56 protein-coding genes, 1 other RNA gene and 1 pseudogene (2 of these 58 only partly in view) are annotated in these 57671 nt (G+C 36.1%); 23 read left to right on the forward strand and 35 right to left on the reverse strand.

Translation table 11 applies throughout. From position 1 onward, the window contains the following. From ACPF9A_RS02930 to ACPF9A_RS02965, 8 genes are all read left to right on the forward strand, one after another. A protein-coding gene (locus tag ACPF9A_RS02930; protein WP_424001493.1) for a hypothetical protein crosses the window boundary here: on the forward strand, nt 1-390 show its 3' portion. 288 nt of this gene lie to the left of the window's left edge; the window shows 390 of its 678 coding nt (coding positions 289-678); the start codon falls outside the window, past its left edge; it ends in the stop codon at nt 388-390. A gap of 693 nt (nt 391-1083) precedes the next feature. Then, nucleotides 1084-2070 (forward strand): TOMM precursor leader peptide-binding protein, encoded by a 987-nt coding sequence (locus tag ACPF9A_RS02935; RefSeq protein ID WP_424001495.1) that lies wholly within the window; start codon nt 1084-1086, stop codon nt 2068-2070. Beyond that, a complete protein-coding gene (locus ACPF9A_RS02940) occupies nt 2067-3365 on the forward strand; it encodes a YcaO-like family protein (protein ID WP_424001497.1) in 1299 nt (432 codons plus the stop codon). The genes ACPF9A_RS02935 and ACPF9A_RS02940 overlap by 4 nt, the downstream gene beginning before the upstream one ends. Before the next feature lie 9 nt (nt 3366-3374). After that, nucleotides 3375-4247: a SagB/ThcOx family dehydrogenase gene (locus ACPF9A_RS02945; protein WP_424001499.1), complete on the forward strand. Its 873-nt coding sequence runs from the start codon at nt 3375-3377 to the stop codon at nt 4245-4247. 54 nt (nt 4248-4301) lie between these two features. Continuing rightward, nucleotides 4302-5177 carry an ABC transporter ATP-binding protein gene (locus ACPF9A_RS02950; RefSeq protein ID WP_424001501.1) on the forward strand — a complete coding sequence of 292 codons (876 nt, stop codon included), beginning with the start codon at nt 4302-4304 and terminating at the stop codon, nt 5175-5177. A gap of 11 nt (nt 5178-5188) precedes the next feature. Continuing rightward, nucleotides 5189-5905 carry an ABC transporter permease gene (locus ACPF9A_RS02955; protein ID WP_424004405.1) on the forward strand — a complete coding sequence of 239 codons (717 nt, stop codon included), beginning with the start codon at nt 5189-5191 and terminating at the stop codon, nt 5903-5905. A 41-nt stretch (nt 5906-5946) separates the two neighbouring features. Continuing rightward, nucleotides 5947-6369, forward strand: a complete 423-nt coding sequence (locus ACPF9A_RS02960; protein WP_424001503.1) for a hypothetical protein — start codon at nt 5947-5949, stop codon at nt 6367-6369. A gap of 12 nt (nt 6370-6381) precedes the next feature. Further along, nucleotides 6382-7185, forward strand: a complete 804-nt coding sequence (locus tag ACPF9A_RS02965; protein ID WP_424001505.1) for a hypothetical protein — start codon at nt 6382-6384, stop codon at nt 7183-7185. Nucleotides 7186-7235: 50 nt separating this feature from the next. Here the strand turns inward: ACPF9A_RS02965 and ACPF9A_RS02970 are convergent, their stop codons facing one another. From ACPF9A_RS02970 to ACPF9A_RS02985, 4 genes are read right to left on the reverse strand one after another with little or no spacing between them, the layout of a single operon-like run. Then, entirely contained in the window at nt 7236-7928 is a 693-nt protein-coding gene (locus ACPF9A_RS02970; protein WP_424001507.1) for a LytR/AlgR family response regulator transcription factor, read from the reverse strand. Next, on the reverse strand, nt 7921-8934 hold the full coding sequence (locus ACPF9A_RS02975) for a sensor histidine kinase (protein ID WP_424001509.1): 1014 nt from the start codon (nt 8932-8934) through the stop codon (nt 7921-7923). Before ACPF9A_RS02975 ends, ACPF9A_RS02970 begins: the two co-directional genes overlap by 8 nt. Before the next feature lie 23 nt (nt 8935-8957). Next, on the reverse strand, nt 8958-11048 hold the full coding sequence (locus ACPF9A_RS02980; protein ID WP_424001511.1) for a TonB-dependent receptor: 2091 nt from the start codon (nt 11046-11048) through the stop codon (nt 8958-8960). 6 nt (nt 11049-11054) lie between these two features. Further along, on the reverse strand, nt 11055-11789 hold the full coding sequence (locus tag ACPF9A_RS02985; protein ID WP_424001513.1) for a hypothetical protein: 735 nt from the start codon (nt 11787-11789) through the stop codon (nt 11055-11057). Between the two features lie 510 nt (nt 11790-12299). Between ACPF9A_RS02985 and istA the strand changes: the two genes are divergently transcribed. From istA to ACPF9A_RS03000, 3 genes are all read left to right on the forward strand, one after another. Continuing rightward, nucleotides 12300-13850 carry an IS21 family transposase gene (gene istA / locus ACPF9A_RS02990; protein ID WP_424001515.1) on the forward strand — a complete coding sequence of 517 codons (1551 nt, stop codon included), beginning with the start codon at nt 12300-12302 and terminating at the stop codon, nt 13848-13850. A 39-nt stretch (nt 13851-13889) separates the two neighbouring features. Continuing rightward, nucleotides 13890-14717: an IS21-like element helper ATPase IstB gene (gene istB, locus ACPF9A_RS02995; RefSeq protein WP_424001517.1), complete on the forward strand. Its 828-nt coding sequence runs from the start codon at nt 13890-13892 to the stop codon at nt 14715-14717. An 80-nt stretch (nt 14718-14797) separates the two neighbouring features. Continuing rightward, nucleotides 14798-15046: a hypothetical protein gene (locus tag ACPF9A_RS03000; RefSeq protein ID WP_424001519.1), complete on the forward strand. Its 249-nt coding sequence runs from the start codon at nt 14798-14800 to the stop codon at nt 15044-15046. Nucleotides 15047-15699: 653 nt separating this feature from the next. Here the strand turns inward: ACPF9A_RS03000 and ACPF9A_RS03005 are convergent. The 6 genes from ACPF9A_RS03005 to ACPF9A_RS03030 form a co-directional block, all read right to left on the reverse strand. After that, entirely contained in the window at nt 15700-16230 is a 531-nt protein-coding gene (locus tag ACPF9A_RS03005; RefSeq protein ID WP_424001521.1) for a 1-acyl-sn-glycerol-3-phosphate acyltransferase, read from the reverse strand. A 51-nt stretch (nt 16231-16281) separates the two neighbouring features. Then, entirely contained in the window at nt 16282-17391 is a 1110-nt protein-coding gene (locus ACPF9A_RS03010; protein WP_424001523.1) for an iron-containing alcohol dehydrogenase family protein, read from the reverse strand. 23 nt (nt 17392-17414) lie between these two features. Next, nucleotides 17415-18113: an HAD family hydrolase gene (locus tag ACPF9A_RS03015; protein ID WP_424001525.1), complete on the reverse strand. Its 699-nt coding sequence runs from the start codon at nt 18111-18113 to the stop codon at nt 17415-17417. After that, nucleotides 18104-18817 (reverse strand): 3-deoxy-manno-octulosonate cytidylyltransferase, encoded by a 714-nt coding sequence (kdsB, locus tag ACPF9A_RS03020; RefSeq protein ID WP_424004407.1) that lies wholly within the window; start codon nt 18815-18817, stop codon nt 18104-18106. The genes ACPF9A_RS03015 and kdsB overlap by 10 nt, the downstream gene beginning before the upstream one ends. A 26-nt stretch (nt 18818-18843) precedes the next feature. Continuing rightward, nucleotides 18844-19413, reverse strand: coding sequence for a DUF4126 domain-containing protein (locus ACPF9A_RS03025; protein WP_424001527.1), 570 nt, complete (start codon nt 19411-19413; stop codon nt 18844-18846). A gap of 61 nt (nt 19414-19474) precedes the next feature. Then, complete coding sequence (locus ACPF9A_RS03030) at nt 19475-20908, reverse strand: ATP-dependent DNA helicase (RefSeq protein ID WP_424001529.1); 1434 nt, start codon at nt 20906-20908, stop codon at nt 19475-19477. Between the two features lie 101 nt (nt 20909-21009). Here ACPF9A_RS03030 and ACPF9A_RS03035 point away from each other — a divergent pair, with 101 nt between their 5' ends. The 3 genes from ACPF9A_RS03035 to ACPF9A_RS03045 are packed head-to-tail and all read left to right on the forward strand — an operon-like array spanning nt 21010 to nt 23010. Then, nucleotides 21010-21660, forward strand: a complete 651-nt coding sequence (locus ACPF9A_RS03035) for a hypothetical protein (protein WP_424001531.1) — start codon at nt 21010-21012, stop codon at nt 21658-21660. Beyond that, the gene (locus ACPF9A_RS03040) at nt 21638-22474 is read left to right on the forward strand and encodes a DUF3822 family protein (protein WP_424001532.1); all 837 of its coding nucleotides are present in this window, start codon (nt 21638-21640) and stop codon (nt 22472-22474) included. The genes ACPF9A_RS03035 and ACPF9A_RS03040 overlap by 23 nt, the downstream gene beginning before the upstream one ends. Continuing rightward, nucleotides 22474-23010, forward strand: coding sequence for an RsmD family RNA methyltransferase (locus tag ACPF9A_RS03045; RefSeq protein ID WP_424001534.1), 537 nt, complete (start codon nt 22474-22476; stop codon nt 23008-23010). The genes ACPF9A_RS03040 and ACPF9A_RS03045 overlap by 1 nt, the downstream gene beginning before the upstream one ends. Nucleotides 23011-23114: 104 nt before the next feature. On the opposite strand, the gene rnpB is transcribed toward ACPF9A_RS03045, so the two are convergent. After that, nucleotides 23115-23424: RNase P RNA component class A (gene rnpB, locus ACPF9A_RS03050), an RNA gene on the reverse strand. A gap of 109 nt (nt 23425-23533) precedes the next feature. On the opposite strand from rnpB, the pseudogene ACPF9A_RS03055 reads away from it, so the two are divergent. Continuing rightward, a pseudogene (locus ACPF9A_RS03055) lies at nt 23534-25400 on the forward strand (DNA polymerase III subunit gamma/tau). On the opposite strand, the gene ACPF9A_RS03060 reads toward ACPF9A_RS03055, so the two are convergent. Genes ACPF9A_RS03060 through ACPF9A_RS03090 form a run of 7 tightly spaced genes read right to left on the reverse strand, consistent with a single transcriptional unit; the run spans nt 25395 to nt 32236 of the window. Next, nucleotides 25395-25742, reverse strand: coding sequence for a transmembrane 220 family protein (locus ACPF9A_RS03060; RefSeq protein ID WP_424001536.1), 348 nt, complete (start codon nt 25740-25742; stop codon nt 25395-25397). The pseudogene ACPF9A_RS03055 and the gene ACPF9A_RS03060 overlap by 6 nt on opposite strands. 6 nt (nt 25743-25748) lie before the next feature. Beyond that, entirely contained in the window at nt 25749-27122 is a 1374-nt protein-coding gene (locus ACPF9A_RS03065; protein ID WP_424001538.1) for an alkaline phosphatase family protein, read from the reverse strand. Between the two features lies 1 nt (nt 27123). Further along, nucleotides 27124-28317, reverse strand: coding sequence for a metabolite traffic protein EboE (eboE, locus tag ACPF9A_RS03070; RefSeq protein WP_424001540.1), 1194 nt, complete (start codon nt 28315-28317; stop codon nt 27124-27126). 5 nt (nt 28318-28322) lie between these two features. Continuing rightward, on the reverse strand, nt 28323-29483 hold the full coding sequence (locus ACPF9A_RS03075; protein ID WP_424001542.1) for a 3-dehydroquinate synthase: 1161 nt from the start codon (nt 29481-29483) through the stop codon (nt 28323-28325). A 7-nt stretch (nt 29484-29490) separates the two neighbouring features. Continuing rightward, nucleotides 29491-30390 carry a UbiA-like protein EboC gene (gene eboC, locus ACPF9A_RS03080; RefSeq protein WP_424001544.1) on the reverse strand — a complete coding sequence of 300 codons (900 nt, stop codon included), beginning with the start codon at nt 30388-30390 and terminating at the stop codon, nt 29491-29493. Beyond that, a complete protein-coding gene (locus ACPF9A_RS03085; RefSeq protein ID WP_424001546.1) occupies nt 30390-31301 on the reverse strand; it encodes a TatD family hydrolase in 912 nt (303 codons plus the stop codon). The genes eboC and ACPF9A_RS03085 overlap by 1 nt, the downstream gene beginning before the upstream one ends. Continuing rightward, nucleotides 31301-32236: an EboA domain-containing protein gene (locus ACPF9A_RS03090; protein WP_424001548.1), complete on the reverse strand. Its 936-nt coding sequence runs from the start codon at nt 32234-32236 to the stop codon at nt 31301-31303. The genes ACPF9A_RS03085 and ACPF9A_RS03090 overlap by 1 nt, the downstream gene beginning before the upstream one ends. A 130-nt stretch (nt 32237-32366) precedes the next feature. On the opposite strand from ACPF9A_RS03090, the gene ACPF9A_RS03095 reads away from it, so the two are divergent. Then, the gene (locus ACPF9A_RS03095) at nt 32367-32948 is read left to right on the forward strand and encodes a tRNA-(ms[2]io[6]A)-hydroxylase (RefSeq protein WP_424001550.1); all 582 of its coding nucleotides are present in this window, start codon (nt 32367-32369) and stop codon (nt 32946-32948) included. Between the two features lie 57 nt (nt 32949-33005). Here ACPF9A_RS03095 and ACPF9A_RS03100 read toward each other — a convergent pair whose 3' ends face one another. The 13 genes from ACPF9A_RS03100 to ACPF9A_RS03160 form a co-directional block, all read right to left on the reverse strand. Continuing rightward, the gene (locus ACPF9A_RS03100) at nt 33006-34202 is read right to left on the reverse strand and encodes an IS256 family transposase (RefSeq protein ID WP_423997793.1); all 1197 of its coding nucleotides are present in this window, start codon (nt 34200-34202) and stop codon (nt 33006-33008) included. Between the two features lie 96 nt (nt 34203-34298). Further along, nucleotides 34299-35189, reverse strand: coding sequence for a Ppx/GppA phosphatase family protein (locus ACPF9A_RS03105; protein WP_424001552.1), 891 nt, complete (start codon nt 35187-35189; stop codon nt 34299-34301). Nucleotides 35190-35201: 12 nt separating this feature from the next. Beyond that, a complete protein-coding gene (gene ppk1, locus ACPF9A_RS03110; protein WP_424001554.1) occupies nt 35202-37268 on the reverse strand; it encodes a polyphosphate kinase 1 in 2067 nt (688 codons plus the stop codon). Further along, nucleotides 37265-37753: a SixA phosphatase family protein gene (locus ACPF9A_RS03115; RefSeq protein ID WP_424001556.1), complete on the reverse strand. Its 489-nt coding sequence runs from the start codon at nt 37751-37753 to the stop codon at nt 37265-37267. The genes ppk1 and ACPF9A_RS03115 overlap by 4 nt, the downstream gene beginning before the upstream one ends. Before the next feature lie 15 nt (nt 37754-37768). Continuing rightward, a complete protein-coding gene (pdxH, locus tag ACPF9A_RS03120) occupies nt 37769-38416 on the reverse strand; it encodes a pyridoxamine 5'-phosphate oxidase (RefSeq protein ID WP_424004409.1) in 648 nt (215 codons plus the stop codon). A 78-nt stretch (nt 38417-38494) separates the two neighbouring features. Then, entirely contained in the window at nt 38495-39400 is a 906-nt protein-coding gene (locus ACPF9A_RS03125; RefSeq protein WP_424001558.1) for a ribonuclease Z, read from the reverse strand. A gap of 35 nt (nt 39401-39435) precedes the next feature. Further along, nucleotides 39436-39768: a ribonuclease Z gene (locus tag ACPF9A_RS03130; RefSeq protein WP_424001560.1), complete on the reverse strand. Its 333-nt coding sequence runs from the start codon at nt 39766-39768 to the stop codon at nt 39436-39438. 1 nt (nt 39769) lies between these two features. After that, a complete protein-coding gene (locus tag ACPF9A_RS03135) occupies nt 39770-40696 on the reverse strand; it encodes an aspartate carbamoyltransferase catalytic subunit (RefSeq protein ID WP_424001562.1) in 927 nt (308 codons plus the stop codon). 4 nt (nt 40697-40700) lie between these two features. Next, the gene (gene pyrR / locus ACPF9A_RS03140) at nt 40701-41240 is read right to left on the reverse strand and encodes a bifunctional pyr operon transcriptional regulator/uracil phosphoribosyltransferase PyrR (RefSeq protein ID WP_424001564.1); all 540 of its coding nucleotides are present in this window, start codon (nt 41238-41240) and stop codon (nt 40701-40703) included. 112 nt (nt 41241-41352) lie between these two features. Next, nucleotides 41353-42081, reverse strand: a complete 729-nt coding sequence (locus tag ACPF9A_RS03145; RefSeq protein WP_424001566.1) for a LytR/AlgR family response regulator transcription factor — start codon at nt 42079-42081, stop codon at nt 41353-41355. After that, nucleotides 42078-43070 carry a sensor histidine kinase gene (locus tag ACPF9A_RS03150; RefSeq protein WP_424001568.1) on the reverse strand — a complete coding sequence of 331 codons (993 nt, stop codon included), beginning with the start codon at nt 43068-43070 and terminating at the stop codon, nt 42078-42080. The genes ACPF9A_RS03145 and ACPF9A_RS03150 overlap by 4 nt, the downstream gene beginning before the upstream one ends. Before the next feature lie 49 nt (nt 43071-43119). Next, on the reverse strand, nt 43120-43461 hold the full coding sequence (locus ACPF9A_RS03155; protein ID WP_424001570.1) for a DUF4907 domain-containing protein: 342 nt from the start codon (nt 43459-43461) through the stop codon (nt 43120-43122). Nucleotides 43462-43535: 74 nt separating this feature from the next. Continuing rightward, nucleotides 43536-44531, reverse strand: a complete 996-nt coding sequence (locus ACPF9A_RS03160; RefSeq protein ID WP_424001572.1) for a Kelch repeat-containing protein — start codon at nt 44529-44531, stop codon at nt 43536-43538. Nucleotides 44532-44768: 237 nt separating this feature from the next. On the opposite strand from ACPF9A_RS03160, the gene ACPF9A_RS03165 reads away from it, so the two are divergent. Together ACPF9A_RS03165 and ACPF9A_RS03170 are read left to right on the forward strand one after the other, a co-directional pair. After that, complete coding sequence (locus tag ACPF9A_RS03165) at nt 44769-46109, forward strand: DUF4270 family protein (protein WP_424001574.1); 1341 nt, start codon at nt 44769-44771, stop codon at nt 46107-46109. Further along, entirely contained in the window at nt 46099-47349 is a 1251-nt protein-coding gene (locus ACPF9A_RS03170) for an OmpP1/FadL family transporter (RefSeq protein ID WP_424001576.1), read from the forward strand. The genes ACPF9A_RS03165 and ACPF9A_RS03170 overlap by 11 nt, the downstream gene beginning before the upstream one ends. A gap of 187 nt (nt 47350-47536) precedes the next feature. On the opposite strand, the gene rpsA is transcribed toward ACPF9A_RS03170, so the two are convergent. Beyond that, nucleotides 47537-49372, reverse strand: coding sequence for a 30S ribosomal protein S1 (gene rpsA, locus ACPF9A_RS03175; RefSeq protein WP_424001578.1), 1836 nt, complete (start codon nt 49370-49372; stop codon nt 47537-47539). A gap of 264 nt (nt 49373-49636) precedes the next feature. Between rpsA and ACPF9A_RS03180 the strand changes: the two genes are divergently transcribed. Continuing rightward, entirely contained in the window at nt 49637-50017 is a 381-nt protein-coding gene (locus ACPF9A_RS03180; RefSeq protein WP_424001580.1) for a LysM peptidoglycan-binding domain-containing protein, read from the forward strand. A 75-nt stretch (nt 50018-50092) separates the two neighbouring features. Here ACPF9A_RS03180 and ACPF9A_RS03185 read toward each other — a convergent pair whose 3' ends face one another. The 3 genes from ACPF9A_RS03185 to lon all read right to left on the reverse strand — a co-directional run bounded on the left by ACPF9A_RS03185 (nt 50093) and on the right by lon (nt 54586). Further along, nucleotides 50093-51289: an IS256 family transposase gene (locus tag ACPF9A_RS03185; protein WP_423997793.1), complete on the reverse strand. Its 1197-nt coding sequence runs from the start codon at nt 51287-51289 to the stop codon at nt 50093-50095. Nucleotides 51290-51408: 119 nt separating this feature from the next. Beyond that, nucleotides 51409-52107, reverse strand: a complete 699-nt coding sequence (gene cmk / locus ACPF9A_RS03190) for a (d)CMP kinase (protein WP_424001582.1) — start codon at nt 52105-52107, stop codon at nt 51409-51411. A gap of 28 nt (nt 52108-52135) precedes the next feature. Beyond that, nucleotides 52136-54586 carry an endopeptidase La gene (gene lon / locus ACPF9A_RS03195; protein WP_424004411.1) on the reverse strand — a complete coding sequence of 817 codons (2451 nt, stop codon included), beginning with the start codon at nt 54584-54586 and terminating at the stop codon, nt 52136-52138. Nucleotides 54587-54917: 331 nt separating this feature from the next. On the opposite strand from lon, the gene ACPF9A_RS03200 reads away from it, so the two are divergent. The 4 genes in view from ACPF9A_RS03200 to ACPF9A_RS03215 are tightly spaced (at most 31 nt apart) and all read left to right on the forward strand, a layout consistent with a single transcriptional unit that may run on beyond the window. Beyond that, nucleotides 54918-55472: an RNA polymerase sigma factor gene (locus tag ACPF9A_RS03200; protein ID WP_424001584.1), complete on the forward strand. Its 555-nt coding sequence runs from the start codon at nt 54918-54920 to the stop codon at nt 55470-55472. Further along, on the forward strand, nt 55472-56035 hold the full coding sequence (locus ACPF9A_RS03205; protein ID WP_424001586.1) for a hypothetical protein: 564 nt from the start codon (nt 55472-55474) through the stop codon (nt 56033-56035). Before ACPF9A_RS03200 ends, ACPF9A_RS03205 begins: the two co-directional genes overlap by 1 nt. Next, nucleotides 56016-57107, forward strand: a complete 1092-nt coding sequence (locus ACPF9A_RS03210) for a hypothetical protein (RefSeq protein ID WP_424004413.1) — start codon at nt 56016-56018, stop codon at nt 57105-57107. The genes ACPF9A_RS03205 and ACPF9A_RS03210 overlap by 20 nt, the downstream gene beginning before the upstream one ends. Before the next feature lie 31 nt (nt 57108-57138). Then, on the forward strand, nt 57139-57671 hold the 5' portion of the coding sequence (locus ACPF9A_RS03215) for a head GIN domain-containing protein (RefSeq protein ID WP_424001588.1). 193 nt of this gene lie beyond the right edge of the window; 533 of the gene's 726 nt are visible here — the first part of the coding sequence; it begins with the start codon at nt 57139-57141; the stop codon falls past the right edge of the window.

The following is a 57671-nucleotide window of genomic DNA, read 5'->3' on the forward strand; positions in this document are numbered from 1 at the left end:
ATTATAACAGGTATCACTTCAAAGTATAGGTTAGTCGAGATTTTTAAAAAGTTCAATCCGGATGTCTTTTTAATTAAACAAGAGACTTGGCTTGCCGATTTGAGTAAAATGGCATTTGATATTAGTCTGGGACGAAAATATTTCAGCCCAATGCTTAAGAACATCATTAGCATGAAATTCGATACTGATTATGGCAGAATTGATCATTTAGACATGAGAATTGTTTATCACCTTTCAAATGGATGTCCAACAAATCAACTACCTGAATTTGTCCCCCTAACAATCTCTGGAATCGAAAAAAGAAAAAGAAAATTAGCAAAGTTATTTGGTTTATCTACTTCCAAATCTTTTGAAATTGTCCGTGCAGCTCGTAATAGAGGGGTGTTATAATTTATAACCTGAGATACATTCAAAATTTGAACCCTATAATAAAAGAGAGGAAAAACCTTACCAATAGAAAGGTTTTGCTTATGGATTATTCATTTCAATCATTTAATTTCGAGTTCAATCCAAACTAACTACCGAGCCGATTATCAACATGATAGATTTTAGAAATAGCAAAAATCATGCTTTAAACTTTATACTGTTCAACACCTAAACCATTAACTATGAAAATTCAACGTTTATCTACCCCTTTGAGAATTGACACAAGATTTATGGTAGCTGCTGGTTGCTGTTGTAACTGTTGTTGTTGCAATGACGGTCGTCCGGAGCCAATATTAGATCCCGTAAATCCATTTTAATGGTAAAAAGACATCCTCTTAGTAGATGTTGTAATGACGAAAATTTCACTGAAGCAGATTCAATTAAGAATTTACCAACATTCAATGATAGCTTTAATGGCGGAAACCGAAAAGCCCGGACAGAGTAGGTACTAATTAAATTTATTTATTATGAAAATTGAGCGTTTATCTTCCTCTATGGGTCATGATCAAAAATTTATGGTAGCTGCTGGTTGCAACTGTAATTGTTGTTCCAGTAATGCTGAAGGAGGCCCACCGCAACAGTAAATTTACCAACACCTGCGATGCAACACTAAATTGTATCGCAGGTTCTTTTTGTTAACTCAAAATACTTTATTCTATGATTCATAAATACGATGTTTTCGAAGATGTTGAAAACAATGTTTACCAAATACGAACCAAAGGTGATGTTTTTTTGGTTCGTTTTGAGGGAGACGACAAGAAAGAAATCTTTCTAAAACTGATAAGCCTTTTTGAATCCAAAAAAATTTCATTCAAAGATTTGGTTAAAAAGCTCAAACAAAGTTTTGATGAATCAAAAGTGCTAAGTGTAGTACAAGAATTAAAGGATTCTGGATTATTTACTGAGAATTATGTCAACAATCCAGTGGAAAATTCCAAAGGTCTGTCGTTTCAACTACGAAGTGGCCAAGAAGATTTTTCAAGAATCACAACCACAAAAAATATTGAAATTGTTGGTAAAGGAGAGATATTTGAGACTTTTAAGAAACAAATTTACAAAAAAGATTTTGGTGAAGTTTACTTTTCCGAGATTAACGATAAAAATCCAAAAAAAATTATCGACTCTGCACTTCAAAGATCAGATTTGTTGATTGTTGAAAGTAATGAATGGAACCCGGAATTACTGGAATTCATTAATATTAAAGCATTGGAGGCTGACAAAGCTTGGATGTTAGTTAGGGGCATGTGGCTTGGAAAAGGAAGTATTGGCCCATTGTTTTATGGGAGGGAAACAGGTTGCTATTCATGTCTTTCAGCTAGGGTAAAAAGCAACATTGAACATTTGAGTTATTTTTTGGCCTATGAGAATTATCTTATGAAAGAAGGTAAGTCGTCAAAACCCGACTGGATTCCTACCGGCCTACAAGATATAATAGTAACTATGGCACTTTATGATGCTTTAAAGTTTTTAAGCGAATGGGATGTTCCTGAGACATATGGGCATCTTATTAATATATTTCCTTCCCTTTCAATTGAGAAACACAAATTGTTGAAAAACCCGCTTTGTACTGTCTGTAAACCTGAATTGGAATACAATATATCTCCTTGGGTTGAAAATATTGTTTCCTTAAACGAAGGAGTATGATTGCTAGTCATGTTTTAAATAAAAGCAGTAGCTTGATTTCAGACGAAACAGGAATCTTAAAAAGAGTAGCAACTCTTCCAATACAGCATGGTGATCCGAAACTGATTGTTTTTGGAGTTATTCCGTCGGATACTACCCCCTTGGGTGCAACCAAATTTCCTGGTAGGGGAAGTGGATGCGCGTACTCTTGGCAAAATGCAATGCTAACTACTCTCGGCGAAATATCTGAAAGGTATGCCCCTGTTTTCTATAACAAGGATGAATTGATTCATTGTAGCTATTCTGAACTGCCTATTGATAAAAAAATACCCCTATCGGAATATGCACTTTATCATGAAAATCAGTACCAATCATATGAAGATAAGGGATTGAATATTAAAAGGTTAACGCCAGAATTGAAACTCCACTGGGATCTTTGTACTGATTTGGTGGACGGACAATCCGTACATGTGCCAGCAACTTTTATATATATGCCATTCTATGAAGATCCGTTTTACCTTATGTTCAATACCTCAACAGGTTTGGCCGCGCATTCGAATTTTTACAAGGCTGTCTTAGGAGGGTTGTATGAATGTATGGAAAGGGATTCTTTTGTTCAGACATGGATGCATCATCTAGACGTGCCTAAAATAAAGATTACTAAAGAGATGCAGGAGTATATTGACACCTACTATCCCTCAAACTATCAGTACCATTTGCTCGACATAACTCTAGATTTGGAAAAGCCAAGTGTTTTTGGTTTTTGTATTGGAAAATCCGATTACGGTGATTTTATCACAGTCGGCAGCTCCACACGGGGAACGTATGCTGAAGCAGTAAAAAAAGTAATTATGGAGTGTGGGCAAGCTGTATCTTACTTGCGTCATACCCTTGGTATAAACCCGGGATGGAATAAAAAGAGAAATGAACTTGTCCAATTTGAGGACCACTCATTGTACTATACTGTATATCAGGAAGAACAAAAAGTCTTTCAGGATTGGATAGAAAAGACCCCAACCAAGGAAATTAATTTTAGTGAAGAAAGAAATAATTCTGACATTCAAGAAATACAGAGCATACTAAAAATAATGAAAGCTAAAGACTATAATGTTTTGCTTAGGGACGTAACAACTGTAGATGTAAATCAAGCAGGGTTTTATTCCATCAAGATATATATTCCACAACTTATTCAAATGGCAGGAGGCTATAATTATTATTTCAATGGAGGCAAGCGACTATATGAAGTGCCGCCTTCATTGGGTTACCCGAAGAAAAATTTCGATGAATTAACTAGTTATCCCTTTCCTTTCCCTTAAAAAATAAAAATGGACATTGAAAATGTAAAACAAAAATACAGGGCCCTAGATATGGAACTAACAGGTAGTCAAAACCTTAGTGACACTCTGGCTATGCTCTACCATGAAAATTCAAAAGTAAATAAATCTATATCAAGACGACAATTTCCTCAAATTAAGCTTTTTTCGAATCCATTTGTGATTAAAAAGGCCAGTAAACCCTACAAAAACTATTTCAGCGAAAAGACTTATGCTCTTGATATTTATAAAGGAACTTCACCAAAACGTGATTTTTTTGAAATTATAAGAAGTCGACATAGTTCAAGAAAATTCCTTAAGAGCTATAAAATATCGTTAATGGAGCTACAAAAAATTCTTTATTGTTCATACGGTATTACAAGTACTTCTCAAATGAATGGTGAAGAATCGTCTACTTGGTCTAAAAGGCATGTGCCCTCTGCGGGTGGATTATATCCGTTAGAAATATATGTTGTAATTATTAATGGAGCTATTGAACAGGGCGTATATCACTATAATTCTGGCAACAACTCACTTGCTTTAATTAAGGAAGGTGATTTTACAGAGTATTTGAAGGAATATTCTGGGTCGAATAATTGGATAGATTTAGACACAGTTTCTTGTCTAATAATGACTTCTTCTATTCTAGAAAGACAGATTATAAAATATGGGGAGAGAGCGTATCGATTTGTTCTTATGGAGACCGGCTTTGTAGCTCAAAACATGAGTCTTGTTTGCGAAAGTTTGGATTTGGGCAGTTGTATGCTTGGATTTTTCTATGATGATAAGCTAAACGAATTGTTAGGAATAAATGGTTTTGGGGAGACTGTTCAAAACGTTTTAGTAGTCGGAAAGGAAGAAAGGGAATCAGAAAAGGCCGAGTAGACCCAAGAATTCCACATTATAGTTGCAAGCATACATTTATAAATTTAGGTTTAAATGAAAGTAATAGACGTTTCAAACATATCGTACACTTTAGATCATAAAGCTATTCTAAAGCAAATAGATTTTTCAATTGAATCTAATGAAAAAATCGCCTTACTTGGTAACAATGGCTCCGGGAAAAGTACCCTGATAGACTTAATTGTTGGAAACATTAAGGCAACAAGTGGAGGTGTAGACGTTTTTCAAACTTCGTTTGCAAAATCAAAGAAGAAAATAGGTGTACTTTATGATAATACTCCTTTTTTTCCTGTATTAAAAGTTGGTGAAATCATATCCTTTGTTCAAACCGCATACGGAAGAAAAAATACAGATAGCACAGTTCAGCGCTTAAAGGAAATTTTGGGCATCTCGACATTAGAAAACAGCCTTTTCTATAGTTTGTCTCGAGGAGAAAGAAAAAAGGTGGGGATTATTGTTTCGATGATCCATTCACCTGAATTGCTAATTGCCGATGAGCCAACATCTTTTTTAGATCCTTCAACAAGAAACAAATACTGGAAAATTATTTCCGAGAAAGAAAATTTAACTGTTCTTTTCACAACCCATATGTGGGATGAGGCTCAAAAGTATGCAGATAAAATAGTCTTCATCAATCAAGGTGTCCAGCTAGAAACAGAGAACACAGTTTCATCTCTGCTATCCGATCGTTATCTCCCAGGAAGCACCAAGATTGTTGTTGAGAGCGATTCTCCAATCGAGCAAAAAATTCCAAATGCTACTGTGATTACCTATAATGACCAGCATCATATTTTCAGTTTAAACATTGATAATGTACTCAATTTTATCCAGAAATCAGTTAACAATTATTCTTTGTTGCAGAAGAGTTTAGAAGATGTATATCAATATTTAATTGTAAATCCATTACGATGAAGTCTTTGTTGATGTCCATAAAATATAGTCTAATAATTTACTCAAGGATTAGGATTGCTCTATTTTTTTCTATTGTGTTTCCAATTCTCTTACTTGTAGTTTTTGGAAGTATTTGGGGGATAACTGATCCAGACTACCTCTTTTTTTTGGTGTCTGGTATTACGGGCATGAATCTTTTGAGTCAAGGATTGTACTCAACAGGGGCGATAATTAAGCAGTATTATCAACAACACACTATTAAGTTTTTAAAATCACTACCCGTGAATATTTTAAGTTATTTTACTGGATTGATTTTATGTAGGGCAATAGTTGTTTTTGTTAGTATTGCATCGCTTATTCTTGTCGTGTTCTTGTTTTTTGGGCATACTTTCAGGGGTAATGAAATTTTGTTGTTATTTGTAGGTTCTTTTTTTGGCATAGCAATGTTTTCTTTTATGGGTCTTTTGATAAGCTTTTTTGGAAGTTTCAAACCTGACAAGGACTCCAGCAAGGAAATAGGCAATTTAGTTTACTTTTTGATGATTTTTTTGTGTGATACTTTCTTTCCGATTAGTCAGTTAAATCCAATAATGGGGACGATAAGCAAACTTTTTCCCCTGACCTATCTTTTAAGCTTTTTTAGAAACGAAGCTATTTTTCAGTCAATAGTGGCGATGGTAATTTTTACCGCTGTGTTCGCGGGCCTATTTCTCATCATGTACAAAAAAAGGGAAGTCCAACGAATATGAATCCTTTGTACTTGTTTATCGGTTTAATCGTTCTGACGATAATGCACGAACTTGGTCACGTTCTTAGCGCTCTATTTCTAAAATTAAAAATTTCAAGTGTGGGCATAGCTGCTTATCCATACCCTCATCCATATGTAAAAGTGGCATATTCTGATGTGTCGTGGAAGCGCTATTTATTTTTTTATTCAGGAGCAGGTATGACTTTGCTTCTTTTTATTCTTGCAATCTTTATTGGTATTTTTGAGTATAAGATGATTTACTTCGCTTTTGCGATTGAATTGATTATAGAGTTTAACCCATTCTATTCTGATTTTCTTTTGGTCAATGCAAAGTCGCAACGTGATTACTATGTCTTAAATACAAGTTTTGAAGGCAGCAAAAAATATCTTCTCTTTTTTTGGATTGTACTTATCATAATTCTTCTGCATCCAAAAGGTCTACAAACGTGGCTAAATATTGGTTAAAGAATCTTGACAATGAAAAAAACGCTAGTTGTTGGATTTTTAATTTTAGCTGTGTTATCCGTTCTAATTTACATCATAAACAACTCGGAGGACAATAGTGTCGATTATAATTCAGAAAGTTTTCTCTCAAATTCGAATGACCCAATTTTTGAATCTCCTGAAAAAACAATCGAGGAGTCTCTTATTAAAGCAATAAAGGACAAGAATATTGAGGTTTTGTCGGTCTTGGAAAATAAATTGAAAGAAGAATACGACAAAAATAAAACATCTTTGGCAATGTACTGGAAAGCTTACATTAAATATGCCACGGCCAGGTATTATGACGAGGTAGGGAAAAAGAAAAATACGAAAAATGAAATTTTAAAGGGTATAGAGATTTTAGAGGGAATAGAAAATAAGAATAGTGACGACTATGCATTATTGGGAATGCTTCAAGGTTTTGCCATTAAATACTTAAAAAACCAAGATGTTATTTTGTACAATATAAAAGCAAAAAAAAATATCAATAAAGCTTTAAAGCTAGATAGTACAAATGTGAGAGCCCACTATGTTGCGGCAAATCATGACTTATATACTCCAAAAGAATTTGGTGGAGGGAAGATAGTAGAAAAGCATCTGAATGATGCGATAAGCATAGCTCTAACGGACAAAAAAAATTCCTTTGCCCCAACCTGGGGTAAGATGGAAAGTTATTTGTTACTCGTTGACTATTACATTCAAAAGGATGATTTGGAAAAAGCCTCAGATCTCCGTGAAGCTCTCAAAAAGGAATATTCAAAATCTCAACTAGACCAATCTAAAGCAAATTTGAATTAATCGAGTTGAGCACAGTTTTGATTATTCTCTTCCCATTCTTGGAATGCCCGCTATCTTTGAATGAATCTATTGCCCAAGATTAATGAGGTTACAAAGTCTTTACTTGTTCGACTACAGGGGATTTTATATGGGCCAATATGCAGAAGACTACCTTCGATCTTATCTACTTTTTTAAGATTTACAAAATATGAACGATGTACCCTATAGAATTGGTTAGTTGGCAGAAAGGCTTCAAGTTGTTTCAAAGAGAAAAGCGACATATATTTTCGCTTATCAGTATAAATTATCACATAATCCTTTGCCGTTTCAGCATATAGAATATCAGATATGATAACCTTGGTGATTATCCCATCACATTTGATAAAGATGGCTTCATTGTAATCGTCTTTGGTATTGTATAATAATACCTTATTTATTGACTTTAAAAAACGTTTATAATCAATAGGTTTCAGTAAATAATCAACCGCATCCAATTGAAAACCCTCAAACGCATACTTTCTATAAGCAGTAGTGAAAATAACTTTTGGAGGATTGCTAAGGGATTTTAGAAGTTCAATACCGTTTATTTCTGGCATTTGAATATCCAACAATAATAAATCAACCTCCGTTTCTTGCAAGAAGTCAATAGCTTTTATAGCAGAGTTGAAAGCACGAACAAACTTCAAAAACGGGGTTTGTTTTATATAGCTCTTCAAGCCATCGGCGGCTATAGGTTCGTCATCAACAACAACACAACTAATCATCTAACCAAATTTTCATTTTGACCATAAATTTTTCATCTGAAGGAGTAATTATCAGTTCATGCTTCTCAGGATATACCAATTCTAGCCGACGCATCACGTTAGCCAAGCCAATTCCTGAGGTTTTTTTTCCAAGTTTACTGCCAATACTATTTTCTACCTTTAAAGTTAGGAGGTTTTCTTTATTCAATCTAATAAAAATTGATATAAGGTAAGGCGAACTACTAGGGCTATGTTTGAATGCATTTTCAATGATGGGTAACAGTAACATTGGCGAAATAACCAAATTGCCAGAATAATCGATGCAATCAACATTGATTGTGGCCAAACTTCCATGTCGAATTGATTCTATGCCGATGTAGTTGCCGATATTCTCAAGTTCTTTTTCAAGTGGTATCCTCGATTCCGTTGTTTCATGTAGTTGATAACTCAAGATGTCGGAAAAGCGGAGTAACATTTCTTTGCCCATCTCGGCATCCTTTTCCAACATCATATAAATACTGTTCAAACTATTGAATAGGAAATGAGGGTTAATTTGTTCCTTTAGGAGCTGAAGTTCGACTTCAAGCTGTTTTTTGCTAATATCCTCAAGGATTTTTTCCCTAAAGTAACGTTCCTTTAATAGAAAAATCGACATTGAAAACCCCACTAAAACTAGAATTTTCGTGAGAATTGCAAGATAACCTTCGGTAGAGATAAAAAAGTCGCCGATTCTAGGGTTATTAACTATGAAATTGAAATAAGCATAGTGGTTTGCAACCGATAAGGCAGTAATTGTTATGATGAATAAACATAAAAAAAGTATGTAGAGCGTGTACTTTTTCTTAAATAGAAAACGAGGTACAATAAAATACAAATTAAGATATACAATTGCTAAAAGTGGTAGCAGGGTAAACGTGTTTAGTTTCAACACGGCACCAAAGTCATTAAAATAGATTACATCTTGCGCACTCCACAGTAATAGATAGGCAAGCCAAAATATAATATGATATAAGCCTTCTTTTTTCAAATCATTAAATGTTATGGTATCGTTTAATTGATATTTATAACCATTCCCACGAAGAACGACCAATCGCTGGCAGGATTGACTGCGACACGCGATGTCCCATTATCAGAGTACCGATAATTGAATACTTGCCTAAAGTTAAACGGATTTCTCAAGGAAGCATAGAAAACAGTAAGATCTCCGAATATATTGCTCAATAAACTACCATTAAAGTTAATATTATGGAAATCAGGTGTTCGATCACTCAAAAATGAGGGATTGTTTGGATTTATGAAGGGACGGCCTGAACTATAAGTATATGAAGCCCCTAAAGTTGTTTTTTTTCCAATTTTATAATTTGAAATAAAATTTGCATTGTGTTTTGCAACAAAAGTGGGTGTCGCCTCAATCGGAAAATCCCTATATAACCTTTGCGAGTCTAAAAATGAGTAAGAAATCCAGTATGATAAATTCGGTATTGTTTTTTCATCTTTCCAAAAGATATCGATACCCCGTGCAAAGCCAGAACCTGAATTCTCATAAATATTTTCAGGTAGTTCCCTTACCAATGAAGAATAGTCTTTAAAATATCCCTCGATTCTGAAAGTATGGCCCTCATTTTTCAATTGATAGTTCAATATGATATGTTGTGAGCCTTCAAAATCTATATTTTTGGTTTGTTCTCTCAAAATTTCTGGCTCAGGAACTTGTCTAAAATTACCATATGCCAAAGATAAAGAGGAGGATTTGCCAATCTTCTTGGATAAAGAAATCCTTGGTACTAGATTCCAAGAATCCAAAAGTGAGCTATATTCTCCCCGAATACCTATCCTTCCTGAGATTGTTTTGCTTAACCTTAAATCAGATTCCAAGTATAAAGCAGAAAGTGCATTCCTTATGTTTGCAGAAAGTTCGTTAAAAGAATAAGTCCCATCTGAAACAATTATTTCGCCTCCGGTTTTTAGCGTAAAACCAGAGCTAATGTTCTTCTTTACAGTTAGTCTGCTTTGCGCCAAGAATTCTTCGGATGCTACATTGTCATTTCCTAAACCCGTTTTATCTTCATCATAACTGAATGCCGTTACTACGAGAGTTTTCCAATTACTACCGATATAACCCTCAAACGAATTGTTGAAAAAAAAATTCTGGTTTCTATTCTGTATTTCTTGATTGTCAGCGGTGTTAGATGGGCTTTGCAGATCAAGTCCAATTCTTCCATTTTGGTATTGAAGATAGTTTTTAAAAATGCCTTCATTTTTATTCTTATGTTTTAGGAAAAGAATGCCTTCGATATTGGTAGGTGCTGTGAGCCACTCTCTGTTTTGAGGTACAATTTCGAAAAGGGGAGACAGGTTTGTATAGCTAAGATTAGCAGAAAATGAAGTTCGCTCTGATAGTTTTCGGGTTATTGAACCGCCAAGACTCGCGATATTCAAATCAAATGTGAGAATATCATTTGATGGGAGATCCTTAGTGTTCAATAATATGACGGAAGATAACGCTTGACCGTATTCCGCGGAATATCCTCCTGTATTAAAAATTGTTCCCTGAAATAAAAACGGATTGAATCGTCCTCTTGCGGGAATCTCGGACACACTGCTGAAAAAAGGATTAGTTACAAGCGCGCCATCTATAAATGTCTTGGTCTCCGTCGCCTCACCACCCCTCACGAATACTCCTGTTTGGTCTCCTACAGCACTGACACCAGGAAGTGTTTGAAGTGCAGAAAATACGTCTGCGCTTGCCGCCGGGTTTCTTACGATATCAAGAGGGCGTAGTATTGTAGTTGCTTTTTTTTCACTAGCTTCAAATGTACCTGCGTATATAACTACTTCATCCAACTTATTGTCCTCTTCTTTCAGGAAAATTTCAAGATAAAGTTCTTCGCTACCTATTTCGACATTTTTTTCTAATGTTTCGAAGCCCAAACTACTGATGACCAAGGTGGTATTTCCTTTTAGCTCAGTTGAGAAGGAGAATTTTCCATCCTTATCGGAAGAAGTGCCTTCCAATGTTTTCTCAATATAAATGTTTGCAAGTTCTACTGGCTTATTCCTATTCTTAACCACACCTGTGATAGTAGTCTGGCTCCAAAAAGTAATGGGTAATAATAAAAAAAGTAATGATAGGCGGAACATTTTCACTCAATTTAACTTTTCTTTTTGTGCTAATAGGACCATGTTTTTTGGAAATTCTTTTAGACCCAAACTGTTGTAAAACTTAGCATCTCTATCGCGGTTATTTTTGGAGTAAAAGGCTGATAAAAAATAAAATGCCTCATCCTTACCCCACGATGGTCCTTTTTTTTCTGATTTCTCCTGTTCCTCATAATAAGATATCGCTTTTTTCAAGTAAGCTTCAACCTTTTTGCCTCCCCCGTACTGCGCTGGCTTGTAGAAATCACTTTTGCCCAAACCTAAATAGGCCCTTGGATTCTTTTCTGACAACTTTATTGCTTTTTCGAATAATTCACCTGCTTTTTGAGATAAGGCCCAGGCTTTATCACTTTGAATACTAATCATTGTGCTATTGAGAGTTCCTTCCAAGGATAGGGTTTCGGTATTGGGTTTCTCAATTTTTTCTAAAATATTTATGCCTTTAGTAAAGTGTTCTTTTGTTTTTTCCTTATCATCAGATAAATAGGAAATTCCAGTTTTATAATGAAGGTAGGCAATCCAATAGTCTGATTCGGCGGTATCGATACCATCCAATTTAGAAGGCGCATTTTTCAATAACTCATTTAACTTTGTGATCCTATCGGAATTATTTTCATTCCATATAGCATTGATTTCTTCTTGAATGATTCTTGTCTCGAATTGCGCAGTTGTTGTAAGCGAAAAAAAAACTAAGCAGATGCAAAAAATAATATTTGTTTTCATGGTTTTGTATTTTGAATATGAAAGATATATAGAAAGTATTTGCTCGTCTAGAAAAATATGTAAACTGTAAAAAAGCGTAGGAGTTTGGTTGTTTTTGGTATAAGCTTCTTTTTAGTGCCGAATATGATGATTTGTTCGCCCATGTCCCCACGGAAGTTCAAAAATCTTTCACTCCAAGACTTCGAGCGAACCGCTGCGCCGGTTCGCATTCGGGGTCTTTCCTTTCCAGATTTTCGAACTGGATAATCTGGACTAAGCTGACCCCCTCAAAAGCACGGCATTCAACGGCATATTCTACCTGCCGTTCTGTCGGATGCTGACCCCCCTACAATAAAAAGATAGCCGAATTTTGGTTCAAGATCACTTTTTCGAGAGTGATCGGGCGCATGGTTCCGGAGCAAGCTGACCCCCCCTGGGGCCGGTCCGACAGGAATCTGGAGCATGTTGCCCCCCCCTTCGGCTATCCGATTTTGGTTTCCTTGATGGTATTTAACCATCAAAAGATACTTCATGGCAGGAAAACCGAAACGTATGAGCCTAGTAAAACAGATATTGAGGATGCACCACCGGGGCAAGGGGCACAAGACGATCGCCCGGGCCCTCGGGGTGAGCAAGAACACGGTAAAGAGCTATATAAACAAGGTGAAGGTCGGCCGTGCCCCCATGGCCGCGCTCCTTGCCATGGAAGATCCGGAGCTCGAGGCGGCCCTGTTCCCGGGCAACCCGGCGTACAGGGATCCGCGCCATGAATTATTGAAGACGCAATTGGGCCATTACGCCAAGGAGCTGAAAAGGACCGGTGTGACCCGTAAGCTGCTGTGGGAGGAGTACAGGGAGGCACGTCCCGACGATCATTATTCCTACAGCCAGTTCTGTGAGATACTGCACAGGCACCGTATCGCAGCGAAGCCGTCCACGGTACTGGAACACAGTCCCGGGGACAAGCTCTACATCGATTTTGCCGGCAGGCCGTTGTCCCATATCGACAGGGGGACCGGGGAGGAGATCGAGGTGCAGGTCTTTGTGGCCTGCCTGCCGTATTCGGATTTTGGTTTTGCGATGGCGGTACCGAGCCAGAGGACCGATGATCTTATACATGCACTGCAATGCTGCCTCAAGGGTATGGGCGGGGTACCCCGGACCCTTGTCCCCGACAATCTGAAGTCCGCCGTTACCAAGGCCAGTCGGTACGAGCCCGGTATCAACAAGGTGATGGAGGACCTTGCGAACCATTACGGTACCACCGTGACCCCGGCAAGGGTACGCAGACCGAAGGACAAGGCCCTTGTCGAGAACCAGGTAAAGCTTGTCTATAGCCGCGTATATGCCAAACTGCGCGACCGGCAGTTCTTCGACCTTGCCTCGTTGAACAAGGCTATAAAGGAAAGGATGCACGCCCACAACCAGACCCGGATGCAGCGCAAGGAATATTCAAGGGAGGAAAGGTTCATTGCCGACGAAAAGCATGCCCTGCAGCCCCTGCCGCCAACGGACTTCGAGGTCAAATACTACAAGAGCCTGAAGGTGGCCCAGAACAACCATATCTATCTCGGCAGCGACAAACACTACTACAGCGTACCCTACACGCACATCGGCGAACGGACCAGGGTGATCTATACCCGTAGCATCGTCCGGATATTTGGCGATAACGGACAGTTGCTCGCCGTGCACCCCAGGGGATTTAAAAAATCCGGGTACACCACCAAAAAGGAGCACCTGTGCTCCCACCACCAATATTACAAAAAGCGCAGCCCCACCTTTTACATGCAGAAGGGATACGGCCACTCCGAGGAACTCTACCAATATATCAAGGCCCTGTTCGGACAGGACAGATATCCCGAACAGCTGTACAGAAGTTGCGAGGGGATACTGAAGCTCTCCAAACTGACCGGGCACGACGAGTTCATCAAGGCCTGCGGCATCGCCATGGAACATGCCAACTACTCCTATGGCTTCCTGAAACGGATCTTGGAGAACAAAATGGCGGGCGCCGCCGACCAGGTGCCCGATACCCCGTTGCCCGAACACGATAATATACGGGGCGCCTCTTCCTACGAATAGCACATAAAGGAACGAACATTAATTTAAAACGGATATATTATGACGAACATCGAAGAACGAATGAAACAGATGCGCCTGCACGGAATGTCCTCCCGGTGGGACGCCCTCATGGAAACGCGCCAACACCACGACCTGTCCCTGACCGAGGGACTGGAGATACTCCTTCAGGCCGAGGCCGAGGACCGTGCCGACAGACGCTTCGAACGCCTGAGAAGAAGTGCCAGGTTCAGGTACAGTGCCACCGTGGAGGAACTCCGGTTCGGGGCCGACAGGGGGCTGGGCAAGTCCCAGGTAACGGAACTGGCCACCGGGGGATATATCGCCAAGGGAGAGTCCGTGCTCATTACGGGGGCAACGGGGTGCGGCAAGAGCTTTATTGCTTCCGCATTGGGCCACAGGGCCTGCTCCCAGGGGATCAAGGTCATCTATTTCAACGCCCAAAAACTTCTGGTCAAGACCAAAATGGCACGGTTGGACGGAAGCGCGTTCAAGCTCTTCGACCGGATCGCAAAGACCGGGCTCTTGATCCTGGACGATTTTGGACTGGCGAACCTGGACAAAAAACAACAGATGGACCTTATGGAGATAATCGAGGACAGGCACGGCAGGGCATCTACCATCATTGCCAGCCAGCTGCCCGTGGCAAGCTGGTACAATATAATCGGGGAAGCTACCATTGCCGATGCAATTTTAGATCGATTGGTGCATACGTCGCACCGGATAGAACTCAAAGGGGAAAGTCAAAGAAAAAACTGTAATATTGTCATATCCTATCTTTTTGAGACCAAAATCTACAGAGGGGTCAACATGACCGGAACGGGGGTCAGCATCATCGGAATATCCACAATACCATTGAGCTCGTCGTAACGGAGTAACTTTTTTGTAAATTATGATAATTATGAATATATACGCGTTGTAACCAATATTGCCCAACCTAAATATGGAGAATGAATTTAAATGAAAAAACGACCGAAAAGCTTGAATCGGAATTAAAAGGAATGAAAATAGTAACAGGAGCACTGATTATAATTTTGGGAACTAGCTTCTTATTATGTTTATATAATATATTCTACACAAGACAAGAGCGCGAATTTTTCAGCTCATTGATTGCAGTTCCAATAGTTTTAAGTGCAATTATTCCAATTAACTTTGGAAATATGAAAAAAATTAAGGGTGAATTGAAATCTAGAAAGTGAACAATTTTGAATTCCAAAATTGTAGATTGAATTAATCGTGGGAGATTTAAAAAACTTATGGCGACTTCAATCAAAATTAACAGAGAAACTGACCGACAAATTGAATAAAATACTGGTTACAATAAAACCTCATATGAAAAGCCCTAGTCCAAAACTAAAGTTCAAATAAAGGATGATTTAAAGTGGCACTGTTTGACCGAAATAGGTGGCATTATGGTAATTCAAAGATTCTTTTTGAGTTTCAAAAAGCACCTATATCAATTCTAGAAATACCATATTTTACGTAAATTTGTTTAAAAGGAATTTATGAATTACTCGTAATACTTTTTAACCTTTACAACCCATAGGTTCTTTTGCAATTTTGATTTTCTAGTAAACGAATTCCATTTTTGAACAGATTAACACCCTAGTTTCGAACAAATATCGAACAAATATTAATAATTATATTTATAATTTACTGTAAATCAAATATTTAAACTAAAAAATATGATGTACAGTATGTTTATCACTCGATGGAAGAGTAAACTTCAATATAATATATAAAAAAAGGAGACCGAAATGGTCTCCTTTTTTTGTTTTAACTAGTTAATCAACTTTACTGTCGCTGAATGAACATTTGTTGTTGGAATTTAAAAATTAAATAACATTATCTCTCACCTATGCTTTCCCTCAACCCCATCAAAAAAAGCATGATACTTTTTAAAATCAGCATCTTTATCTTCATTAGGTATTAATGGTTCTGAGACTTTTATTTCTTTTTTGCCGTAGTCAAAAGCTACCAATACTATGGGTACATTGGCTGTTTTAGCTATATAATAGAAGCCTGTTTTCCATTTCTCTACTTTCTTTCTGGTACCCTCTGGGGAAAGTGATAACCTGAATTTTTCCCTTTCTTCGAATATCTGTGCAGTCGCTTTTACGGTATCGTTTGTTTTAGAACGATCTATAGGCGCACCGCCTGCCCACCTAAAAAACCAACCAATGGGAGAATCAAATAAACTTTTTTTTCCTATATAATTAATTTCCTCATTCCAGACCTCACGAACTAATAACCCTAGAAGAAAATCCCAATAGCTTGTGTGCGGTACAACAATAGCCACAAATTTATTTAAGTGTGATGGAAATTCGCCATTTAGCTTCCATCCTAATAATTTGAAATAGATAAATTTTGCTATTTTCTGCATAATATAAATGTGCTGGCTACGAGCCAACTAATTAGATATAGAAATCTTATATTAAATTTTTCTGTAAATAGCCTCTAGCTTTTCGGGAGTTATAATGGACTTCCAATTTTCACCTAAAGCATTTTCCCATAAAGGGGCCATACTTATTGCTACAGAAATCATCGTATTCATTTCAGAAGTTGTCAAATTAGCGCAAATTCCTTTTGGCAATTCAATTTCATGTCTTAAAAGCATTTTATTGAAAATCATGACTCCCTCAGGATAAAACTCTTCTAAATATTGAAAAACAAGACAATTGCCCATACCGTGTTTTACACCTAAAACATATCCTAAACCATAGCTCATGGCATGTGCTACGCCTACTTGTGAATATGCGATACTCATACCACCATGCCAAGATGCCATCATCAGCTTTTCTCTACTTTCTGATTCTGGTATGTCTTCTAAAAAAACTTCTTTACAAAGCTCTAAAGATTTTTCGCCATAACTCTGACTAAACGCATTTAAAAATGTACCGTTAAGTGACTCAATACAATGTATATAGCAATCCATACCTGTATAGAACCATTGATCTTTTGGCACTCCTTTCGTTAGTTCAGGATCTAATAAAACTTGATCGAAAGTGGTAAAATCTGAATTTATACCTAATTTCTTTTCCGGACCCATTAATACCGTGGTTCTCGATACCTCTGCGCCTGTACCACTTATGGTCGGTATACCTACATGATAAATAGATTGTTTATTCACTAAGTCCCACCCTTGATATTCTGATGCGCTACCTTTATTGGTTAACATTATGGCTACTGCTTTTGCCAAATCTAACAAAGTACCACCTCCAATACCAATAATACCTGATGGTAACTCGGTATACTTCTCTACTATCATTTTTACTAAAGCATCCACCTGCTCAGTTTTTGGCTCTTCTTCGGCAGAAATTAAAATAACCTTATCACAAAAAATACTCGGAATTCTATCAATAAGTTCGGTATTCTCAAAAACATCGTCTACCAAATATATCATAGGTGCCTCTGAGTGCTTCCTTTTCGACATTAAAATATCACCTAGGGTATTAAAACTTCCTTTACCATAGACAACCCTAGGTACCATCGGAAAATTTCTAAACTCCTCTGAAGCTTTAGTAGGTATTTTTTTTAATGCCATTTGTTTTTTTACTTCCATTTTCATTAAACGTATTCCAAAATATCTGTCAAAGTAGAGATGGTTATATACCCTTTATTTTCTATAGGTCCTTTTACTTCTTCATGTTCCCATGTCGTATGAAAAGGTACATGAGCTGCCCTTGCCCCTATTTCTACCAATGGTAACACATCTGATTTCAGTGAATTACCGATCATTAAAAATTCACTTGACGCTATCTGTAAATGTTCAAGTAGATCAGTGTAATTTTTTTCTTTTTTATCGCTCAATACTTCTACATGATGAAAATACGCTGACAGCCCTGATCGTTCTAATTTTCGCTCTTGATCCAAAAGATCCCCTTTGGTCAATACAATTAAACGATACTTATCTTTTAAACTTTTTAAAACATCTTCTACTCCTTCCAATAATTCCACTGGCTGGGTAATCATTTCTTTCCCTAAGTCTAATAAGGCACTTATCGTTTCCGTCGACACTTCATTATTAGATAGATCCAGAGCACATTCGATCATAGAAAGCATAAAGCCTTTTATACCATAACCATATAAATCTAAGTTCTTTATTTCTGTTCTAAAAAGCTCTTTATCTATCTTATTTTTAGTTTCGTATTTCTCTAAAAGATCTGCAAATTTATCTTCAGCATCTCTAAAATAGGTTTCATTTACCCATAATGTGTCATCAGCATCAAAGCCTATTACGGTAATTCCGTCAAAATTTATTTCCATGCTGCTTGTGCTTTCTTTAAATCTTCTGGAGTATCTATTTCTATTCCCTGAACATTAGTTTCTACCATTTTTATTTTCTTACCATATTCTAAATATCGTATGGCCTCAATTTTCTCTGTCGCTTCTAATTGTAGCATTGGTAGTCGCTGAAAATCCATTAAAGCACTTTTTCTAAATGCGTATATTCCTTTATGCTTGTAATATATCGTGTTTTCACTTTTTGCTCTTGGGTATGGTATTGGTGATCTAGAAAAGTATAGTGCAAAATTTCTATTATCCACTATTACCTTTACAGTATTCGGGTTATTAATTTCTTGTTCATCCGTAATTTTAACCATTAAAGAGGCTAGATCAATTTCTTTATGAATATCATCCTCAAAAACCTTCATTACCCCTTCTAAGCTTTCTCTATCTGTAAACGGCTCATCACCTTGTACATTTACGATTATGTCAACATCCATCTGCATAACCGCTTCTGCAATACGATCACTACCACAATCATGTTCTTTTTGGCTCATTATAGCCAAACCGCCTGCAGCAGTTATCGTTTCATAAATTATATCGCTATCTGTTACTACATATACCTCATCGAATAATTTGGTTTGTACCGCAGCTTGATATGTTCTTAAAATGACGGGCTTACCAGCCAAATCTTGCATTAATTTCGCAGGAAATCTTGATGCCGCATAACGGGCAGGTATCATTGCTATTTTCTTCAACTAGTTCTGAATTAAGTGTTAGCCTTTGGTCGTAGGCTTCTATATATTCTAAAAATAATTACCAAAATTATTATTACTAAAACGGCCGCTAAGATAGGTGCAAAAATAGATGCTACCGATACCACTACCGCCGTACCCGTTTCTACTGTAGTAATCAACGGATTAGCCAACCCACCTGTCGTTGCCGTTGACGCTAAACGACCTGTTGCCCCGGCGCCTTTTATTGCGGTGGCAGTACCGCCCCCAGCTATTATTGCTAGCGACCATGTTATAACAGGATCTAAATCGGCAACGGTAGATACCATTACTGCCGTACCGGCAATTGCAGCCAATGGCACCGCTATACTATCTAATAAATTATCGAACCAAGGTATAAAATAGGCGAATATCTCTAATAATGTTGCAACCCCTAAGGTTAAAACAGCCACCAAACTTCCTATCCACTGCCAATTATCATTTAGTTCCCATATTCCGAAATATGAGGCTAGGCTCAATGCAAATAAGGGCAAAAACACCCTAAAACCTACCGAAGCGGCTAGCCCTATCCCTAAAAAAATACTTAAAACTGTATCGGTCGTCATAATGATATTAACTATTTGAAAAATACTTTACTAGGTGAATAATCACTAAAATAAACTTTTCTTAATCAAGAAAAAAATCATCTTTAAAGCCGATAAGGTATAATTTATTTTTTGCTCTTGTAACTGCTGTATACAACCACCTTAAATACTCCTTATCAATTCCGTTAGGTAAGTAGGGCTGCTCTACAAAAACAGTGTTCCACTGACCCCCTTGAGATTTATGACAGGTTATGGCATACGAGAATTTTACTTGTAACCCGTTAAAGTATTTATTATTCTTTACGCCTAAAAACTTTTTATATTTTGAGCTCTCATGAGCAAAGTCTTTCATTACTTCTTGATACAGTCTATTACCATCTTCATAAGATAACGACGGAGATTCTGCTGCAATAGTATCTAATAATAAAACGGTTTCGAACGGTGGCATATTTGGGTAATCGACCATTTTCACCTTTACCTCTGCGAATTTAAAGGTGTAGATTTCTTTGATATCGAATATTTCTAAAATTTCTAAAATATCTCCGTTTGCTATAAAACCTGCTTCAGAATTTGGTTTTAACCAATAGTAGTTATTCTTGACCACCATCATAAAATCGCCTACTGCTATATCATTTTCTAAAAACAATATGCGTTCGCGAATATTTTGGTTATATAAATTTGCTCTTTTATTAGAGCGGACTATAAATGCCGTCTCTTCCTTTCCATTTTCTGAATAAGAACTATCTATTGCTTCTTGAATTTCATTACCATCTATTAACCGTACTATATCTGTGAAGAGACCAACATCAAACTTAAAATCTTCGAAAAAATCACTTTGCAACTGCTCTCTTAATAAGGTCGCATTTGCCAAAATACCTGAATCACCAGCTTGCCTAACTACTTCATTCAATTCTAAACGAACAACTTCTTTATTATAATTCAATGAAAGTTTATCGCCATCTAAAGCCGGACTCAATACTAAATGTACCGGTGGTAATTGCGCTGTATCTCCTATTAATAGCAACTTACAATTATGCCCCGAGTAAACAAACATCATTAAATCATCTAACAACGAACCGTTTTCAAATAATTTTGAATCTGCAGCCGTATCTGGTATCATAGAAGCTTCATCTACAATAAATAATGTATCTCTGTGCTTATTGGGCGCTAAAACAAACTGAATTCCACCACCACTTTGTTTCTTCGGAAAATATATTTTTCTATGGATAGTAAATGCTTGCGTTTTTGAATAGTTCGACATCACTTTTGCCGCCCTACCAGTAGGTGCCATTAGCACAGCTTTCTTCTGAACTTTCCATAAACTATTAACTAAAGTGCCAATTAAGGTCGTTTTACCGGTACCCGCATAACCTTTTAATAAAAAAACTTCATCTTTAACCGAAGAGAGCGTAAACTCTGCCAATTTTTGCAAAGCCACTGATTGTGTGGCAGTTGGTGTGTGTGGAAATTTAGTTTCTAGTATACTATAGAATGATGCAGGAGTTGTTGGTTTCATGTGCCTTCAAAGATAAAGATGATTTTTAGCCTAAAAACTTTTACGATTAAAAAAAAATTGTAGATTTGTGAAGACCACTAAATAAAAATAACACATACGAAATGAAAACCATTATACAAATTTTACTTTGGATTGGATGTATCGCTTTTGCATACCTTATTTATAACTCCATTACTGGACCAATTAAATTTAAAGAGGTAAAAGAAGAACGTTTTTCGCAAGTAGTTGCCAAATTAAAAGATATTAGAAATTCTCAAGAAGCTTACAAAACCGTTAATGGCAAATATGCGAATGACTTTAATAGTCTTATTCGTTTTATCGACACCGGTAAATATGTAATTACGCAACAGAGAGATTCTTCTTATATGGAATTCGATAAGGAATTTGGTATCGATTTGTTGAAAGAAGTAAAGATTATTGACACCTTAGGTACTGTTTCAGTAAAAGATTCACTTTTTAAAACAGACAATAGATACAAGACCTTAATGGATGTACCAACAGCTGTAAACGGCGAGAAATTTACAATGAAAGCTGCATTTGTAGAAAAGAGTGGCTATAAAGCTCCGGTTTTCGAAGCTAAAGTTGATAAAGATGTTGTTCTTTATGATCAGCCGAAAGATTTATTAGCTCGTGAAAAAGCTGCATTAAGTGTAGAAGAAGTTAACGGACCTTCAATATATGTTGGTTCTTTAGTAGACGTAAGTACTAGCGGTAACTGGCCTCCTATTTATGACAAAAAAGAAAAAAAATAGTAGCTTAAATATAGCGGATAAAAATTTTAAGAAATTGTCCATTCAGGTTAGCTTGAATGGACTTTCTTTTTGTGTAGCAGATACTGTTTCGCAAAAATTATTGATTTCTGATAGGGTCGATTTTTCAGAAGAAAAAAACCCCATGTTCGTTAAAGATGAATTGCAAAAACTATTTCAAAAGCATGATATTGAAAACATGCAATTTGATGAAGTTATTGCTGTTCATAGAAATACCCTATTTGGTTTAGTGCCCAAATCCCTATTCAACCAAAATCATTTAAACGAATATCTTAAATTCAATACCAGGGTATTGGCTAATGATGTTTTGGCTTATGACGAGGTAGAAAATCATGAGCTTGTAAATGTGTATGTTCCCTATACAAACATCAATAATTACATTTATGAACTATTTGGCGAATTCGATTATATGCACAATGGTACTGTTCTTTTGCAGTCATTATTAAACAACCAAACACAGAAGCAAGAAACGACTTGTTTTGCGCATGTAAATAAAAATCAATTAGATATAACCGTTTTAAACCAACGTAAACTTCTACTATACAATAGCTTTAAATATAACACCAAAGAAGATTTCGCTTACTATTTGTTATTTGTTCTGGAACAGTTAGAATTAGACCCTAAGACAGTTAAGGTTAAACTATTCGGAGAAATCGAGGAAGACGATGAAATCTATCAATTGTGTTATAAATACATTCAAAATATCAGCATTTTTGAGCCATCATCTTCTCAATTGCTTAAACTTGGTGAGACTTCAACTAGTACAATAGATTTCACCCTTATTAATACTATATAATGCGAATCATATCAGGAAAACATAAAGGACGTCATTTAATGGCTCCTAAAAAACTACCTGTAAGGCCTACAAAAGATATGGCCAAAGAGAGTTTGTTCAATATCTTGAACAATAGTTACTATTTTCCAGATTTGAAAGTTCTTGACCTTTTTGCCGGTACCGGCAATATAAGTTATGAGTTCTCATCGAGAGGTGTTGATGATGTTCTAGCCATAGATGCAGATACCGGATGTATAGAATTTATAGACAAAACGGTTAAAATGCTAGAAATGAACGTTCGCACTTTAAAAAGTGATGTGTTTAGTTTTCTACAACGAAATACGGAAAAATTCGATATCATATTTGCTGATCCATTTTACGATATGGAACTTAGCGATTTTGAAAAATTACCAGAATTAGTTTTTGAAAATGATCTTCTTTTAGAAGACGGAGTTTTAATTATTGAACATTCTAACCGTACCAGCTTAGCTGAATTTCCACATTATAAAAACTCAAGAAAATACGGAGGAAGTGTTTTTAGTTTTTTTGAGAAGTAAAATTCAAAATAAAACTGAATAAGCTCATAAAAATGCAAAAAGACACTTCGACTACGCTTAGAGTTGATATGATGACTCTAATATTAGTTTTGCATTATAATTAAAAAAAAAGCAGGCCATAAGCCGGATTCTGTAGACTGAAAAAATTCAGAATTCCTTATCATTTATCTAGGCAATGGGTTACCCCAGAGCTCGAACCGCCTACCCTTCGGCTTGGGCGTGCAGCCCTTAAGCACCGATTTACATGACGTTTCACCGTATAGAGTTTACCTGGTTTCACTACAGCCGAACTGTACTTGCTTTCTGTTGCACTTGTCCTCACTTCTCAGCGGACGGGCGTTACCCGCTATACTGCACTATGGTGTCCGGACTTTCCTCTCCCAATTACTTGGCAGCGATAAGGTGGCCTGCTGAGCGCAAATGTACTGCAATTGTTGATAACTAAGGATGATCTCTTTTCTTAATTCTCTGTAGAATTAAAGGCTATAATTATATTTGTATTAGAATAAACAGAAGAAGCAATTTGGAACCATTTATTGTATCGGCTAGAAAGTATAGACCCCAGACATTTAAAGATGTTGTGGGTCAACAATCTATAACCAATACTTTACAAAATGCGATAGACCAAAACCATTTAGCTCAAGCATTATTGTTTTGCGGACCACGAGGTGTTGGTAAAACCACCTGCGCTCGTATATTGGCCAAACAGATAAATTCTGATGGTACCGAACAAGAAAATGAAGATTTTGCTTTCAATATCTTTGAACTTGATGCCGCTTCAAACAACTCGGTCGATGATATTCGTAATCTAATTGATCAAGTACGCATACCACCACAAATTGGTAAATACAAGGTTTATATCATTGATGAGGTGCATATGTTGTCTCAGTCTGCTTTTAACGCATTCCTTAAAACATTAGAAGAGCCGCCAAAGCATGCTATTTTCATTTTAGCAACTACCGAAAAGCATAAGATTATACCGACGATTCTTTCTAGATGTCAAATATTTGATTTTAAAAGAATTACCGTTAAAGATGCTGCCGAGTACTTAAAATATATTGCAGAAAGCCAAGGCGTAAAAGCTGAAGAAGATGCTTTACACATTATTGCTCAAAAGGCTGACGGTGCCATGCGTGATGCTTTATCAATTTTTGATAGAGTGGTTAGCTTTTCTGGTTCTGAGCTTACTCGTAAAGCAGTTACCGAAAATTTAAACGTATTAGATTATGACACCTATTTTGAAGCTACAGATCTAATCTTAGAACATAATATACCAGGGTTATTGTTATTATTCAACAAGACCCTATCTCTTGGATTTGACGGACACCATTTTATATCTGGTTTAGCATCACATTTTAGAGATTTAATGGTATGCCAGCACCCTGATACTATTACACTTTTAGAAGTCGGGGAAGCTGCACAACAATTATACAGAGATCAAAGCAAAAAAACATCTCCTGATTTTTTACTTAAAGGATTAGATATTGCGAACGACTGCGATTTAAAATATAAAACCAGTAAGAATCAACGCTTGCTCGTTGAATTAACTCTTATGAAACTTGCCTCTATCGATTTTGATGGAGAAAAAAAAAAATCCTGAATCGGTAGCTCTCGATAACCAGACTATTGATTTTATTGCTCCTTCTGCATTTTACAATCAAGTACCCAAAGCATCAACTAAAGAATCTGAGGTAAAACCAATATCTGGAAATCATCCAGCTGCTATAAAATCAGAAGTAGAGGTTTCCACAGAAATAGTTACTGTCAATAAGGGAATGGAAACTTCGGCAGTATCAAAACCGGCGCCAGTAAATGCTAAAGCACAAGTAACTCCAGAAAAACCTAAAGAAACTTTAGAAAAAACTAGTGAAGCACCACCAGCAGAAACTACTACTTATGGTAAAAAACCGATTATTAATCGCCCCACCAAAAGAGTTTCAGGACTTTCAATTTCTAGCTTAAATGCCAAAAAGCAACATGAGCTTAATAAAATTGAAGTTGTTATTGATGAAAACAACTTACCAAAAGATAATTTTACGGAAGAAGAACTACGTAAACACTGGGCAGGTTTTATAGAAATCATTGATAAGAAAGGTCAAAAGATTCTTGCTTCTAATCTTCATTCAGATATTCCGAAACTAAAAGAGAATTTTGCTATTCATATTGAGCTTCCTGACGGGACTATGAAGAAGGAAATTGAGCGTGAACAGTTCGAATTAATGGAATATCTACGTGCAAAACTGAATAATCACTTTGTGCATTTAGTAATTACAGTGAATGAAACAACCGTAACCAAGTTTGCATTTACGCCCGAAGAGAAATACGAGAAATTGAGGGAAAAAAATCCTGTTATCGATTTATTAAGAACAGAGTTCGACTTGTATTTATAAACTTCTTTTACTTCGAAAAGCAAATACTAACAGTACTATTGAAATTATTAAAAGTCCGAAGGCTTCCCTTCCTAACTCTACGGTAACTATATCACCATCATTTAAATCGAATCCTTGAAAATCTGATGGATATAGATACAAGAAGCCAATAAAAGAGAGTATACCTAAAATCATCGGTACTATGTACCCAATTTTATCTAATGCGAATAATAAAGATATTAAAGCCGCAACGCCGTATATAATAATCCAATTTAACGAGTCTGGATCATTGTATTGCAGTACCGCACCGACAGTAAATAAGACTGCAAAAACATACCCTAATATCTTAAATAATAGATTCATTTAAATTTAGTTTAATAGGTGATCTTCAATAAGATCACGAACTTGTATTGCACTAACCTTCTGATCGTTATCGCCCGTTACATGATTACTTATGAAGACGGGGAAATCTTCAACATCTTCAGTCAACCGACCGTGAGAACCTTTTATTAAAGTAGCATCGATTGGTATAATATTCATGACAGTTCTAAAGCCCATTTTCTTTTTAAGTAGCTTACCCACTACTTTTGCCATCACAAATTTATCTTTTGGATCTGTCAACATTTCAACTGGATCGTACCCTGGTTTTTTATGAATATCTACCATTCTTGCATAGTCTGGTGCCTTTGCATCATCTAGCCAAAAGTAATATGTAAACCAAGAATCTTTATCTGCAACCACAACAATATCACCACAACGCTCATGGTCAATGTGATAGGTCTTTAAATCTTCTCCATAAAGAACTTTCTCTACTCCGCCAATTGACTTCATCAATTCGGCAACACGCTCAATATCTTTAGAATTCTTACAATAAACATGCGCTATTTGATGATCAGCCACCGCAAACACATCACTGGCTCCTGCATCTAAAAGTTCTAAACCTCGTTCTTCACGAATAGCCAACATTCCTTCTTTTCTTAATAAACGATTAAGATGAATTGGTCTGTTTACATTTGTAATTCCGTATTCTGAAAGCAAAATCACTCTGGTATCTAACGCTTCATAATGTTGCACCAATTGCTTTACTACAGCGTCTATTTCGTTCAGGTCTTTTGAAATAATCTTAAAATCAAGACCGTACCGTTGTAAGTTATAATCTAAATGCGGAAGGTAAATGAAGGTTAAATCTGGATTGTGCTTTTTATCTGTCAACAAAGCGGCATCTGCAATCCATTTAGAGGAATTGATAGTTGTCTTAGGTCCCCAAAATTCAAATAACGGAAAAGTACCTAATACTTTTTGCATTTCGTCACGTAAAGCTGCCGGATAAGAATATACATCTGGAATTTTTCTGCCATCCGCTAAATAGTTAGGTCTTGGTGTAAGGCTATAATCTACAGTGCTGTACATATTATACCACCAAAAGTGATTTGCACAAGTGAAATTAGGGTGCTTCTCTTTTAAATCGTCCCATATTTTTGGTTGCTCTACCAACTTGTTCGACTGTCGCCAAAACTTGACCTCGCATTCATCTTTAAAATACCAACCATTACCTACAATACCATGCTCTGATGGCCATTTACCGGTTACATAGGTAGATTGAACAGCACATGTAACTGCTGGTAATACAGGTTCTATGTATGATGTTTGACCTTTTTCTAAAAATGATTTTATAAACGGAGTGTGCTCACCTATCAATCTCTTTGTTAACCCAACTACATTTATGACTACCGTTTTTTTCATATTACATGTGTGATTTAAACCACTCTATTTCTCTAATTATAGATACTGATAAATCTTGTTTTAAATCTGAAGGAAGTACATCCCAAGTATAGGTTTCTATTTCTAAATGTTCTGATACTGGGTTAGATTTGATATACTCCATCGTTTTTAAAATATGGTCTTGTGTTGAAAATAACTCACCATATTTTTCTAAGAAAATGGGAACGTGATAGTGTGCCCTAAGCTCTGTGTGCTTTCTTTCTCCCTCTAAAATCAGAGGTAAATCGCTATACGTTTTTACTTCGCCATCGATTTTCTCTGTTACCTGATGTAAATAGGTTGGTTCATTAAATTGGGACAATTGTTCCCAAATAACCTCATCCTTATCGCCACCAAAAAGAATTTTTAATGCTGCACTTACTTGAATTTTACCTACTCGTATATTTTCTTTTTTAAACTTAGCAAAGGTGTCTTTAGGTTCTTCATATGCCAATGAAAAATGGCAAACATCATAACAAACCGTGATGTATTTTTTAATTAACTCTTCTGATTCCTGCTGATCTAATCCTAATTCCTCTTTAAAATATGATGCTCCTAATGGTAATAAGTAGTTTGAATAAAAAGACAATACTTCATCACTATTCTCTAGCAATCCGTCTGGTTCTGGTTCTATATCTAAATGCAAATAAGTTCCTGTAGCTTGCTCAATTTCGAACAACTGTTTGGCAACCTCTAGCATATTTTTAGCTCCTACGTGAAAAGCATTTTTTGTTTCACTTTCTGTTTTATGCCAATATTTATAGGTGATTGGTGATGTAGAAATTCCGCCATTCATTCCCTCAGGGATTAATACCGACAATTGACGAAACAATTGTTTTGTATACCGTAATCGATCATCAGTGGTCCAATCTGGAGCGTGCACCATATCTTTTACACGTTCATCATGAAAATTACCATAAGGGAATCCGTTCATGGTGAAAACATATAGATTGTTAGCATCTAACCACTTTTTGAAATCGGACATGTTATTATCCAAATCAAGTTCTTCACTGGCTTTGTTAGATAATCTAAGGCCTAGACCAAATGGCTGTTCTTTTGAAACTTCTTGTTTTATACCTGGAACATGTTTTTTAATACTCTCAAAAGTACTTTTCCAATCTTGACCAGGATGAATATTTGTGCAATAGGTTAAATGAAGATTTTCTTTTAGCTGCATTGAACTTAATTTAATGCGAATTGATGATTCAATTTTGAAACTGCCTGTGCCATTAACTCCATATCGATAGTATGAACGTCATGTTTAACACCTAAATCAGAAATTAGGGTAATAGTTAACTGACCACCCAAATGCTCTCTAAACTCTTCTATGCCATCTAACAAGGATTGAATCTCAACAGCACTTTCAACTGGAAGAGAAAGATCAAAACCTATAGCAATCATCACGTCTAAAATATGCTGTAAATCTACCTCTGAAATTAAACCGGTTAATTGCGCATAGGTTACATCTAATGCAATACCTTTTGCTACTGCCTCACCATGTCGCAATTCGTAATTGGTCATGAATTCCATTTTGTGGGCTGCCCAATGTCCGAAATCTAAAGGTCTTGACGAACCTGATTCAAATGGATCACCACCTTGCGCTATATGATGCATGTGCATTTCTGCACACTTATAAATGACATATTGCATGGGTTCCATTTCTCTATTTTTCAATGCCGTAGCATTATCCGCTATGTACTTAAAGAAAGTTTTATCCTTAATCAATGCAACTTTAATCGCTTCAGAAATTCCGGAAATCCAATCACGTTGCTCTAGAGTTTCTAGAAAATTACTGTCATTGATAATTGCGAAAGGCGGAGCGAACGTTCCTAAAAAATTTTTCTTTTTAAAAGCGTTTACACTATTCTTTACCCCTACTGCAGAATCGTTCTGAGATAATACTGTTGTGGGTATTCGTATCAACTTAACACCTCTATGCGCAATTGCAGCGGCATAACCAACCATATCGATTACTGCACCACCACCTATAACAACGACAAATGAATGCCGACAAATTTTGTTTTCATTGACTCCTTTCAAAACAGGATCAATAGCTGCATCGCTGTTTTTAACTTGCTCGCCACCTGGCAATACCAAAGTATTGGTATACTTTATTGTTTGCTGATTTTTTCTACAATAAGCTTCAATCTCATCTATTAATGCAGGATGATGGCTTTTAACGCCGTCATCTAACACAAACAAAAGTTTGACAGGTTCAAAGCTCTTATAGTCCGCAATTAATTTTTCGAATAACGGATTCTCTAGAGCAAATAGTCCCGAAGTAAAGTACAATTGATAATCGTATTGCACTTGAAAAGACTGTTTTATAGGTTGTAATTGCATACGTATTTTATGTTACCGCAAATAATTTAGACAATAGCATTGAAATCGGTAATAATAATAAAACTGCTAAAGCCAAATACCAATTAGAAAAACCAGCCACCCAGCAAGCGTTCATCACCACCAACGATAATACACCCCCCATTACTGCCTTCTTAATATTCTTGGGCGAATTTTCTTTATATGCCTTAATTAATGGCGAATAAATTAAAAATCCGAACAAAAGTAAAAACGGCAATAACACCAAGACATTGTCTTTCTGTTGCATTACAATTAACGCAATAGATAGTACAACTATTGCATAGAGAATACCCGCCCAAACAATATGTTTTTTATTATTACCATGTACCTCACCTCTACTGATCAAGGTGATGGCAAAAATATATACGACCGGAACCAAAGAAATGTACCAATGAGTAAGGCTTCCCAAAATAGACATGCCTAATAAAAGATTCAATCCTCGGCAAATACCCATATTCAAAGGCCCAACAAATCCGAACTGCTTAAAGTAGCCATCATATGCCAAAATAGCAATGGTCAATACCACAGATATCATTCCTGACAACAATGTGCATTTAAATGCCAAAGCAATACCTATCAACATTAAAACAGTTCCAAAATAAATAGCTTTTCTTTTGGGTACGCGTCCACTTGGTATTGCTCTTTCAGGTCTCTCTACAGCATCTAATTCAGCATCAAATACATCGTTAAAAACAACTCCGCCAGCATATAATGCAACCGACGAAAAAACTAATAAAAACACATCACCACCTTGCTCACCTAAAAAGGTCATCACATCAATATTTTGCAGATATAAAACAATAGTGATGCCAGCCAATATATCAGCTGCGGCCGTAGGAAGGTTTGCAGGCCGCATTAATTGTAAATAGCCTTTTAAAACAATCCTCATTAGTGAATTTTATCAGTATTTTCAATTTTTGGATCTTGCCCTCTTAAAACGCTGTTATTATTATATAGTTCTGTTTGATTGATTCCTTTGGCATTCATCCAATCTGATTCCTTCATTTTCCCATTTTTACCGAAAGCATCTAATGCATTTTGGTAGCAGGTTTTAATTACGTGTTCTTTAGAAATACCGCTTTTGAGCATAAGTGATGCCGTCTTTGGCACCGCAAGTGGATCACTAACGCCCCAATCCGCAGAACTATCAACAATAATATCTGTACTACCATATTTTTTCACCACTTCTACCATTCGTTCATTTCCCATTTTTGTATTAGGATAAATGGTAAATGCAGCAATAAAACCTCTATTCAACACCTCTTCAACCGTTTCTTCATTATTATGATCTATAATTATCCTTTTGGGGTCAAGACCGTGTTCTAAACAAACTTCCATACTTCTAATTGTGCCCGCCTTTTTATCTCTATGAGGTGTATGCACTTGTACTACCATATCCAATTCTTTCGCCAGCTCTAACTGGATTCTAAAATATTTGTCTTCAGCGGCGGTTTGGTCATCATAGCCTATTTCCCCAATAGCAACTACATTTTCTTTATGAACATATAACGGTAATAATTCAATAACCTGTTCTGCTAAAGCCTCATTATTGGCTTCCTTTGAATTTAATCCAATGGTACAATAATGCTGAATACCAAATTGGCTAGCCCGAAATGGCTCCCAACCTACTAAACTACTATAGTAATCTTGAAATGAACCTACTTTTGTTCGTGGTTGCCCTAACCAAAATGAAGGTTCAATAAGTGCGACTATACCTGCTTTGGCCATTGCCTCATAATCATCAGTAGTTCTTGAGGACATGTGAACATGAGGATCAATAAACATCATTTTATCTTCCATTATTCTTCTTTTATGGTTTCCCAGCTAAGTGCTGTATTTTCTATTTGTTGAATTAAATTTTGATGACCATTTAATAATTTTTTGGCATCTGGGTTGTCTGAAAAATAACAGCACAAAGCTCCTGCTCTATTTTCAAATTTATTTTTACTATTTAGTAATCGATTCATATCTTCTAATAGTGCTGGGCTCATAAATTGAATTACAGGACGCCAAAAATCAGGATCTATTTCCCTACCTGCCGCCCAGCGTTCATGTGCATAGTCAGAGATTATTCTAGCTAAATCTTTATTTGCTCTTTTATCAATATTGAGTATAGCACTTAAATTGCCTTGCATAAAGGCCGTTTTTAAGAACATTTGATTCCACTGCTGGTCATCAAAATAACTACTTGGATAAGGATTATAATATGCCAATGCATTAAAAACCGGCGAAATATTTGTTCGTAAAGCATCTACCGCAACCATTTTGTATTTTTCAGGGTTGGGCAACAGAATCAAAAATTTCAAAAATGTTTCTAGCTCGCTTGTGTCGGCAACTTCTATAATATTCGCCACTTTTTCACTGAAAAATTCTTCATCAGCTTCAAGTACATTAATCAAAAAATACATTCTTGCTATTTGTAAAAAATTTCCATTTTGAATTTTAATGTAATTTATTAATTCAGCTGTTATCATTGATGTATCAAAGGGTTGATTAGCATCAATTTTAGGCGCAAGTAAACTATACGTTAAATAAAGGTCTTTCGTAGATTTCGTATGTGTAATGGTCGTAATCTTATCCGCTAACCATTCTTTTGTATTCGAATTAATATTACATTCAACAATTTTAGAAAGCTGCAGTTTCGTATCTTTAAAGTGCATCAAAATATGTGTTAGGTTTGGCAAATGCATCCAATGTAAATAGGATAAAAATTCTTTCCGCCAAGTGTTTTCCAAAAATAAAGCTATTTATCCGAAGAAAAAATATCAATTATCATAGTATTTGCAGCTAATTTCAATTGAAATGCTTTACTTTAAAATCACATTCTTGTTATTCTTTTTACATTTGTTTTTAAATGAATAATTTATGCTAGGCTTAAAACTACCTACCGATCCAAGATGGGTAAATATTGTTGAGAAAAATATTGATGAAATTTTAACGGATCACGCCTATTGTGAGCAAAAAGCTGCTAGTACAGCTATATCTTTAATTGTTTCTTTCCCTGAATATACTGAGCTTGTTGAAGAAATGGTTGCTTTATCTAGAGAAGAAATGGGTCATTTTAAAATGGTGCATGACCTTATACTAAAACGTGGCATCACTTTAGGCAGAGATCGTAAAGATGACTATGTAATTCAGTTGATTAAATTCTTTCCAAAAGGAGGTAGCAGAACTACACAATTGGTTCACAGATTATTATATGCCGGACTAATTGAAGCACGTAGCTGTGAGCGTTTTAGATTATTGTCTGAAGAGTTAGAAGACAAAAAATTAGCCGAATTCTATCATAAATTAATGATTAGTGAAGCCGGACATTATACCATGTTCTTAAAATTTGCCCGTAAATATGGCGAACTAGAAGAGGTGAATACAAAATGGAATAGCCTTTTGGAATATGAAGCTCAAATCATGAAAGATTTGGGCACAAAAGAAAGTATTCACGGCTAAAACAGACACTATCCCATTAACTGTGTAAGTTAAAAATAACAGGGGTTGGACTTTTATCTAAAGTCTGACCCTTTTTTCATAGATCGTCAGGAACTGATTTAGGATTATGCCCCAGTTCCTTACAGGCATCGACCACTTTTTGGTGGCCTCCCTTACCGCCAAATATACGGATTTCATCACGGCATCGTCCGTCGGGAAGGACAGCTTGTTCTTGGTGTACTTCCTGATCTTGCCGTTCAGGTTCTCGATAAGGTTGGTGGTATAGATTATTTTCCTGATCTCGATGGGGAACTCGAAGAACACGGTAAGCTCGTCCCAGTTGTCCCTCCAGCTTTTGACGGCATAGGAGTACTTCCCTTCCCATTTGTCCGCAAAGTCCTTTAGGGCGGCCTTCGCCGCAGCTTGTGTAGGTGCGTTGTAGATAAGTTTCATATCTGTTGTAAAGGCTTTTTTGTCCTTCCAGACAACGTACCTACAGGCATTCCTTATTTGATGCACCACACATATCTGGGTCTTGGATTCGGGGAACACGTTCTTGATGGTCTGGGTGAACCCGTTCAGATTATCGGTTGCGGTTATCAGGATGTCCTCGGTGCCACGGGCGCGTATATCGGTCAGTACGCTCATCCAAAAAGCGGCGGACTCGTTCTTGCCCAACCAAAGCCCAAGGACCTCTTTCTTACCGTCCCTGCGCAATCCTACCGCGATATAGACCGTTTTGTTGATGACCTTCGAGTTCTCGCGTACCTTGAACACGATCCCGTCCATCCAGACGATAAGGTATATCGGTTCCAATGGCCTGTTCTGCCAAGCGACGATGTCCCCGGAGATCTTGTCGGTTATCCTCGATATGGTGGATGTGGAGATATCGAAGTTGTAGACCTCCCGTATCTGCTCTTCGATATCGCTGTTGCTCATTCCCTTGGCATAGAGCGATACGATCACGTTCTCGATACCGTCGACCATATTACCGCGCTTGGGCACGATCATGGGGTTGAAACTGGCATCCCTGTCCCTTGGCACCGCGATCCTTGATTCCCCGAAGGAGGTACGGACTTTTTTGGTCGAATGGCCGTTACGTGTGTTCCCGTTCCTGGCCTTTCCATGTTTGTCATAATCGAGGTGGCCGTCAAGCTCGCCTTCCAGCATCTTCTCGATACCACGTTTTTGGAGTTCTTTCAGAAAACCGTTCAGCTCGTCACCGGTCTTGAACTGTTTTAAGAACTCATCGTTGAATAATTCCTCTTTCTTCATAATGGTGTGAAAATTTAAAGTTAAAAAAATAGCGGGGGCATGCCCCCGCTATTTTTTTATTTACACACTTTATGAGATAGTCCTCTAAAACAAATCTTATTTACTTTCCGAATTATATAAATCTTTTATTATACCATCTGAAAGTCCGATTTTAGGAACATGAATTTTCTTAGCGCCACTCCATTTGGCAGCTGAAAGAAAAATTTTGGTTGCCGGTATGATAACATCTGCCCTATCTGGATTTAAACCTAGCTCTGAAATTCTGTCATCATAGCTTAGACTATCTAAAAAATGATATTGGGCGTTCAACCAAATATAAGACAAAGGTTCGCCTTCCTTTCTCCCAGAAATCTTATGCAACTTGTTAATATTACCACCTGAGCCAATTATGGATAACTTGGGTTTATCTTTCAGAATTAACTTAATCCACTCTTCCAATTTATTCCAAGTTTCAGGTTTGACCATGTTATTTAAAAGTCTGACCGTACCTAACTTAAACGACTTGGAAACTTGAATCTTACCATTTGAAAATAAGGTGAATTCTGTACTACCGCCACCAACATCAATATATAAATAAGATTGATCTTCTTTGATGAGACTCTTTAAATCTGTCGCGGCTATTATAGCTGCTTCTTGCTTACCATCTATCAAATCTATTTGAATACCTGATTCTAAAGCAATTTTTTTAATTATCTCATTACCATTATTGGCTTCTCTCATCGCAGATGTAGCACAAGCTCTGTATTTTTCAACTCCTGCAACTTCCATCAGCAGTTTAAAAGCCTTCATGGTACTTATTAACCGTTTTTCATTTATCTCAGAAATTTCACCTACTGTAAATGAGTCTTCACCCAGTCGCACAGGCACCCTAATTAAAGAACTTTTTCTGAATTGGGTTCTTTTACCCTTATCTTCAATTACGTTATGTGTAAGCAACCGAATAGCATTGGAGCCTATGTCGATCGCCGCAAATTTTCTTATCCTCAAAAGATTTCTTTTTTAAGATTCTAGTTTATTCGCATAATACTCATAAGTAGCAAACTGTGACCTTATTTTAGGCACGGTTGTCTTTCTATAGGCATTATCTTGTTTTTCATTGAAAATACGAGCTTTCATATTGTCTTTCCAACAAATGTCAAAAGTATCCATCAACTCTTTTTTTATGTCTACATCATAAATTGGGCAACCTACCTCTACTCTATAATCGAGGTTTCTGGTCATCCAATCTGCAGATGAAATATATATTTTTGTATCTCCTCCGTTGGCAAAAACAAAAAGGCGTGTATGCTCTAAAAATTTATCAATAACACTAATTGCCTCGATGTTTTCACTCATACCTTCAACACCTGGTATTAAGCAACATATACCTCTTATGATCAACTGAATCTTTACCCCTGCCCTACTTGCTTCATACAGTTTATCTACCATTTTATAAGAGGTAAAACTGTTCATTTTTATTTTGATAAAAGCTACTTTACCTTGCTTGGCATTTGCAATCTCATTATCAATTAATTTCATAAACGCATTCTTGGTATAATGCGGCGATACGATAAGATGTTTGTATTTATTAATTTTATACGTCGTCTCAAAGAAATCGAAAACTTTGTTCAATTCTTTTAGTATGGATTCATCTGCCGTAAATAAGGTGAAATCTGTGTAGATTCTTGCTGTTGATTCGTTGAAATTACCTGTACTAACAAATCCGTATCTTTTTAAGGACCCTGCTTCTTCGCGCTCAATCATACAAATTTTACTATGTACTTTTAAGCCTGGTACTCCGAAAATAAGTTTTACTCCTTCTGCCTGTAATTGCTCTGCATATTCAATATTCGCCTGCTCATCAAAACGGGCTTGAAGTTCTATTTGTACGGTAACTTGTTTTCCATTTTTTACCGCGTTTATTAATGATGCAGCTATTTGAGAATCACTTGCTAACCTGTACACCGTTATTTTTATAGTACGAACTTTGGGATCTAAAGCAGCTTCACGCAAAAACTTTAAAATATAGGTGAAGGTGTGATAAGGAGTGTATTGCAAATAATCTTTTTTCGCAATACTTTCTAATATACTACCTTCTACACTCAAGCCTTTTACAGGTAATGGGACTATTTTATCATACAATAGATCTTTTCTACCTAAGCTAGGAAAGCCCATATAATCTCTACGATTATGATATCTACCACCAGGTATTACACTATCAGTATCTTCGATATTCATTTTTTCTTTTAGAAAAGCTAGGGTATCTCTACCTATACTCTTATCGTATACAAAACGAACAGGATCACCAGTTTTTCTATGCTCTACACTTGACGATATTTTTTCAATGAAACTTTTACTTAGGTCATTATCTATATCTAATTCAGCATCTCTTGTAATTTTTATCATGTGTGCCGAAATAGATTCGTACTCGAACATGGTAAAAATATTATCTAAACAATACCTGATCATATCATCTAAAATGATAATGTAACTTTTCTCACCTTCATCTGGCAATACCACAAAACGGTCTATGCCCTTCGGAATCTCAATTAAAGCGTAACGTTTTTCTTTCTTACTTTCTTCACTCTTAATTACCATTTTTACCGCCAAGTATGCCGCAGTATCTTTTAACGTAGGAAAACGTGTAAGATCATTTAAGATGATAGTCATTAATTGCGGACTCACCTCTTTTAAGAAATAGGCTTTTACAAATTCTTTCTGACTTTCATTTAATTCCGTCTCCTGAATGATAAATATATTCTTTCCCTCTAGTTCGTGTTCTATTCTTCTAAGAATCGTTAAACTTTTGGTTTGTTGCTCTATTACAATATTTGTAATCTCATCTAAAAGATCTTTAGCTTTCTCGCCACCCAGCACACTTTTTCCGGTCTTACCAGCTTCTACAATACGCTTAACAGTTGCGTAACGCACTTTAAAAAATTCATCTAAATTATTAGAGAAAATACCTAAAAAACGAAGTCTCTCAATTAACGGCACATTTTTATCTGCACTTTCTTGCAAAACCCGTTCGTTGAACCATAACCAACTTATCTCTCTGTTTATGTACTGGTTGTTATTTTTTATCATGCTTTTAGTTGCTTCGGAAAAATAGTTTGTATTGTTGAGCCTTTTGAAATAGTAGCCCAAGTATTGTCATTGAATTGTAAGTGAACAAAGCCACTGGTAGGAACATTATTGATATGTTTATCTCCAAGGGAATTTGCCAAATGGGTAAAGGTATGGTTATGCCCAAAAAGAAGGACATTGTCTAAATTATCATCTAAATTCTTAATGAATTGAAGTGCCTGATCTCCAGAAAAATCATATAACTCTGAAGTTATATTACAATTCTCAAGAGGATACTCAAGTGCACGTAGACAAATTATGCAGGTATGAAACGCCCTGTTTGCGGGGCTCGTATATACCTGATCTATGTTTAAATTCTTACTTGCTATTTTTTCACCTATCAAATAGGCATCAAAAATACCTCTTTGCAATAGCGACCTATCTTGATCACTTACATTGAGTTCCCAAGATGACTTACCATGTCGCATTAAATATAAATTCTTCATACGGCTTAATTAAATTTATGGTGCCAATCTTTCCATTTTCCAATCAAAATTATCGGTAAGGGTATATCGAATTCGATCATGCAACCTATTGGGTCTACCTTGCCAAAACTCCATTGAAACCGGTCTTACCAAATATCCGCCCCAATGCTCTGGTCTTTCAATTTCTTTACCTTCATATTCTTTCTCTAACTCGGTAAGTCTATCTTCTAAAACAGACCTAGAGTTAATTACCGTGCTTTGATCAGATACTAAAGCACCTAATTTGCTGCCGTCTGGTCTTGATTCAAAATAACCGTCAGAAAGGTTTTTTGCCAATTTCTCGGCGGTGCCTTTTATAATTATTTGACGTTCTAAATTCGCCCAGAAAAAAGAAATACAAATCTTCGGATTTTCATTTATCGCTCTTCCCTTTTCGCTATTGTAATTGGTATAAAATATAAAACCTTCGTGGGTATATTTTTTTAGAAGAACTACCCTGCTTTTCGGAAAACCGTCTAACCCCACCGTAGAAACTGTCATGGCATTAGGCTCATCAACTCCGTCAGATTTTTCAACCTCATAAAACCAAGTTTGAAATAGCTGAATAGGATTGTCAGATATACTGTCTTCCATCAACGCACTTTTCTCGTACGATTTTCTATAATCTCCTAAATCTTTCTGCATCATTTTCGTGTTAAAAACAAGATAAACAAAGTTCTAAAAAGAAAGGAAATTAAATGGTATAAAAACGTATTAAAAGATTTAAAAATCGAAACTCTTACCATCATCGGCAAGAAGTACATTTTCAAATATAGTGGATGCTTCTTCTTTAAAAAGCTCGATAGATTTATACCGTGTTGAATAATGACCTAATACCAAGGTTTTTACGTTTGCCGCTTTAGCTACTTTTGCCGCTTGCATTGCTGTTGCATGTTTAGTTTTCGTTGCCAATTCTGCTTCTGACTCTAAAAAGGTAGATTCATGATATAAAACATCAACATCTTTAATTTTCGAAGCTAAGCTTTCATCGTAAATAGTATCACTACAAAAGGCATAAGATTTAGGTTTAGGCGGATCAAAAGTCAATTCACTATTCTTAATTACCTCAACATTGTCTAAGGTAATATCTTTACCATTTTTTATGTTTTGGTAATAGGCTTTGTCAATGCCATACTCTTCAGTAGCAGCAATATTTAACTTTCTTTTACCTACTTTCTCTCTAAACAAAAATCCATTAGTATAGATTCTATGATCTAACGGAATTGTGGTTACACTGATTTTCGTATCCTCAAAAACAAGCTCTGACTCTTTACTTGAGAGCTCATGAAATAATAAGGGATAGTTCGTCCACGAATCGCCTAATTTCAAAAGCAATGTTATTGCCTCTTTTATACCTTTTGGACCATAAACATGAAGCTCTTTCTCTCTACCCAACAACCTCATCGTAGAAATGAAACCGGGAAGACCAAAAAAATGATCGCCATGAAGGTGAGAGATGAAAATATGGTTGATTCTTGAGAACTTAATTTTATGCCTTCTTAGCTCTACTTGGGTACCTTCGCCACAATCTATTAAAACCATGTGGTTATTAATTTGAAGTACTTGAGAGGTTGGGTTTGTAAGTGTTCTTGGTGTTGCAGCGTAACAACCCAATACGGTAAGTCGCATATTAATTATGTTCTATGTTCTTTAGGTATCTGTAATTAAAGACCTAAATCGCGTTCTATATCTTCCATTTCAATAACGTCTCGTGCTTCTTGAAGTGTAGGCACCAAACTCATTTCTTCTGGTACATCGTCGTACGATACTTTATCAGAAACCAGCACAAATGACTGTCCGTTTTTTTTATGTTTTCTAGCTATTTCTAAAAACGAAATAACATTATAAGGCGTCAGTTTTGAGAACCCTAATAAATCTAATACCAAATTATCATTCTTTAATTTGGTATATTCATTCTCCAAATTTTGTAAAAAACGCTCTATTGATATTTCTTCTTGAGAAACAATAATCAACGATCCTTCTTTAGTAAAAATCATATCACTTTATTTTAGATGCTAACAAATAAATAACCGCCATACGAATGGCAACTCCGTTTTCAACTTGATTCAAAATTATAGATTGTTTTGAATCTGCAACATCACTCGTAATTTCAACTCCCCTATTTATTGGTCCGGGGTGCATGATTACAATCTCTTTATCTAAGCTATCCAATAGCTTTTTATTGACCCCGAATTGTTGGGTGTATTCTCTTGTAGTCGGAAAATAACTGATATCTAACCTTTCGTTCTGTATACGTAGCATATTTGCCACATCGCACCACTCCAAAGCTTTTCTCAAATTAGTTTCTACACCAACACCTAATGAGTCTATATATTTTGGTAACAATGTTTTAGGACCGCAAACCTTAACATTTGCTCCTTGTAATTTTAATGCGAAGATATTTGACAGCGCTACTCTTGAGTGAAGAATATCCCCAACGATTACCACATTTTTACCAGCTACATCGCCAAGTTTTTCGCGGATGGAATACGAATCTAATAATGCCTGTGTTGGATGCTCATGAGCGCCATCGCCTGCATTTACAATAGAAGCATTAACATGCTTTGATAAAAATATACCAGCCCCAGGATTTGGATGCCGCATAACCACCATATCCACTTTCATAGACAAAATGTTATTTACGGTATCTATTAAGGTTTCGCCTTTTTTTACAGAAGACTGGCTGGCAGAGAAATTAACCACATCTGCAGAAAGCCGTTTTTCAGCAAGTTCAAATGATAATTTTGTTCTGGTACTATTTTCAAAAAAAATATTTGCAATAGTAATATCTCGAAGCGAAGGAACTTTTTTAATTGATCGATTAATCACTTCCTTAAAATGATCGGCAGTTTCAAAAATAAGCTGAATATCGGTCTCCTTCAGGTATTTAATTCCCAGTAAGTGTTTAACACTCAGTTCGCTCATTTTCTTATCTATTTACTAAATATATAATATCTTCCCCATCATTTTCTTCCCACATCACCTTAACTTTTTCATCGTTTATGGCATCTACTTGACGACCTCTATAGTTAGGCTGTATAGGTAAATGTCTGCTAAATCTGCGATCTATTAAACACAATAGTTCAACATCTTTTGGTCTGCCGAAAGATTGTAAAGCTGTTAATGCCGCATTAATACTTCGACCGGTATATAGAACATCGTCAATTAAGACCACATTCTTATCTTCTACCAAGAAATCTATTTTTGTTTTTGTGGCTTCTAAAGTTTTGTCTCCCCGTCTAAAATCATCACGATAAAAAGTTATATCCAAGTAACCAAGGTCTATATGCTTTACTTTATAATCTTCTTTAAGAATTTTGGTCAGGCGTTGGGCAAGAAACTTGCCTCTCGGCTGAATACCGATTAAAACAGTATTTTCAAAACTTAAATGAGTTTCAAGAAGCTGACAAGCCAATCGATGCAGGATGATATTTATTTCTTTAGAAGAGAGTAAAACTTTTTGACTCATAATAGGCACCCGTGCTTTTAGCTAAACAAAAATAGATAATTCTATTTAAACTTTAATAGCATAAGTAAGAAGTGATTTTGAAATACTCAATTATTGTATTCTAAAGTATCTACTATAAACCCAATATTGAGAAAAATGCTTCTTTATGACTTTCACCAATTGGTATGCGCATATCGTTTATAACTATTCTATTACGCTGTACTGTTTTAATGAAATTTACATTTACAATATAAGATTTATGTACTCTAAGAAATTGATTTGAAGGTAATTTGCTCATAATTTCTTTGAAACTCATGAGCGTGAGAATGGTTTTGTTAGTATTACAAATATGGATTTTTAAATAATCTTTTAAACCTTGCACATATTCAATTTGGTCTAAATCGATTTTAATACTTTCGTATTCTGCCTTTACAAAAATGAACTTTTTATCTACTGAATTATCTCCGGTCGATGAGAATACGTTTGCTTCCATGATAGTTTTTTGTTTTTTAGAAATTAAATCTTGAACTCTTGATACCGACTTAATAAAACGGTGATACGGTATCGGTTTTACTAAATAATCTACAGCGTTCAATTCAAAACCGTCAACGGCATATTGAGAATAGGCTGTTGTAAATATGAAAAATGGCTTGTTATCTAGCGTACCCATAAAATCGATTCCGTTAATTTGGGGCATTTCGATATCGCAAAAAATTAAATCGATTTTCTTCTCTTTTATTTCACTTATCGCATCTAAAGGGTTGGTGTATGTCTTTACCAAATCGATAAAATCTAATTTTTGGCAGTAGCTTGAAAGTATTTCTATTGCCAATGGCTCATCATCAATTATTATACACCTCATGGTTTCGCTTGTTTTTGATAAATAGTTAATGAAACTTCATAATCTTTGCCATCATTTTCTACTTCTAGATTATGCAACTCCGGATAAATCAATTTTAATTGGTTTCTAATATTCTGGAGTCCGATGCCCGAGTTTTTGGTTGGTTCTCTAAAAATTCCAATTTTATTTCTCACATTCAAATAAATAGAAGCATCTGTAATAATCAATGTAATTTTAACGTAGGTTTTACCTTTGTAATCTGTGCCATATTTAAATGCATTTTCTATAAATGAGATAAACAATAATGGCGGTATAGCCCTACCTCTATCTTCACCTGTAATTTTTAATGATACGTTTTCGCTATCAGATAAACGTAGACGTTGTAACTGTATGTAACTTTTTATATAGTCTAACTCTTTATTTAATGGCACTAAATCTTTATCTGCCTCATAAATCATGTAGCGCATTAATTCAGATAAATCAACTATGGCGTCAGAGGTATCTGGTGATTTTTTTACAGAAAGGGCATAAATCGTATTTAACGAATTGAATAAAAAATGCGGATTTAACTGTGCCTTTAAAAATTGCAACTCTGATTTAATATTTTCCTTTTCAACAGACAATCGTAAGTTCTCGTTACGCTTCCATTCTACATACATTCTTAAAATTGCACTTATAACATAGGGTATGCCTAAGTTTACGAACGACCTATAAATAGGCATATACCCAAACCCTCTTGGTGGCTCTCTTTCTAAAAAAAAATCTTCTTGTAGTTTAGGCTCATAAAAATGGTTGAGTCCCGCTACAGCAATAATCAATAACCCGATTGAAACAAAGAGATAAATCAATACACTTTTCTTCAATAAATACTCTGGTACTAAATAGAAGTAGTTAAAATAGAAAAGAACTAGAATAACAATCAGCTTAGGTAAAACATCTGACGGTATAGGTCTCTCGTTATTTAAGATCGGGTAAAAAGCGAGTCCGTATAACAATATCCATATACTCATATGAACAACTATCTGAACTCTATTTTTTAAACTTATTCTCATATGGAAACTAGTGTACTGCCCCAGTTGAAATATTGTTTTCTATCAAATCTGACAATTTTAAAACGGGAGACTTACCTGCTTCTATTTTTGATATAACAAGGTCTGCTGTTTTTAGGGCTTGAGCCTCGGTGGCAAACTTTTGTTTACCAGGAAAACCCGGTATGAACTCTTGTAAAATCAGTATTTTTTCTCCTCTCATAATCTGATAACCATAACCATCATTTAGATTGACCACCTGACTATGAAAACTTTGAGTTTCATTAGTGAATGTTTGATTATAAATTGAATAACCCAAAACAAGTGCCAAAAATAGAACAATAAATACCCAAAATTTTGCAGTCGAAATCATAAATAAATGTTTAAAAATGGGCCAATCTACACAGATTGACCCAAAAAATTAACAATTGCACTCACTATGAAAAATTAATCTTCCTCCTCATACTCATCTTGAGGAAAGAATTCATCTAAATCATCTAGGTATAATGTACCCGTTCTACCCATACCTATAAATACCCGACTGCCATTTGAAAAAGCTATTGCATCTTGTCGCGTTGCTCCTTCAAAAGAAGTCTTTTGTTCCCATTCATCTGTAATCGGGTCATATTCCCATACAGTATTTGTAGCACCACTTAGCTCTCCACAAGCGATATAACCATATCCATTTACGGTAAAACCAACTGCATTGCTTCGTTGTATAGCGTATTCATCTTCTTCGTCCAAATCTAACTTCTTTGTCCAGCTTTCTGTGGTAGGATCAAAAACCCAAAAATCATCTAGGTATACACCATTAGACACTCCTGTACCTAAATACACCTGATCATTAATAGTGAATGTTGTGGCAGATCTTCTTTTATTTCCACCGAAGCCTACTAACTCTGTCCATGTATCGTTTACCGGGTTATACTTCCAGAAATCTTTTCTATCGTTTTCACCGTCATAACCAGTACCTACATAGCCAAAGCTATTTACGCCAAAGCCTACAGCATTTCTTCTTGCCGTTGGCAACGGTGCAATTTCAGTCCATGTATTAGAGGCTGTATTATACTTGTAAAAATCTGTCAACTCATCTACACCATCATAGCCAGAGCCAATGTAACCGACACCATCAACCTCAAAACCTACCGCAGCATTTCTGGCCACCCCGGGGAAATCTGCTTTCTGTGACCAATAATCACCCTCAATATCATATGCCCAAAACGAGGATAGATAATCGTCACCATCGTAACCAACCCCCATGTAACCGACATTGTTAATTGTAAAACCAGATATACTACTTCTCGCACTACCATCGAAAACAGATTTATCTACCCAGTTACCTAAATCATCATCTTCATCTTCACTTGAACAGCTCGTAAATACCATAGCCATAATCAGCATACCAGTAATCTTGTACACATACCATTTTCTTTTATTCATCATTTTTTGTTTTAAGTTTCGTTGTATTCGAGTTCAAATCTACTAGAGGCCTTAGGGTTCAAAAAAACACAATAGATTAAAATTGGTTTTTAACATACCAAACCCAAAATTTCATCTACCAACACGAACTTTTCTTTGATAGTTCAAATAACAGTGTTCATCCCTTAACATACACGATTCGTCTATTCGGGTTTTTACAACCAAGACTGGCATTTAGCTTTGATAAAAATTAAATTCTAAATGAAGGTGTTCTTAAATAAAATACGTGTGTTCTACATGATTATGTTCGGTGGTGTCTTTACGATAACCGCAGTTTCTTGCAGTGATGACATTTATAATGATTCAGAATTTGTTGCCGGTGAAACTTTTACAAATAGTACTATTCGACTTTTATTGATAGATACGTTGACAGTTAGCACTTCTACGATGAAGTTTGATAGTATCGCTACATCTGTATCTACACGAATACTCACCGGAAAATATACCGATACCGTTTTTGGCACTATAACAGCATCTAGCTACATGCAATTTTTACCTGCATCTTACACTATTGATAGCGATGCCAAATTTGACAGCCTTGTTATGGTGTTAGGTTACGACCAGTATTATTATAATGACACATTACAGAAAAATACCATCCACATTAAAAAAATAAATGAAAATTTAAAACCAATTAGCGATGATTATTTCTACAATACCAGCAGTATTGGTTATGAAGAAGCTGACCTTGGCATACTTGAATATTACCCAAGACCTCTAGCGGGCGATTCAATTACTATTAAGTTGATAGACGATTTTGGGTCTGATGTATTTACCCAACTTCAAGAAAAGAATATTGTAAACTCTGACGAGTACAGAAATTATTTTAAAGGTATCGGTATTCTACCAGACGAAACTGATAACGGTTCTATTATTGGTTTTTCTAAATCTTTTGAAAACACCTATATGCGCTTGTATTTTAGCACAGATACTGCCGATGATAATATTCAAGAATATATTGATGTTCAAATAAATGCCGCCACTTCTCCCCTACCATTTTTTAATAGAATTATCGCTGACGACCCCATTACCCCATTACAGTCTTTGACAGATAGCAAGACCAATCTTGCTAGTTCAGATTCTAACAACCAAAGCTATATTGAGTCGGGAATCGGAATTGCCATGCGAATTCAATTTCCACATATTGGTAGTCTGTACGATATACCAGGCAACGGCACCATATTAGACGGAGTTTTAAAAATTAAACCGGTTGCCCAATCTTATAACAACAATTTAAAGCTAAGAGATACGCTTGCCGTTTACGTGGTTGATCAAAATAATGAACTAGTAGAAACATTAACCTCAACGTATTATGCCATACTTAACAGAGAAAACCAAGAATTCAATGATATCTATTATGAAATATCACTAGCCTACTTTTTAGAAGAACTGCAGCTAAAAGATAGAGACATAGATGATGCGTTGATCCTTCTACCGATTGACTATAATTCTTCGGTCGATCGATTTATTATGAGTGGAAATGGAAATGGAGAAAACGAAACAATTTTAGAATTAACATACGGTATATACGATGAAGATTAACCAAATTATTTTTTTTACAATAGGAATAGTATCAGCATGTCAACTAGCTTCTGCCCAGTCTGAAGCGTTAACAAGCTCACCTTATTCTTTATACGGACTCGGAGTAATAAACCAAACCAGCATTGGTAAATTTAATAGTCTAGGTTATAGTGGTATCGGTATAAAATCGCCATATGAACTTAATAACCTCAACCCCGCAAACTATGCTTTAATACCTCAACATTCTTTTTTATATGATATCGGTGTAACGGGCGAATTCAATAACTATAGCAATACTTCTACATCTGAAGAAAAATCGACCGTTAACTTTTCTAATATAGCCTTCGGATTTAGAATTACCGATAATTTAGGTGCCGGTATAACCATGATACCTTATAGCGATGTTGGGTATTCATTACTAGGTGTAAACACTAATATTGAAGGTTCTACAGAAACTTTTGAAAGTAATATTACCGGACTGGGCGGGCTAAATGATATTAAACTGAATGTTGGATATTCAGTTATTCCAAAATTGAGATTAGGATTAAGTGCGTCCTTCCTATTTGGAAGCATTGAGGAAACCGAATCTTTTAGTTATAGTTCTTCTACTTTCGAGTCTACAGAAAAAACTAATTATAGCGGTGCGAGGCTAGGTTTCGGACTACAGTTTGATGTCAATGAAAATATAACCATTGGTAGTACGGTTCAGCTGCCTACTAGCTTAAAGGGCAGTTTAAAAAGGTCAGTTAATAAAACTTTATTAGGAACTGAAATTACTGTTGAAGACGAAAGTTCTGATAATGTTTCTGATTTTAAACTTCCATTAGAGCTCGGCTTTGGTATGAGTATAAAACCGATTGAGGCGTTAACCTTTAGTGCAGATTATAAGAAAAACTTCTGGACAGATACTGATCAATCCGAAAACATAGGTAGCTATCAAGACCAAGACATTTACGCGTTTGGTTTAGAATATCTTAAAGACCCCACTAGTTATAAATACGGTCAACGAATTAGCTATAGATTAGGTTACAATTATGATAACGGCTATTTAGCAATAGGCGATAAAAAAATAGAAGGTTATAACTTAACGGCAGGTATCGGTATACCAGCGAGTAGAGGTAGCCACTCTATGATCAACCTTTCTTACAGTTATGGCTCTAAGGGATTATTACAGAATGTACTTATTAAAGAAAAATATCATCTAGTTACCTTAAACTTAAGTTTAGAAGATATCTGGTTTGTAAAGAAGAAGGTATACTAAGTCAACCATTGACACTAAAACTTCAAAAAAAAAATTAGAAGGAATTTTAACTTCTAAATATAAAATCTCCATTAGTAATTCATTTTGTTGGAACCCTAATAGGAACTGATAGTATGGATATTAAAAAAGCCCGGATAATTATCCGGGCTTTTACTTTTGATTCTTATTCAGAATCTATACTATGAAATTACTTCTTCTTAGAATCAGCTTCCATTTTGTCTTTCAACGCTTGTAGTGCATCGTTAGCATCACCTAATGTAGGCTTAGCTTCATCTGCGCTAGCTGATTGTCTTTTGACAGCCGCTTTTACATTACGTTGCTCTTCTTCACGGAAAATAGCAGTATGACTAGCTACTACACGTTTGAAGTCTTTATTGAACTCAATAATCTTGAATTCAGCTTCATCGCCTTTACCTAGTTTTTTACCATCTTCTTTCTCTAAATGACGTTGAGGAATGAATGCAGTAATATCTTCGTTAAATTCAATTGTTGCACCTTTATCAACTACATCAGAAATGGTTGCTGTATGAACTGTACCCAATGCGAATTCAGTTTCATATTTATCCCAAGGGTTTTCAGTAGTTTGTTTATGACCTAAGCTTAACTTACGACCATCAACATCTAATTCTAACACCTCTATCTCTAAAGTATCACCAACATTGGTAAACTCAGATGGATGCTTGATTTTCTTAGTCCAAGATAGATCAGAGATATAAATTAAACCATCAATACCTTCTTCTAGTTCAACAAAGACACCAAAGTTTGTAAAGTTTCTTACAATACCTTTATGCTTAGAACCTACAGGGTATTTAGTAGTAATATCAGTCCAAGGATCTGGAGTCAATTGCTTGATACCAAGAGACATTTTACGATCTTCACGATCCAATGTCAATACAACTGCTTCAACCTCATCACCAACTTTTACGAAATCTTGAGCTGAACGCAAGTGCGTTGACCAAGACATTTCAGAAACGTGGATAAGACCTTCAACACCTTCAACAACTTCGATGAATGCGCCGTAATCAGCTATAACAACTACTTTACCTTTTACTTTATCACCAATCTTAATTTCATCAGATAAAGCTTCCCAAGGGTGCTTCTCTAATTGCTTAAGACCTAATTGTATTCTAGATTTGTTTTCATCAAAATCCAGAATTACAACATTTAATTTCTGGTCCAATTCAACAACCTCGTTCGGGTGGTTGATTCTGCTCCAAGAAAGGTCAGTAATGTGAACTAAACCATCAACACCACCAAGATCAATAAACACACCATAAGAAGTAATGTTTTTAACAACACCTTCTAATACTTGTCCTTTTTCTAATTGGCTAATGATTTCTTTCTTCTGTTCTTCAATATCCGCTTCAATAAGAGCTTTATGAGAAACAACAACGTTTTTAAATTCGTGGTTGATTTTTACAACCTTGAATTCCATTGTTTTATTTACATACTGATCGTAATCGCGAATTGGCTTCACGTCAATTTGAGAACCAGGCAAGAATGCCTCAATTCCGAAAACATCAACGATCATACCACCTTTAGTTCTGCATTTAACAAAACCACTAACGATTTCTTCTTTGTCATGAGCCGCGTTAACACGATCCCATGCCATGATAGTTCTTGCTTTTCTGTGAGACAATACTAATTGACCACTTTTATCCTCACGAATATCGATCAAAACCTCTACTTTGTCACCAACTTTTAAACCTGGGTTATAACGAAATTCGTTTAACGAAATTACACCTTCAGATTTTGCGTTGATATCAATAATAGCTTCTCTATCAGTAATATAAACTACAGTTCCTTCAACAACCTCAGCATCTGCGGTGTCAACGAAATTTTCAGCCACTAATTTTTCAAATTCCTTCAATTTAGAATCATCAACACGCTCAATTCCTTGCTCGTATTTTTCCCAATTGAAACTTTCTAAAAATTCTTGTGGATCTTGCTGTGGAGTCTCAACAGCTTGTTGTGTTGCTTCAGTAGTAGCTTCTACCTCTGCGTTTGTTTTTTCTTCAGCCATTTGCTGATTAATAGTTTGTATTCCATAACCTTATCAAGACTTAGGCAACGACTATGAAAGTAGTTACATTTATTTTTTTATCTAACCCTTTTTCTCTTGACTTCCTTGCAAAAAAGGTGTGCAAAAATAATCATTTTATTTAGATTAGGCAACACAACAAAGTATTACGCGTTCATTTAATGAATTTGGCATGATTTTAGAATTAAATATCTTAAATATGCTTATCTTAGAAGTATTATAATAACCATTAAAAAAAGTAAAATTATGAGTGTTAAGGCAAAATATCAAGGTTTGTTAGATCTTGGTGAGCAATTAGGTATAAAAGACGGAAATGTAACCGTTGAAGGTGATGTTCTTAAAATTAAAGGACAAGCAAAAACTCCTTACGAGAAAGACCTAATGTGGGATAAAATAAAGCAATTAGGTGGTGAAAGCCCTTCTGATATTAAAGCTAATATTACTGTTGAAGACGATTCTGTATATCACAGACACGTTGTTAAAAGTGGTGAGTCTTTAAGCAAAATAGCTAAGCACTATTATGGTGATGCTATGAAATACAAAGCTATATTCGAAGCGAACACTGGTATCTTGAAAAACCCAGATGTTATTCATCCAGATCAAGTATTGGTTATTCCAAATAAATAGTATCGATACTATATAAATAAAAGACACTATCCCATTAACTGTGTAAGTTAAAAATAACAGGGGTTGGACTTTTATCTAAAGTCTGACCCTTTTTTCATAGATCGTCAGGAACTGATTTAGGATTATGCCCCAGTTCCTTACAGGCATCGACCACTTTTTGGTGGCCTCCCTTACCGCCAAATATACGGATTTCATCACGGCATCGTCCGTCGGGAAGGACAGCTTGTTCTTGGTGTACTTCCTGATCTTGCCGTTCAGGTTCTCGATAAGGTTGGTGGTATAGATTATTTTCCTGATCTCGATGGGGAACTCGAAGAACACGGTAAGCTCGTCCCAGTTGTCCCTCCAGCTTTTGACGGCATAGGAGTACTTCCCTTCCCATTTGTCCGCAAAGTCCTTTAGGGCGGCCTTCGCCGCAGCTTGTGTAGGTGCGTTGTAGATAAGTTTCATATCTGTTGTAAAGGCTTTTTTGTCCTTCCAGACAACGTACCTACAGGCATTCCTTATTTGATGCACCACACATATCTGGGTCTTGGATTCGGGGAACACGTTCTTGATGGTCTGGGTGAACCCGTTCAGATTATCGGTTGCGGTTATCAGGATGTCCTCGGTGCCACGGGCGCGTATATCGGTCAGTACGCTCATCCAAAAAGCGGCGGACTCGTTCTTGCCCAACCAAAGCCCAAGGACCTCTTTCTTACCGTCCCTGCGCAATCCTACCGCGATATAGACCGTTTTGTTGATGACCTTCGAGTTCTCGCGTACCTTGAACACGATCCCGTCCATCCAGACGATAAGGTATATCGGTTCCAATGGCCTGTTCTGCCAAGCGACGATGTCCCCGGAGATCTTGTCGGTTATCCTCGATATGGTGGATGTGGAGATATCGAAGTTGTAGACCTCCCGTATCTGCTCTTCGATATCGCTGTTGCTCATTCCCTTGGCATAGAGCGATACGATCACGTTCTCGATACCGTCGACCATATTACCGCGCTTGGGCACGATCATGGGGTTGAAACTGGCATCCCTGTCCCTTGGCACCGCGATCCTTGATTCCCCGAAGGAGGTACGGACTTTTTTGGTCGAATGGCCGTTACGTGTGTTCCCGTTCCTGGCCTTTCCATGTTTGTCATAATCGAGGTGGCCGTCAAGCTCGCCTTCCAGCATCTTCTCGATACCACGTTTTTGGAGTTCTTTCAGAAAACCGTTCAGCTCGTCACCGGTCTTGAACTGTTTTAAGAACTCATCGTTGAATAATTCCTCTTTCTTCATAATGGTGTGAAAATTTAAAGTTAAAAAAATAGCGGGGGCATGCCCCCGCTATTTTTTTATTTACACACTTTATGAGATAGTCCTAAATAAAAAGAGGTTAGCTTTGCTAACCTCTTTTTTTATGCTTGATGTTTTTCAATAACCCGAAGCGAGTGTTCATAGATTCTTTGAAACTGATCTTCTAATCCTAAATCACTATTATCAAACTCAATAGCATCATCTGCTCTTTTTAAAGGTGAAATTTCACGGTTACTATCAATATAATCTCGTTTTTGTACATTTTCTAATATATCGGCATAAACTACATCTTCTCCCCTATCCAACAATTCTTTATATCTTCTTACTGCACGTTTTTCTGGAGAAGCGGTCATGAAAATTTTAAGTTCAGCATCAGGAAAAACCACGGTACCGATATCTCTACCGTCCATAACTAGACCTTTATCTGCACCCATCGCTTGTTGCATAGCTACTAATTTCTCTCGAACAGCTGCTATAACCGAAACCTGACTTACATTTTTTGAAACAGGCATGGTTCTTATTTCCTTCTCTACATTTTCACCATTCAAATACATTTCGGCATACCCTAAGTCTGAATTAAAAATAAAGTTCAGTTCAATATCGCCTAAGGATTTCACCAATGCATCTTCATCAACTTCACCGGATTCAACAAAACCGGACTTCATGGCGAACAATGTAACTGCACGATACATTGCCCCTGTATCTACATAAACATATTCTAGCTTTTTAGCCAACTGCTTAGCCAAAGTGCTTTTTCCCGTAGAAGAGAATCCATCAATTGCGATAGTGATTTTTTTCATTGTTCCAAAAATATTAAGAAAAGCTGTATTACAACTCTTTCGCGTTTTTTACTTTAACATCGGTAATTGCAATATCAATTACTTCAGACATTTCTTTTACGTAATGAAATGTCAATCCTTTTAAGTAAGATTCTTTGATTTCTTTTATATCTCGCTCATTATCTGCACAAAGAATTATCTCTTTAATTTTTGCTCTTTTTGCAGCAAGAATCTTTTCTTTTATTCCGCCAACAGGCAATACTTTTCCTCGTAAGGTTATTTCGCCTGTCATCGCCAAGCTCTTTTTAATGCGCTTTTGGGTGAATAAAGAAACTAAAGAAGTTAACATGGTTATACCTGCACTCGGACCATCTTTAGGCGTTGCACCTTCTGGCACGTGAATATGTACATTGTACTTTTCAAAAACTTCTGGGTCGATACCAAAATGTTCGGCATTTGATTTAATATATTCCATGGCAATGGTAGCAGACTCTTTCATCACTTTACCAAGGTTACCGGTAATCGTCATAGCACCTTTACCTTTTGAAAGTATAGATTCAATAAACAAAATATCACCACCAACACTGGTCCAAGCAAGACCTGTTACTACACCTGCAACTTCATTATTTTCATATTTATCGCGCTCCATTTTTGGTGCGCCCAATACTTCTATAATAATCTCATTACTAACCTTTATTTCATATTCTTCTTCTGTGGCGATAGACTTAGCCGCGTAACGTACCATTTTTGCAATTTGCTTTTCTAAAGAACGCACTCCAGATTCGCGGGTATACCCTTCTACAATTTTCTCTAATTGCGGTTTACCGATTTTCAAATGACTGGCATTTAAACCATGCTCGGTCAATTGCTTAGGTAGTAAATGTTTTTTAGCAATTTCTACTTTCTCCTCAATGGTATAACCACTTACGTGAATAATCTCCATACGATCTCTAAGAGCTGGCTGTATACTACCTAAATTATTAGCGGTAGCTACGAACATTACTTTAGAAAGGTCATAACCCAACTCTAAAAAATTATCGTGAAAATCGCTATTCTGCTCAGGATCCAACACCTCTAACATTGCAGAAGATGGATCACCTTGATTACTATTAGACAACTTATCTATCTCATCTAGAATAAAAACAGGATTTGAGGTACCTGCCTTTTTAAGACTTTGAATAATTCTACCGGGCATAGCACCAATGTAAGTTTTACGATGCCCTCTAATCTCAGCTTCATCACGCAAACCACCTAAAGACATTCTTACATATTCTCTACCCAATGCTTCTGCTACAGATTTACCCAAAGAAGTTTTACCAACTCCAGGAGGTCCGTACAGACATAAGATCGGCGATTTCATATCATTACGCAGTTTTAATACCGCGAGATACTCTATGATTCTTTTCTTTACATCTTCTAAACCATAATGGTCACGATCTAAAATTCGCTGTGCACGTTTTAAATCGAACTTATCTTTCGAAAATTCTTTCCAAGGTAAATCTAGCATAAGATCCAAATAATTTCTTTGGATAGAATATTCCGCCACTTGCGGATTCATACGCTTCATTTTAGATAACTCCTTTTCAAAATGCTCTTTTACTTTCTTGCCCCACTTTTTCTTTTTAGACTTGATTTTCATCTCCTCTAACTCCTCATCATAAGAAACACCACCCAATTCTTCTTGAATGGTTTTCATTTGCTGGTGTAAAAAGTACTCTCTTTGCTGCTGGTCTAAGTCATTTCTAACCTTCGACTGAATATCGTTTTTAAGCTCTAACTTCTGCATTTCAACATTCATATATTTTAATGTCGCCAATGCACGTTCTTGCAAACTACTTATCTCTAATAACTCTTGTTTCGCCTTTACATCTAAATTAAGATTAGACGATACAAAGTTGATTAGAAATGAATCGCTTTGAATATTTTTAATAGCAAAAGATGCTTCACTCGGAATGTTCGGATTATCTCTAATAATCTTCAATGCCAATTCTTTGATAGATTCTATAATGGCAGAGAACTCCTTATCGTTCTTTTCTGGTCTAATTTCTTCGGTCTCTCTAACCGTAGCCGTTAAATATGGCTTTTTAGTCAAAACCTCGGCAATCTCAAAACGTTTTTTACCTTGAATGATGACCGTTGTATTACCATCGGGCATTTGAAGTACGCGTAATATTTTGGCAACCGTACCTAAGGTATTGATGTCTTGCACATCGGGGTTTTCGGTTTCTTCGTTTTTTTGAGAAACAACACCGATGACTTTAGAACCATTATTAGCATCTTTTATTAAGCGAATACTTTTATCTCTACCAGCAGTAATCGGAATTACTACACCAGGAAAAAGAACTGTATTTCTTAAAGGCAATATCGGTAAAGTTTCTGGCAAAGTCTCACTATTCATTTGCTCCTCATCTTCGGGGGTCAATAGTGGTATAAGCTCAGAATCTTGATCGATTCCCTGTAAGGACATATTGTCAAAATTTGAAAATTTAGAATCTCCCATACTCATATATCGGTCATTCTGTCATTAAACAAACAGAATTTTTTTTTAAAAATTATACATAAATGCTGTAGAAGCACTATAAATAAGGTTACTACAGCTTTTGCACCTTCACTTGCATAAAGGTATTTCAATTCTTGTGCCAAGTGAATTAATTCGTTTAACAATAAGATAGCTTTTAAATAGACTACCACAGCACAAGCCAATAAAACATACACAAAAAGTCTCTTTAGAAATCAAATGCTCCTTAAAAAGTAAAGAATTTTTAATATAAATTTTACCAAACTGTAACAAACCGTAAATTGAATCATCTTTCAATTAAACCAATCACTTTTTGAGCCAACAAAGAGAACATATTGATGAGCTAGTGCAATTGTGCATAGCCGGTAAACAGAGTGCACAGCTAGAAGTGTACAATAGGTATTACAAGGCTATGTTCAATACATCTCTCAGAATCGTAAAAGACACTGCCCAAGCAGAAGATATTATGCAAGAATCGTTTCTAAGCGCATTTACGAAACTGCATACTTTTAAAAGGGAGGTAACCTTCGGATCCTGGTTGAAACGCATTGTTATTAACAACAGCATACATCAATATAGAAAGCAACAGAAAAAGAATGAAGTTGCTTTAGATGAAGTATTGTACAAGGTCGAGGATAATGACGGAATTGCATCTGACCATGTGTTTACAGAACTAAAGGCTCAAAAAGTGATGGAAACCATGAAAGATTTAAAAGACAATTACAGAATTTCTTTGACCTTACATCTAATCGAAGGGTTCGATTATGATGAAATCAGCGAAATCATGAACATTAGTTATGCCAATTGCAGAACTACTGTTTCACGAGCTAAAGAAAGTCTTAGAAAAAAATTAATACTCGCGGTCTAATGAAGAAAGATAACATAGAACAGCTTTTTAATGAGCTACATGATAAAGTAGATTATGCAGAACCCACCAGTGGGCACCAACAGCGGTTTTTAGAAAAATTAAACGAAAGTAAAGGTGTTGCAACACTCGACCCAAAGAGAAAGAACCCTTGGATGCTCTTTTTGTCTGTTGCCGCTTCTATTGCTATTCTAGTATCTGTTGGAATATTTCAACTTAATACGGCAAGTAGCGTTGAAGATCAGGTTGCCGAGATTTCACCTGAAGCCTCTAAGACTCAATTTTATTTCGCAAATTTAATCGAACAGCAAATCAATGAACTGAACTCTGAGAAATCACCAGAAACAGAAAGAATAATTACTGATACCATGACCCAATTGAAAAAGCTTCAATTGAACTACACCAAAATGGAACAGGATCTTTTAAATGGTGGTAATAGCAAACTTATATTAAGTGCTATGATTACTAATTTCCAAACCAGAATAGATCTTTTAAATGAGGTTATGATACAAATTGAAAATATTAAATCAATTAAAAAATCGAATGATGAAAACTATACTATATAAATATACCTGGCTATTATTATTGGCGTTCACCACCGTCGCCACAGCTAACGACACTGATTTTGATGGTAAGCATACCAAAGAAAAAACCGTTAAAAAAGAATTTAATGTGAATGCTAATGCACTGCTAAAAATCAATAATTCTTACGGTAATTTAAATATTACTTCTTGGAACGAGAATAGGATTGTTATCGAAGTTCATATTAAAACCAATGGTAATAACGAAGAAAAGGTTCAAAAAAAACTAGATGAAATTTCTATTGATTTTGAAGCCAGTAGCGAACGTGTTTCTGCAGAAACCATTTTCAACAAAAGTAGTAATGGCTGGGGATGGAGTTGGGGAAACAATAACAATGTTAACATGCAGATCAACTACACCATTAAAGTCCCAGTAAAGAACAATGTAGATCTGAGTAACGATTATGGTAATATTAGCCTCGATAGAATTGATGGTCATGCTAGAATTAATTGTGACTACGGAAGGTTAGATTTAGGAGAGCTTAGAGGTCGTAATAATCGTTTAAATTTCGATTACACCTCAAAGTCTACGATTGGGTATATCAATAGTGGAGAAATAAGAGCCGACTACTCAGGTTTTACGATAGAAAAAGCAGGAAATCTTGCTATCAATGCAGATTACACCAGCGCAAGTATTGGCACTATGGATGATTTAGAATATACTAGTGACTATGGCAATATGGATATCGACGAGCTAAAAAACATTAACGGTAATGGCGATTATATTACTGTAAAATTAGGCACTGTACATGGTGATGTTTCTATAGTAGCAGATTATGGTTCTATTCGTATAGACGAGCTTGCAGCTGATGCCGGTAATGTGAATATTAGAACTGATTATACCGGAATCAAAATAGGATACCATAGCGACTATCATTTCGATTTCGATATTTCGACTAGTTATTCGGGAGTTAGCGGTAAAGATGATTTTACCATAAACATCAGTACAGAAAAATCTTCTGACAAGCATTACGAAGGTTTTTATGGCTCTAAAGGAAGTGGAAATAAAATGACGCTGTCAAGTGACTATGGCGGTATCAGTTTTAACAAAAAATAATCAATCAATCAATCAATTAAATATGAAAATCATGAAAAAATTAAGTGTAATAGTTTGTGCAGGTCTTTTATCTCTTTCTTGTTCAGCACAATGGGGAAAGACCATAAAAGGAAATGGAAATAATGTTACCATTGAAAGAAGTACTGGAGATTATGACGGAGTAGCAGTTTCTGGATGGTTCGATGTTGACCTAGTTGCAGGCACAGAGGGTGAAATTACCTTAGAAGGTGAAGAAAACCTATTAGAATATATCATTACCGAAGTTAAAGATGGCAAATTGGTCATTAAAACAGAAAAAGGTGTCAACCTAAAATCTAGCAACTGGAAATCTGGAATTCGTATTACCGTGCCTGTAGAATCTATAAGTTCTGTTGCTATGTCTGGATCTGGAGATATTGTTGGTAAAACAAAAATCAAATCAGATAAATTCAGTACTGCAATGTCAGGCTCTGGCGATATTACATTAGATATTGATACAAGCTCTTTATCTGCAACAATGTCGGGTTCTGGTGATATCGTTTTAAGCGGTAACACTACCGATTTTGAAGCCACTATTTCTGGTAG

This window comes from Maribacter sp. IgM3_T14_3 (genome assembly GCF_049603095.1).
In the GTDB taxonomy this organism is placed as follows: Bacteria; Bacteroidota; Bacteroidia; order Flavobacteriales; family Flavobacteriaceae; genus Maribacter.

What these genes read in the sequence shown, in the direction of transcription:
- ACPF9A_RS03125 (WP_424001558.1), bottom strand. Translation starts at nt 39,400, where the DNA reads ATGCGACTTACCGTATTGGGTTGTTACGCTGCAACACCAAGAACACTT.
- ACPF9A_RS02980 (WP_424001511.1), bottom strand. Translation starts at nt 11,048, where the DNA reads ATGTTCCGCCTATCATTACTTTTTTTATTATTACCCATTACTTTTTGG.
- ACPF9A_RS03150 (WP_424001568.1), bottom strand. Translation starts at nt 43,070, where the DNA reads ATGAGTATATGGATATTGTTATACGGACTCGCTTTTTACCCGATCTTA.
- ACPF9A_RS03180 (WP_424001580.1), top strand. Translation starts at nt 49,637, where the DNA reads ATGAGTGTTAAGGCAAAATATCAAGGTTTGTTAGATCTTGGTGAGCAA.
- istB (WP_424001517.1), top strand. Translation starts at nt 13,890, where the DNA reads ATGACGAACATCGAAGAACGAATGAAACAGATGCGCCTGCACGGAATG.
- ACPF9A_RS02960 (WP_424001503.1), top strand. Translation starts at nt 5,947, where the DNA reads ATGCACGAACTTGGTCACGTTCTTAGCGCTCTATTTCTAAAATTAAAA.
- ACPF9A_RS03165 (WP_424001574.1), top strand. Translation starts at nt 44,769, where the DNA reads ATGAAGGTGTTCTTAAATAAAATACGTGTGTTCTACATGATTATGTTC.
- ACPF9A_RS02950 (WP_424001501.1), top strand. Translation starts at nt 4,302, where the DNA reads ATGAAAGTAATAGACGTTTCAAACATATCGTACACTTTAGATCATAAA.
- ACPF9A_RS03145 (WP_424001566.1), bottom strand. Translation starts at nt 42,081, where the DNA reads ATGAGGTGTATAATAATTGATGATGAGCCATTGGCAATAGAAATACTT.
- ACPF9A_RS03135 (WP_424001562.1), bottom strand. Translation starts at nt 40,696, where the DNA reads ATGAGCGAACTGAGTGTTAAACACTTACTGGGAATTAAATACCTGAAG.
- eboC (WP_424001544.1), bottom strand. Translation starts at nt 30,390, where the DNA reads ATGAGGATTGTTTTAAAAGGCTATTTACAATTAATGCGGCCTGCAAAC.
- ACPF9A_RS03035 (WP_424001531.1), top strand. Translation starts at nt 21,010, where the DNA reads ATGAAAACCATTATACAAATTTTACTTTGGATTGGATGTATCGCTTTT.
- ACPF9A_RS03160 (WP_424001572.1), bottom strand. Translation starts at nt 44,531, where the DNA reads ATGATGAATAAAAGAAAATGGTATGTGTACAAGATTACTGGTATGCTG.
- ACPF9A_RS03015 (WP_424001525.1), bottom strand. Translation starts at nt 18,113, where the DNA reads ATGGAAATAAATTTTGACGGAATTACCGTAATAGGCTTTGATGCTGAT.
- ACPF9A_RS03210 (WP_424004413.1), top strand. Translation starts at nt 56,016, where the DNA reads ATGAAAACTATACTATATAAATATACCTGGCTATTATTATTGGCGTTC.
- ACPF9A_RS03100 (WP_423997793.1), bottom strand. Translation starts at nt 34,202, where the DNA reads ATGAAGAAAGAGGAATTATTCAACGATGAGTTCTTAAAACAGTTCAAG.
- ACPF9A_RS03005 (WP_424001521.1), bottom strand. Translation starts at nt 16,230, where the DNA reads ATGCAGAAAATAGCAAAATTTATCTATTTCAAATTATTAGGATGGAAG.
- istA (WP_424001515.1), top strand. Translation starts at nt 12,300, where the DNA reads ATGGCAGGAAAACCGAAACGTATGAGCCTAGTAAAACAGATATTGAGG.
- ACPF9A_RS03040 (WP_424001532.1), top strand. Translation starts at nt 21,638, where the DNA reads ATGACAAAAAAGAAAAAAAATAGTAGCTTAAATATAGCGGATAAAAAT.
- ACPF9A_RS02935 (WP_424001495.1), top strand. Translation starts at nt 1,084, where the DNA reads ATGATTCATAAATACGATGTTTTCGAAGATGTTGAAAACAATGTTTAC.
- ppk1 (WP_424001554.1), bottom strand. Translation starts at nt 37,268, where the DNA reads ATGATAAAAAATAACAACCAGTACATAAACAGAGAGATAAGTTGGTTA.
- ACPF9A_RS03045 (WP_424001534.1), top strand. Translation starts at nt 22,474, where the DNA reads ATGCGAATCATATCAGGAAAACATAAAGGACGTCATTTAATGGCTCCT.
- ACPF9A_RS02955 (WP_424004405.1), top strand. Translation starts at nt 5,189, where the DNA reads ATGTCCATAAAATATAGTCTAATAATTTACTCAAGGATTAGGATTGCT.
- ACPF9A_RS03130 (WP_424001560.1), bottom strand. Translation starts at nt 39,768, where the DNA reads ATGATTTTTACTAAAGAAGGATCGTTGATTATTGTTTCTCAAGAAGAA.
- ACPF9A_RS03075 (WP_424001542.1), bottom strand. Translation starts at nt 29,483, where the DNA reads ATGCAATTACAACCTATAAAACAGTCTTTTCAAGTGCAATACGATTAT.
- ACPF9A_RS03170 (WP_424001576.1), top strand. Translation starts at nt 46,099, where the DNA reads ATGAAGATTAACCAAATTATTTTTTTTACAATAGGAATAGTATCAGCA.
- ACPF9A_RS02985 (WP_424001513.1), bottom strand. Translation starts at nt 11,789, where the DNA reads ATGAAAACAAATATTATTTTTTGCATCTGCTTAGTTTTTTTTTCGCTT.
- ACPF9A_RS02945 (WP_424001499.1), top strand. Translation starts at nt 3,375, where the DNA reads ATGGACATTGAAAATGTAAAACAAAAATACAGGGCCCTAGATATGGAA.
- ACPF9A_RS02970 (WP_424001507.1), bottom strand. Translation starts at nt 7,928, where the DNA reads ATGATTAGTTGTGTTGTTGTTGATGACGAACCTATAGCCGCCGATGGC.
- ACPF9A_RS03085 (WP_424001546.1), bottom strand. Translation starts at nt 31,301, where the DNA reads ATGGAAGATAAAATGATGTTTATTGATCCTCATGTTCACATGTCCTCA.
- cmk (WP_424001582.1), bottom strand. Translation starts at nt 52,107, where the DNA reads ATGAAAAAAATCACTATCGCAATTGATGGATTCTCTTCTACGGGAAAA.
- ACPF9A_RS03205 (WP_424001586.1), top strand. Translation starts at nt 55,472, where the DNA reads ATGAAGAAAGATAACATAGAACAGCTTTTTAATGAGCTACATGATAAA.
- ACPF9A_RS03010 (WP_424001523.1), bottom strand. Translation starts at nt 17,391, where the DNA reads ATGGCATTAAAAAAAATACCTACTAAAGCTTCAGAGGAGTTTAGAAAT.
- ACPF9A_RS03060 (WP_424001536.1), bottom strand. Translation starts at nt 25,742, where the DNA reads ATGAATCTATTATTTAAGATATTAGGGTATGTTTTTGCAGTCTTATTT.
- ACPF9A_RS03095 (WP_424001550.1), top strand. Translation starts at nt 32,367, where the DNA reads ATGCTAGGCTTAAAACTACCTACCGATCCAAGATGGGTAAATATTGTT.
- eboE (WP_424001540.1), bottom strand. Translation starts at nt 28,317, where the DNA reads ATGCAGCTAAAAGAAAATCTTCATTTAACCTATTGCACAAATATTCAT.
- ACPF9A_RS02965 (WP_424001505.1), top strand. Translation starts at nt 6,382, where the DNA reads ATGAAAAAAACGCTAGTTGTTGGATTTTTAATTTTAGCTGTGTTATCC.
- ACPF9A_RS03065 (WP_424001538.1), bottom strand. Translation starts at nt 27,122, where the DNA reads ATGAAAAAAACGGTAGTCATAAATGTAGTTGGGTTAACAAAGAGATTG.
- ACPF9A_RS03030 (WP_424001529.1), bottom strand. Translation starts at nt 20,908, where the DNA reads ATGAAACCAACAACTCCTGCATCATTCTATAGTATACTAGAAACTAAA.
- ACPF9A_RS03155 (WP_424001570.1), bottom strand. Translation starts at nt 43,461, where the DNA reads ATGATTTCGACTGCAAAATTTTGGGTATTTATTGTTCTATTTTTGGCA.
- lon (WP_424004411.1), bottom strand. Translation starts at nt 54,586, where the DNA reads ATGGGAGATTCTAAATTTTCAAATTTTGACAATATGTCCTTACAGGGA.
- rpsA (WP_424001578.1), bottom strand. Translation starts at nt 49,372, where the DNA reads ATGGCTGAAGAAAAAACAAACGCAGAGGTAGAAGCTACTACTGAAGCA.
- pdxH (WP_424004409.1), bottom strand. Translation starts at nt 38,416, where the DNA reads ATGCAGAAAGATTTAGGAGATTATAGAAAATCGTACGAGAAAAGTGCG.
- ACPF9A_RS03025 (WP_424001527.1), bottom strand. Translation starts at nt 19,413, where the DNA reads ATGACGACCGATACAGTTTTAAGTATTTTTTTAGGGATAGGGCTAGCC.
- ACPF9A_RS03115 (WP_424001556.1), bottom strand. Translation starts at nt 37,753, where the DNA reads ATGAAGAATTTATATTTAATGCGACATGGTAAGTCATCTTGGGAACTC.
- kdsB (WP_424004407.1), bottom strand. Translation starts at nt 18,817, where the DNA reads ATGATACCTGCCCGTTATGCGGCATCAAGATTTCCTGCGAAATTAATG.
- ACPF9A_RS03000 (WP_424001519.1), top strand. Translation starts at nt 14,798, where the DNA reads ATGAATTTAAATGAAAAAACGACCGAAAAGCTTGAATCGGAATTAAAA.
- ACPF9A_RS03185 (WP_423997793.1), bottom strand. Translation starts at nt 51,289, where the DNA reads ATGAAGAAAGAGGAATTATTCAACGATGAGTTCTTAAAACAGTTCAAG.
- ACPF9A_RS02940 (WP_424001497.1), top strand. Translation starts at nt 2,067, where the DNA reads ATGATTGCTAGTCATGTTTTAAATAAAAGCAGTAGCTTGATTTCAGAC.
- pyrR (WP_424001564.1), bottom strand. Translation starts at nt 41,240, where the DNA reads ATGAGTCAAAAAGTTTTACTCTCTTCTAAAGAAATAAATATCATCCTG.